The sequence below is a fragment of the Paraburkholderia bannensis NBRC 103871 genome, assembly GCF_000685015.1.
Classification (GTDB): domain Bacteria; phylum Pseudomonadota; class Gammaproteobacteria; order Burkholderiales; family Burkholderiaceae; genus Paraburkholderia; species Paraburkholderia bannensis.
On sequence record NZ_BAYA01000034.1, the window covers coordinates 1 to 56746 of the forward strand.

51 protein-coding genes and 2 pseudogenes (1 of these 53 cut by a window edge) are annotated in these 56746 nt (G+C 65.1%); 27 read left to right on the plus strand and 26 right to left on the minus strand.

The window, feature by feature from the left end; all coding sequences use genetic code 11:
- Positions 1–356: 356 nt before the first annotated feature.
- On the plus strand, positions 357–704 hold the full coding sequence (locus tag BBA01S_RS32990) for a hypothetical protein (protein ID WP_027820163.1): 348 nt from the start codon (positions 357–359) through the stop codon (positions 702–704).
- Positions 705–786: 82 nt separating this feature from the next.
- On the opposite strand, the gene BBA01S_RS43880 is transcribed toward BBA01S_RS32990, so the two are convergent.
- The 4 genes from BBA01S_RS43880 to BBA01S_RS33010 form a co-directional block, all read right to left on the minus strand.
- Positions 787–2037 carry a citrate synthase gene (locus BBA01S_RS43880; RefSeq protein WP_042298318.1) on the minus strand — a complete coding sequence of 417 codons (1251 nt, stop codon included), beginning with the start codon at positions 2035–2037 and terminating at the stop codon, positions 787–789.
- Positions 2038–2111: 74 nt separating this feature from the next.
- A complete protein-coding gene (locus tag BBA01S_RS33000; protein ID WP_027820164.1) occupies positions 2112–2534 on the minus strand; it encodes a VOC family protein in 423 nt (140 codons plus the stop codon).
- 9 nt (positions 2535–2543) lie between these two features.
- The gene (locus BBA01S_RS33005; protein WP_027820165.1) at positions 2544–3863 is read right to left on the minus strand and encodes an MFS transporter; all 1320 of its coding nucleotides are present in this window, start codon (positions 3861–3863) and stop codon (positions 2544–2546) included.
- 57 nt (positions 3864–3920) lie between these two features.
- Positions 3921–4679 carry an SDR family oxidoreductase gene (locus BBA01S_RS33010; RefSeq protein ID WP_027820166.1) on the minus strand — a complete coding sequence of 253 codons (759 nt, stop codon included), beginning with the start codon at positions 4677–4679 and terminating at the stop codon, positions 3921–3923.
- Between the two features lie 324 nt (positions 4680–5003).
- Between BBA01S_RS33010 and BBA01S_RS33015 the strand changes: the two genes are divergently transcribed.
- The gene (locus BBA01S_RS33015) at positions 5004–5966 is read left to right on the plus strand and encodes a 2-hydroxyacid dehydrogenase (protein ID WP_027820167.1); all 963 of its coding nucleotides are present in this window, start codon (positions 5004–5006) and stop codon (positions 5964–5966) included.
- Positions 5967–6030: 64 nt separating this feature from the next.
- On the opposite strand, the gene BBA01S_RS33020 is transcribed toward BBA01S_RS33015, so the two are convergent.
- Positions 6031–7575, minus strand: a complete 1545-nt coding sequence (locus tag BBA01S_RS33020) for a methyl-accepting chemotaxis protein (protein WP_027820168.1) — start codon at positions 7573–7575, stop codon at positions 6031–6033.
- A 284-nt stretch (positions 7576–7859) separates the two neighbouring features.
- On the opposite strand from BBA01S_RS33020, the gene BBA01S_RS33025 reads away from it, so the two are divergent.
- Entirely contained in the window at positions 7860–8987 is a 1128-nt protein-coding gene (locus BBA01S_RS33025) for a hypothetical protein (RefSeq protein WP_027820169.1), read from the plus strand.
- An 80-nt stretch (positions 8988–9067) separates the two neighbouring features.
- Here BBA01S_RS33025 and BBA01S_RS33030 read toward each other — a convergent pair whose 3' ends face one another.
- The 5 genes and pseudogenes from BBA01S_RS33030 to BBA01S_RS43885 form a co-directional block, all read right to left on the minus strand.
- Positions 9068–10078, minus strand: a complete 1011-nt coding sequence (locus BBA01S_RS33030) for a response regulator (RefSeq protein ID WP_027820170.1) — start codon at positions 10076–10078, stop codon at positions 9068–9070.
- Positions 10079–10178: 100 nt separating this feature from the next.
- Positions 10179–10583 (minus strand): response regulator, encoded by a 405-nt coding sequence (locus tag BBA01S_RS33035; protein ID WP_027820171.1) that lies wholly within the window; start codon positions 10581–10583, stop codon positions 10179–10181.
- A gap of 7 nt (positions 10584–10590) precedes the next feature.
- On the minus strand, positions 10591–11928 hold the full coding sequence (locus BBA01S_RS33040) for a sensor histidine kinase (RefSeq protein WP_027820172.1): 1338 nt from the start codon (positions 11926–11928) through the stop codon (positions 10591–10593).
- A gap of 1 nt (position 11929) precedes the next feature.
- Entirely contained in the window at positions 11930–13336 is a 1407-nt protein-coding gene (locus BBA01S_RS33045) for a class I SAM-dependent methyltransferase (protein WP_027820173.1), read from the minus strand.
- A gap of 557 nt (positions 13337–13893) precedes the next feature.
- Positions 13894–15276: pseudogene (locus BBA01S_RS43885) on the minus strand (alkaline phosphatase family protein); the annotation flags it as partial.
- Positions 15277–15471: 195 nt separating this feature from the next.
- On the opposite strand from BBA01S_RS43885, the gene BBA01S_RS33055 reads away from it, so the two are divergent.
- On the plus strand, positions 15472–15705 hold the full coding sequence (locus tag BBA01S_RS33055; protein WP_042298319.1) for a hypothetical protein: 234 nt from the start codon (positions 15472–15474) through the stop codon (positions 15703–15705).
- A 37-nt stretch (positions 15706–15742) separates the two neighbouring features.
- On the opposite strand, the gene BBA01S_RS33060 is transcribed toward BBA01S_RS33055, so the two are convergent.
- Positions 15743–16060, minus strand: coding sequence for a VF_A0006 family four-cysteine protein (locus tag BBA01S_RS33060; RefSeq protein ID WP_042298320.1), 318 nt, complete (start codon positions 16058–16060; stop codon positions 15743–15745).
- A gap of 505 nt (positions 16061–16565) precedes the next feature.
- Between BBA01S_RS33060 and BBA01S_RS33070 the strand changes: the two genes are divergently transcribed.
- From BBA01S_RS33070 to BBA01S_RS33080, 3 genes are all read left to right on the plus strand, one after another.
- Positions 16566–17858, plus strand: coding sequence for an MFS transporter (locus BBA01S_RS33070; RefSeq protein WP_027820176.1), 1293 nt, complete (start codon positions 16566–16568; stop codon positions 17856–17858).
- Between the two features lie 33 nt (positions 17859–17891).
- Positions 17892–19103: a M20 aminoacylase family protein gene (locus BBA01S_RS33075; RefSeq protein WP_027820177.1), complete on the plus strand. Its 1212-nt coding sequence runs from the start codon at positions 17892–17894 to the stop codon at positions 19101–19103.
- A 147-nt stretch (positions 19104–19250) separates the two neighbouring features.
- Positions 19251–19499 carry a hypothetical protein gene (locus BBA01S_RS33080; protein WP_027820178.1) on the plus strand — a complete coding sequence of 83 codons (249 nt, stop codon included), beginning with the start codon at positions 19251–19253 and terminating at the stop codon, positions 19497–19499.
- A 17-nt stretch (positions 19500–19516) separates the two neighbouring features.
- On the opposite strand, the gene BBA01S_RS33085 is transcribed toward BBA01S_RS33080, so the two are convergent.
- The 7 genes from BBA01S_RS33085 to BBA01S_RS33115 all read right to left on the minus strand — a co-directional run bounded on the left by BBA01S_RS33085 (position 19517) and on the right by BBA01S_RS33115 (position 26834).
- A complete protein-coding gene (locus BBA01S_RS33085; RefSeq protein WP_027820179.1) occupies positions 19517–19813 on the minus strand; it encodes a hypothetical protein in 297 nt (98 codons plus the stop codon).
- A gap of 136 nt (positions 19814–19949) precedes the next feature.
- The gene (locus BBA01S_RS33090) at positions 19950–21119 is read right to left on the minus strand and encodes an osmoprotectant ABC transporter ATP-binding protein OsmV (RefSeq protein ID WP_027820180.1); all 1170 of its coding nucleotides are present in this window, start codon (positions 21117–21119) and stop codon (positions 19950–19952) included.
- Positions 21116–21769 (minus strand): ABC transporter permease, encoded by a 654-nt coding sequence (locus BBA01S_RS33095; RefSeq protein ID WP_027820181.1) that lies wholly within the window; start codon positions 21767–21769, stop codon positions 21116–21118. Before BBA01S_RS33095 ends, BBA01S_RS33090 begins: the two co-directional genes overlap by 4 nt.
- A gap of 10 nt (positions 21770–21779) precedes the next feature.
- A complete protein-coding gene (locus BBA01S_RS33100) occupies positions 21780–22691 on the minus strand; it encodes a glycine betaine ABC transporter substrate-binding protein (protein WP_027820182.1) in 912 nt (303 codons plus the stop codon).
- Positions 22688–23404, minus strand: a complete 717-nt coding sequence (locus BBA01S_RS33105; RefSeq protein ID WP_027820183.1) for an ABC transporter permease — start codon at positions 23402–23404, stop codon at positions 22688–22690. Before BBA01S_RS33105 ends, BBA01S_RS33100 begins: the two co-directional genes overlap by 4 nt.
- Positions 23405–24078: 674 nt before the next feature.
- Positions 24079–25407, minus strand: coding sequence for an NAD(P)/FAD-dependent oxidoreductase (locus tag BBA01S_RS33110; RefSeq protein ID WP_027820184.1), 1329 nt, complete (start codon positions 25405–25407; stop codon positions 24079–24081).
- Between the two features lie 104 nt (positions 25408–25511).
- Positions 25512–26834 (minus strand): MFS transporter, encoded by a 1323-nt coding sequence (locus BBA01S_RS33115; RefSeq protein ID WP_027820185.1) that lies wholly within the window; start codon positions 26832–26834, stop codon positions 25512–25514.
- A 312-nt stretch (positions 26835–27146) separates the two neighbouring features.
- Between BBA01S_RS33115 and BBA01S_RS33120 the strand changes: the two genes are divergently transcribed.
- A complete protein-coding gene (locus BBA01S_RS33120) occupies positions 27147–28157 on the plus strand; it encodes an aldo/keto reductase (protein WP_027820186.1) in 1011 nt (336 codons plus the stop codon).
- A gap of 40 nt (positions 28158–28197) precedes the next feature.
- Here the strand turns inward: BBA01S_RS33120 and BBA01S_RS33125 are convergent, their stop codons facing one another.
- From BBA01S_RS33125 to BBA01S_RS33155, 7 genes and pseudogenes are all read right to left on the minus strand, one after another.
- Entirely contained in the window at positions 28198–29097 is a 900-nt protein-coding gene (locus BBA01S_RS33125; RefSeq protein WP_027820187.1) for a LysR family transcriptional regulator, read from the minus strand.
- Positions 29098–29157: 60 nt separating this feature from the next.
- On the minus strand, positions 29158–30177 hold the full coding sequence (locus tag BBA01S_RS33130; protein WP_027820188.1) for a hypothetical protein: 1020 nt from the start codon (positions 30175–30177) through the stop codon (positions 29158–29160).
- A gap of 100 nt (positions 30178–30277) precedes the next feature.
- The gene (locus BBA01S_RS33135) at positions 30278–30964 is read right to left on the minus strand and encodes an HD domain-containing protein (protein ID WP_027820189.1); all 687 of its coding nucleotides are present in this window, start codon (positions 30962–30964) and stop codon (positions 30278–30280) included.
- Positions 30965–31025: 61 nt separating this feature from the next.
- Complete coding sequence (locus BBA01S_RS33140; protein WP_027820190.1) at positions 31026–31880, minus strand: SDR family NAD(P)-dependent oxidoreductase; 855 nt, start codon at positions 31878–31880, stop codon at positions 31026–31028.
- Between the two features lie 149 nt (positions 31881–32029).
- Positions 32030–33100 (minus strand): annotated as a pseudogene (ribBA, locus tag BBA01S_RS43890) (bifunctional 3,4-dihydroxy-2-butanone-4-phosphate synthase/GTP cyclohydrolase II); the annotation flags it as partial.
- Complete coding sequence (locus tag BBA01S_RS33150; protein ID WP_052392009.1) at positions 33097–33993, minus strand: enoyl-CoA hydratase/isomerase family protein; 897 nt, start codon at positions 33991–33993, stop codon at positions 33097–33099. The gene BBA01S_RS33150 and the pseudogene ribBA, both read right to left, overlap by 4 nt.
- Positions 33932–34897 (minus strand): alpha/beta hydrolase, encoded by a 966-nt coding sequence (locus BBA01S_RS33155; RefSeq protein WP_027820192.1) that lies wholly within the window; start codon positions 34895–34897, stop codon positions 33932–33934. The genes BBA01S_RS33150 and BBA01S_RS33155 overlap by 62 nt, the downstream gene beginning before the upstream one ends.
- Before the next feature lie 361 nt (positions 34898–35258).
- Here BBA01S_RS33155 and BBA01S_RS33160 point away from each other — a divergent pair, with 361 nt between their 5' ends.
- The gene (locus BBA01S_RS33160) at positions 35259–36437 is read left to right on the plus strand and encodes a helix-turn-helix transcriptional regulator (protein WP_027820193.1); all 1179 of its coding nucleotides are present in this window, start codon (positions 35259–35261) and stop codon (positions 36435–36437) included.
- A gap of 90 nt (positions 36438–36527) precedes the next feature.
- Here BBA01S_RS33160 and BBA01S_RS33165 read toward each other — a convergent pair whose 3' ends face one another.
- Positions 36528–36878: a VOC family protein gene (locus tag BBA01S_RS33165; RefSeq protein ID WP_027820194.1), complete on the minus strand. Its 351-nt coding sequence runs from the start codon at positions 36876–36878 to the stop codon at positions 36528–36530.
- Positions 36879–37176: 298 nt separating this feature from the next.
- Here BBA01S_RS33165 and BBA01S_RS33170 point away from each other — a divergent pair, with 298 nt between their 5' ends.
- The 18 genes from BBA01S_RS33170 to BBA01S_RS33255 form a co-directional block, all read left to right on the plus strand.
- Positions 37177–38316 carry an LLM class flavin-dependent oxidoreductase gene (locus tag BBA01S_RS33170; RefSeq protein ID WP_027820195.1) on the plus strand — a complete coding sequence of 380 codons (1140 nt, stop codon included), beginning with the start codon at positions 37177–37179 and terminating at the stop codon, positions 38314–38316.
- Positions 38317–38363: 47 nt separating this feature from the next.
- A complete protein-coding gene (locus tag BBA01S_RS33175; RefSeq protein WP_027820196.1) occupies positions 38364–39584 on the plus strand; it encodes an acyl-CoA dehydrogenase family protein in 1221 nt (406 codons plus the stop codon).
- Between the two features lie 11 nt (positions 39585–39595).
- The gene (locus BBA01S_RS33180) at positions 39596–41356 is read left to right on the plus strand and encodes an FAD-dependent oxidoreductase (RefSeq protein ID WP_027820197.1); all 1761 of its coding nucleotides are present in this window, start codon (positions 39596–39598) and stop codon (positions 41354–41356) included.
- The gene (locus tag BBA01S_RS33185) at positions 41353–41865 is read left to right on the plus strand and encodes a flavin reductase family protein (RefSeq protein ID WP_027820198.1); all 513 of its coding nucleotides are present in this window, start codon (positions 41353–41355) and stop codon (positions 41863–41865) included. The genes BBA01S_RS33180 and BBA01S_RS33185 overlap by 4 nt, the downstream gene beginning before the upstream one ends.
- On the plus strand, positions 41862–43598 hold the full coding sequence (locus BBA01S_RS43895) for an FAD-binding protein (RefSeq protein ID WP_063750584.1): 1737 nt from the start codon (positions 41862–41864) through the stop codon (positions 43596–43598). The genes BBA01S_RS33185 and BBA01S_RS43895 overlap by 4 nt, the downstream gene beginning before the upstream one ends.
- Before the next feature lie 16 nt (positions 43599–43614).
- A complete protein-coding gene (locus BBA01S_RS33195; RefSeq protein ID WP_027820199.1) occupies positions 43615–44379 on the plus strand; it encodes an SDR family oxidoreductase in 765 nt (254 codons plus the stop codon).
- Positions 44380–44412: 33 nt separating this feature from the next.
- Positions 44413–45444, plus strand: a complete 1032-nt coding sequence (locus BBA01S_RS33200; protein WP_027820200.1) for a ferredoxin--NADP reductase — start codon at positions 44413–44415, stop codon at positions 45442–45444.
- 123 nt (positions 45445–45567) lie between these two features.
- A complete protein-coding gene (locus BBA01S_RS33205) occupies positions 45568–47151 on the plus strand; it encodes a FadD3 family acyl-CoA ligase (protein WP_027820201.1) in 1584 nt (527 codons plus the stop codon).
- A gap of 98 nt (positions 47152–47249) precedes the next feature.
- Positions 47250–48152 (plus strand): VOC family protein, encoded by a 903-nt coding sequence (locus BBA01S_RS33210; RefSeq protein ID WP_027820202.1) that lies wholly within the window; start codon positions 47250–47252, stop codon positions 48150–48152.
- A 24-nt stretch (positions 48153–48176) separates the two neighbouring features.
- Positions 48177–49064 carry a CoA transferase subunit A gene (locus tag BBA01S_RS33215; RefSeq protein ID WP_027820203.1) on the plus strand — a complete coding sequence of 296 codons (888 nt, stop codon included), beginning with the start codon at positions 48177–48179 and terminating at the stop codon, positions 49062–49064.
- 46 nt (positions 49065–49110) lie between these two features.
- Positions 49111–49872: a CoA-transferase subunit beta gene (locus BBA01S_RS33220; protein ID WP_407668355.1), complete on the plus strand. Its 762-nt coding sequence runs from the start codon at positions 49111–49113 to the stop codon at positions 49870–49872.
- A 17-nt stretch (positions 49873–49889) separates the two neighbouring features.
- The gene (locus BBA01S_RS33225) at positions 49890–50774 is read left to right on the plus strand and encodes an enoyl-CoA hydratase (RefSeq protein WP_027820205.1); all 885 of its coding nucleotides are present in this window, start codon (positions 49890–49892) and stop codon (positions 50772–50774) included.
- On the plus strand, positions 50771–51877 hold the full coding sequence (locus BBA01S_RS33230) for an NAD(P)H-dependent flavin oxidoreductase (RefSeq protein WP_027820206.1): 1107 nt from the start codon (positions 50771–50773) through the stop codon (positions 51875–51877). Before BBA01S_RS33225 ends, BBA01S_RS33230 begins: the two co-directional genes overlap by 4 nt.
- Positions 51878–51905: 28 nt before the next feature.
- On the plus strand, positions 51906–52739 hold the full coding sequence (locus tag BBA01S_RS33235) for an enoyl-CoA hydratase family protein (RefSeq protein ID WP_084162699.1): 834 nt from the start codon (positions 51906–51908) through the stop codon (positions 52737–52739).
- The gene (locus tag BBA01S_RS33240; protein WP_027820208.1) at positions 52736–53905 is read left to right on the plus strand and encodes an acyl-CoA dehydrogenase family protein; all 1170 of its coding nucleotides are present in this window, start codon (positions 52736–52738) and stop codon (positions 53903–53905) included. The genes BBA01S_RS33235 and BBA01S_RS33240 overlap by 4 nt, the downstream gene beginning before the upstream one ends.
- Positions 53906–53945: 40 nt before the next feature.
- Complete coding sequence (locus tag BBA01S_RS33245; RefSeq protein ID WP_027820209.1) at positions 53946–55022, plus strand: acyl-CoA dehydrogenase family protein; 1077 nt, start codon at positions 53946–53948, stop codon at positions 55020–55022.
- A 2-nt stretch (positions 55023–55024) separates the two neighbouring features.
- Positions 55025–56176 (plus strand): acetyl-CoA C-acetyltransferase, encoded by a 1152-nt coding sequence (locus tag BBA01S_RS33250; protein ID WP_027820210.1) that lies wholly within the window; start codon positions 55025–55027, stop codon positions 56174–56176.
- Positions 56177–56220: 44 nt separating this feature from the next.
- Positions 56221–56746 carry the 5' portion of an SDR family oxidoreductase gene (locus BBA01S_RS33255; RefSeq protein WP_027820211.1) on the plus strand. The gene runs 353 nt beyond the window's last position, so 526 of the gene's 879 nt are visible here — the first part of the coding sequence; the start codon lies at positions 56221–56223; its stop codon lies off the right edge, out of view.

Here is a 56746-nt window from a genome sequence, read left to right on the forward strand (position 1 = left end):
AATGCCGTGGAATTACAGCCAGTCAACCGGTATTATTTCCCGCGATGGGCAGTCCTTGACTCCAGCCGCGTACTCCGGAATTGGCTCGGGAAAGAACAATTCGTCGGCGCAGTCCCAAGCCGATATTGGGCCGATACCGCGTGGAAGCTGGAGAATTGGCGCACCATTTACGCATCCTCACTCAGGGCCTTATACGATGCGCCTCAGTCCTCAGCCTGGTACGGTTACCTTCGGGCGCTGATCCATGGCGATAGCGTTGAGCATCCCGGTGACGCTTCGAATGGTTGCATCATTACGGGCGCACACAACAGGCAGCGTATCTGGGCGAGTGGCGACCATACGATCGTGGTGACGCCATGAAGATAACCACGTTCCTGGCAACACTTGCAGTGACCGCACCTGCTTTAGCCTTCGCGGGTTCACCACCGGCTTGCAAGAGCTGGCCGACAAACATCGCCATCGTGTACCTGAAGAACGCCAACATCACCGATCCCACAAAGCTCGACGAGACGAAAACGCACGCTGTGCGTATCGCCTCGGAAAAGATAGGAAAGGACTTGTGGCGCGATGTCTATGACATCACGTTCCATGAACACAGCGGGCGCTCATTCGAGGTGATTACGTCGAGTGAAGCAAGCTCTACGGAGTGTTCAATGTCGGATCCGATCGTTTGGGTCGTTTCACAGAAGCTCGGCGAGCACTGATTGCAGCGTTTTTCGGCAAGCCCACTTCGCTAGGCGCGCAAGTGGGCTTCTTCGTTTAATGCACGTCCCGCAAGTAGAGTGTCTAGCTCCCCACCGCCTTAAAAACCCGATTCTTCTGCAACGTCTGCTCATCGAGCGCATCGGCGCCGCCTTGATCTGCTGCCGCCGCGCTGTCTTCCTCCAGCGCCGGCCCCGTATACCGCCCACGTGGCCGAATGACCTTGCCCACGCGCAATTGCTCGATGCAATGCGCGAGCAGGCCCACGCAACGAGCTGTCGCAAACAGCGCGAATGCGGCGTCGCGCGGCAGCTTCAACTGGGCCGCAAGCACCGCGAGCGCAACGTCGATTGTTGGCTTCAAACCGGTGAGCTTGACCACCCTGGCGATAAACGCGCCAAGCTCACCGGGCGGCTCCAATACGTCGAGCAAGGCCTCGGCGCGCGGATCGCCGTCCGGGTAGAGATGGTGCCCAAAGCCCGGCACGGGAATCGCCGATTGCAGGTGATGTGTGACCACGTGATCCGCGCCTAGCCGGTTCACATCGTCGAATACTGCTCGCACGCGCCCGGAAGCATCGCCATGCAGCGGCCCCGAAAAGGTCGCCAGACCCGTGAGGAGGCAGCCAGGCAACGAAGCGCCCGTGGAGGCCGTAATACGCGCCGCAAAGGCCGAACTCGTGATCTCATGATCGGCGACGAGCACCATCGCCTTGCGGATCAGTTCCGCACCGCTGGAATCCTGTCCCCAGCCGCGCGCCAGGCGTTCGTGCACCGGTATGGCCGCGCCGTCATTACGTGCGCCAAAAGCCTGTGCAATCGTCGCGACCAGTTGGGCCGCTTCCACGTGCAAGGCCGTGTCTGTGCGTCCGAGCGTCGAGTGGCCGTTGGCGGCGAGCGCAGCCAGCGCGGTGAACGCACATTGCCTGCCGCGTGCTTCTTCGTGCAGGACAGAATCGGCAGCGTCGAACGGAAAGACGATGGGCTCGCGAGCATTCCACAGCAACGTGGCGACGTCCTCCAGCGTGGCGTGACCGGCAAGCCGGATCGTATCGCGCCCGCGATAGTAAGGCCGTCCTTTGGCAAACGTCGTGATGCCGCTATAAATGCAAGGCTCGGCGCCGAATATCGTGCCGGCGGCAAGCGCTTCGCGTTTGCGTCCCACCTGCTTCTTGCGGCACAGGCGCGCTACGTCATCGGCGCGATAAAGGCTTTTACGCGGGTCGTGCGGATCGGGCATAACCGCGATATTGCCGCGGCTCGCATACGCATAAACGGTTTGCGCTTGTACGCCGAGTTGCCGGGCGGCTTCGGTGAGGGTGATCCAGTTTCGCATATGGGGCCGTGCGGGCTGAACTCGGAGAGGGCCGGGCCGCACAAGACGCAGCCCGGCCCCATCTTGACGGCTTTTCATTGAAAAGTCATCTCTGCGGGACGGCGCTCCAGCACTTCGACTAGCACGTCGCCTGGCGCACGGACGAAGCACGCCCGCACGCCGGGCCGGATCTGGCGAATCGGCTCGACGATCTCGGCCTCGCAATGCACGAGGTGTGCAAACGCCACATCGAGATCGTCGACCGTCACGCCAAAGTGATCGATGCCTTCGCGCCGCGTCGCTGCGGTTTTATTGCCTGCAAGCGGTGGTGAAAGCGGTTGTGCAAGCGCCGTAATGAAAAGATTGATGCCGCCGATGCGCAGATCCACGCGCCCTGGTCGCCGTACGATTTCGGCATTGAGGCAGCGCGCGAACCACGCGGCCGTGCTCTGCGCATCGGTGGAACAAAGCTGGAGATGATCCCACTTGAACTCGATCGGCTGTTTTTCGTCTGACATGCGAGCCTCTTAAAGTTCGATGCGGGACAGCTTGCCCAGCAACACGGAATAGGAGAGCGTGCCGACCAGGCAGATTGCGCCCATCAGGTTCAGGGCCCAATAAAAATGCCCCGTGTGCTGCGTGATATAGCCAATCATGAGCGGCGTCGTGACGCCTGCAATATTGGCGGCAAGACTCGTGATGCTGCTGGTCAAGCCCACATACTGACGCGGCGCGATTTCCGCCACGGCTGCCCACGACATCGAACCGACGCCTTGCGCAAAGAACGCAACGGTCAGAATGGCGATCACCACTTCATTCGATTCGACGAAGTTGACGAGCACAACCGATGCGCCCAGCAACGTGCCGATAATGAGCGGCGCTTTACGCGCGGCAGACACCGATACACCACGTCGAATAAAGAAGTCCGAAAGAAAACCCGCGCTAAGAATCCCAAGCGTTGCGCCCAGAAAAGGCATTGCCTGAAAAATGCCGACCTTGATCATCGACATGTGTCGCGCTTCGATCAGGTAGGTCATGAACCACGTCGTGAAGAACACCAGCAACGTGTTATTGCAGAACTTGCCCAGGCAGATTGCCAGAATCTGCCGATAGCCCAGCAGTTTCAGCGCCATGCGCCAGTTGAACTTGTCACGCGGCTTGCGTGCGGCGGGCGTCACGCCTTCGTTGATATGCTGCAATTCAGCGGCATTCACGGCGCGATGCTTGAACGGATCGCGATACGCGCGATACCACAGCACGCTGAACAACATGCCGAAGCCGCCCGTCACGAAGAACACCGAACGCCAGCCATAGACCGACGAAATCCACAGCAACAAGCCGGTAAAAAGCGGCGTGCCGATATATTGACCCATGACATACACGCTGGTCGCGAAGCCACGCTCCTGAACCGGGAACCACAACGTCACCGCGCGCGTGTTCGACGGAAAAGCGGGTGTCTCCAGCGCGCCCATTGCCAGGCGCGAACCGAGCAGCATGTGATAGCCATTCGCGAATCCCTGCGTGAGCGTGGCGAACGACCAGCCGACGAGCGAGAGCGCGTAGGCGATGCGCGAGCCGAGCACGTCGGTCAGCACGCCGCCGGGCACGAGCGCGATCGAATAGGCCAGCCCGAACGCGGCAAACAACTCGCCCATCTGCATCTTGTTCAGGCCGAGATCCTTCGACAGGCTGGGTGCGACAATGCCGAGCGCCGAGCGGTCGACATAATTGAGAATGGTGGCGACCAGCAGCATCGAGAGCACGAAATAGCGGACTTTCGTGCGTTTCGCACTATGTACATAGGCCGGAGTGCCCGCCGGCAGCGGTTGTTCCTCTGCATATTTCATCGGTGTCTCCATGTCTTTGGGCGGCTTCTTGTTGTGTAGTCCGCTCGAATGAACGCACTATCCGCGGCCGACAAACGGCATGGTGGTGGCCATGATGGTCATATTGAGAATGTTGGCGTCGAGCGGCAGTTTGGCCATGTGCACCACTGCATCGGCGACGTGCTCCACATTCATGCGCGCCTCGGGCGCGATGTGGCCGTCCGCTTGCTGGACGCCTTGATTCATGCGCTCGGTGAGCGGTGTCGCTGCATTGCCGATGTCGATCTGCCCGCACGCGATATTGAACGCGCGGCCGTCCAGCGCGATGGAGCGCGTGATGCCGGACACGGCATGCTTCGTGGCTGAATAGGCAATCGTATTGGGTCGTGGCGAGTACGCGGAGATCGAACCGTTATTGATGATGCGCCCACCTTGGGGCGACTGCGCTTTCATCAGCCGATAGGCGGCGCGTGCACACAGAAAGACACCCGTGAGGTTGGTGGCGACCACGTCGTTCCACAGGTCGACCGAGTAGTCTTCAAGCGGCACCGCGCCCGCATTGCGGCCCGCATTGTTGAACAGTACGTCCACGCGGCCAAAGGCCTGCGCGATCTGGGCGAATGCGCGATCGACGCTATCCGCATCGGTCACGTCGGCGGTGAAGGTCTGCGCCTCGCCGCCCGCCTGGCCAATGGCTTCCTTCGTTTCCAGCAGGGGCTCGATCCTGCGCCCCATCAGCGCAAGCGCGAATCCGGCCCTGGCAAGCGCGATGGCCGCCGCGCGGCCAATGCCGGAACCCGCGCCCGTGACTACCGCAATTGGCTTCGATGCAGGCATTTCCCGTCCTCGTGTCGATTCGGTTGAACATGGAAAAAGAATTGCACTCGCCCAATGCGCCGGGCAATCTTGATTGATCGAATCAACATCAGAGAGCTTTACAGCCGGGGATCCCATCAGGGATTGTCCTGATGCGGGATTTTGAAAAGGACGCGGCGGCGCGTGCCTGGCAATACCAGGGCGATTACTGATTCAGCCCGGTTTTTAAGGGCCTAAACGATCGCGCGGCAGACGTGGAAAATAAGTTGATTGATTGAATCAAGATTGACGCCCTGGCGGGCGCGTTCGTAGTCTCTCGACGTCTCTCGACCAAAGGAACGCACCATGCCGGACATTCAACGCACCAGGCTGCTCATCGCACGCAAGGTTCCCGCCGCCGTCGCCAGAAGAGCGGAAAGTGAATTTCACGCCTACGTGACCGACTCCGATATGGACTCATGGTCAGTAGTCGACTTCTGCACGAAGCACGCGTTGCCTGCCGTCCTGATCGGCAAGAAGTCGGGGTTGCAGGCCGAGCACATCGCCGCGCTGCCGCCTTCGGTGAAGATCATTGCGAATGCGAGCGCGGGCGTCGATCACATGGACGTCAAGGCGGCGCGCGATCGCGGTATCGTCGTGACGAACGCGCCCGACGCGCTGACCGAATGCACGGCCGACTTCGCCATGCTGCTCGTGCTCGCAGCCTGCCGCCGCGCCTCGGAATACGAGCGCATCATGCGCGCAGGATGGGGCAAATCGTTTGGCATGACCGATATGCTCGGCACACGTGTGAACGGCAAGACGCTGGGCGTTGTCGGGTTCGGGCGCATCGGACGCGCGGTCGCGCGCCGTGCACAGGGCTTCGGCATGCGCGTGATTTACACCGATATCCAGCGCGCTGCACCCGCACTGGAAAACGGCGCAACGTATTACGAGAGTCTGGAAGCGATGTTGCCGCACAGCCAGGTGCTCACGCTGCACGTGCCGGGCGGCGGCGTGCCGATCATGACGGGCAAGGAATTCGCACTACTGCCGAAGGGCGCGGTTTTTGTGAATGCCGCGCGTGGCGGACTTGTGGATGAAGATGCCCTTTATGGCGCGCTGACTTCGGGGCAACTGTTTGGCGCGGGGCTGGACGTTTATCGTAACGAGCCGAACGTGGATGCGCGTTTTGCCGGCCTCGACAATGTGTTTCTCTCGCCGCATATGGCCAGCGCCACGATCGAGACACGCGACCAGATGGGTTTTACCGCGCTGGATAACATCGCAGCAGTGCTCGACGGCGCGAGCGCTTTAAATCCTGTTTAAAGCGCTTTTATACGAAGCGCCCGGTGTGGAGATCATTCCCAACCGGGCGCATTCACCCGCAATCTCAGGCGACCTTGAACACGCTCACCGCTTCACGCAGCGCGTCGGTCTGCTCGGTCAGCGACATCGCCGCAGCCGCGGCTTCTTCCACGAGCGCGGCGTTCTGCTGCGAAACCTGATCCATCTGCGATACGGCAAGATTCACCTGCTCGATGCCGTCGCGTTGTTCCTCGGACGCGTGCGCGATCTCCGTCATGATGGTCGTGACGCGGCCAATCGATTCGCCGATCTCGTTCATCGTCATGCCCGCCGAGCGCACATATTGCGCGCCCGACGCCACGTGCCCGACCGATTCGCCAATCAAGGTCTTGATGTCCTTGGCCGCCGCTGCCGAGCGCTGCGCGAGCGAGCGCACCTCGCCCGCGACCACGGCGAAGCCACGGCCTTCCTCGCCGGCACGCGCAGCTTCCACTGCCGCATTGAGCGCGAGAATATTGGTCTGGAATGCAATGCCTTCGATGATGCCGGTGATCTCGGCGATCTTTTGCGAGCTGCGGTCGATGCGATCCATCGTCTGCACGGCGTCGCCGACCACCAGTGCGCCGCGCTCGACCACTTCCTGCGCGCTGCCCGCAAGCGTCTGCGCCGTGCGCGCGTGCTCGGTGTTCTGTTTCACCGTCGCGGTCAGTTGCTCCATGCTGGCGGCGGTTTGCTGGATCGATGCGGCCTGTTCCTCGGTACGCTGCGAGAGATCGTCGTTACCGGCGGCGATCTGCCGGGTCGCCGAAGCAATCGACTCCGAGCTATGCGAGACCTTGCGCACCGTGCGCGCTAGCTCGTCCTGCATGGTCTGCAGACCGGCGATGAGGCGGCCCATTTCGTCCTGCGAGCGCACGTCGAGGCGCGCGGTCAAGTCGCCCGCGGCGATGCGCTGCAACGCGCCCAGCACGTTCGCGAGCGGCGCCGCAATCGCCCGGTGCAGGCCAATTGCGCACACTGCCGCCACGGCGAGACCCAACGCGATCAGCGCGATGCTGCCCGCGCGCAACGCCGCGTAAAAGTCCGTCGCGCCGTCAAAGGTCTGCTGGCCATGCGCTTTCTGCCATTGTTCGAGCGCCGTCGACGCCTTCGTGAGCGCCACGGACAGGGGCGGGACGCGCTTCATCGCGATGTCGTCCTGCGCGGCGCGGTCGCCTTGCTTGATCGCGGCCATGAGCGGCTGGATGCCCTGTTCGAGCATCGCGCCGAGCGCGCCCTGGACCTGGTCCGCAAGCGCCTGTTCGTCGGCGTCGTGCGGCAGCGAGCGATAGCTTTCCCACGCCTTGTGCGAGGTGTCGAGATAGTTTTGCGCCTTGTCGAGCAGTTGCGGCACGTCGGGCGAATCGGGGTGCAGCAGGATGCGATCGAGCGTGGTGCGCGCGATCGTCAGGTTGAGGTTCGATTTGCCGATGTCGATGGCGGCAGCAAGCTGGTTCGAATAGGCATAGCCGAGCGCCGCATTCGAATGCGACATGCCGACCAGCCCGGCGAGGCCGGATGCGACGATCAGCACCGCCAGTACGCCGACTGCAATGCGCAGGCGAGCGGAAATAGAGAGTCGGGCAAACACGACGTAAGCTCCAGACGCCCTCTTGGGGCGACGTTTCGAATAGGGGAAGGGTGGTCCTGGCTGGCGCGCACGGCCGAAGCGGCTTTGCGTGCCTGACTGGTTAACGGCGTGGGAGAGGGGAACTAAAGCGGCATGGGCGAGGCGACGGAGCGACGCTGTGCATCGGCTGGGCGCATGAAGTAGAGCTGTTTCGGTAATATGAAAAAGGATCATTCTGCCCGTGAGTGATTTTCTCCACTTGCGGCAATAGCTAAAATGCCGCCGCCAAATATCGCTCCCTATAAATGAACATTCACTGGAAGGCCGCCAGGCCGCTTTGCGCCGCCATCGCGGGCGCGCTCATGCACCTGCCGGCGGTGGCCGCGCCGACTCTCGACATTCCCTTGACGGCAGCTAGCGATTTTTCCGCCGCGTCGATCCAGCCAGTCGGCAACGGCCGCTATTGCATCAGCGGGAACGTCTACGATGACGCCGGGCCCAGCACGTCGGCCAGGGTGCTGCTAGTCGATGTGACGACCAGGCGCACGCTGTGGAGCACAGCCGTCGCGCACGGGCGCGACTATGCCGATAGTTCAGCCGTCGCATGCGCGGCGGTGGGGGACGCGTTCTACGTCGTGAGCCAGGAGCAGACAGGCGGCGCCGAGTCGCAGAACCAGACGAGAGTGGTGATCAGCCGGTTGTCGGCGCAAGGCAAGGTCGAACGGCAGCAGACGATCGAGGCCGGCTTCGACGAGTGGTTCTATGGGCTCGACGCTGGCCCGGCCGGTGTGACCGTGATTGGCGGCACGAGCGCGTCAGCCGCTCGCGGCGGCCCGTTTGGCACCTTCGCTGCGCGCTTCGATGCGGCGCTCGCCCCGGGCAAGCTCACGAAGCTCGCTAACGGCGCATTCTGGACGGAGACTGCGGCGAGGCTCGCCGACACGCAGTTGTACGTGGCCGGGCAGTTCATGTCGAATCCGGGTGCGGGACGCGATGCTTACGCGTCCGCGAAGATCGATCTGGGCAGCGGGAAATATGTCTGGTCGACGTATCCGATGCCCGACGATACGAACTCGGCGCTCTCATGGTTCGCACCGGACGGCACGACTTACACGGCGGCGCTGACGCCGACGCAGCTCGCTGTCGTCACGCTCGACCGGCAGGGAAAGACGACCTCCAGCTTCGCCGTGCAAAAGACGCTGTGCACGCTCAAGGCGGTGACGCTCGATGGGCAGACGCTCAGGGTGGCGGGCACCACCTGTAGCAGCGAGTCGCCGGGCGCGATCGTGTCGGTCGACATGCGCACGCACAGCGCGAGCGCGCCGCGTGTGTTCGATGGACGCTTGCGCGCGCTGAGCCTCGACGGCGGCAAATGGCTGGGCGTCGCCAAAGCCGGAGAGCAGGGTCTTTCTTTACAGCGCGGGGATGATTGAGCAAGACGGCGGCCCATGAAAAACGCCCTTGCGGGCGACCGCAAGGGCGTTTGAACATGCCCGGAGGCGCGTGAGCCGAATCAGCCGAGCGCAGGTTCCGAGAACCGCTCGATCCAGAGCGCGAGGCGATCGGCCGAAAAACTGTCCGCGCGCGTGCCTGCGCGGCAAACGATGGCGTCGCCTTCGCGCACGCATTGCAGCGCGCCGCCGGCTTCTTCCAGCCACAGCAGGCCGGCAAGCCAGGCTGCGTGTTCCGCCGATACGGCTTGACCCACGGGCCGGGTGAGGAACTCGCTGAGCGTGGCAGGCGTCGTCCAGATCAGCGCATCGCCGCCGCCGCGCACCGAGGCGCCGAGCACATCGGCGAAGACCTGCATCGCGTCCGCTGCGCCGCGTCCCGCGTTCTGCGTGCGCAATTGCGCGAGGCGCGTGCTCACCGCATGGCCGAAGCTGCCGCTGCATTCGCTTTCGGCGCGCACCAGATCGGCGTAGTCCATGCGGTGCCAGTCCGGCTCCACATTGCGCGTGCCAGCGAGGTTGGCGCCGGCCAGCCAGGTTTCCACCGGCTGGAAGCGGCCCGGGCCGATCAGGCTCGCGCACAGCGTATGCACGATGCCGATGCGGGTCGCCACGGTCTGCGTCTGCAGCACGCCCAGCTTCTCGCGCACCAGTTGATCGCGTTCCTTGCGCAGCCCCGACAGCTCCAGCGCCTGCTTCATCTCCATGCGCAGCGCGGCGATGTCCCACGGCTTCTTGATGTAGCGATGGATCTGGCCTTGATTGACGGCCTCGACGGTCTGATCGAGCTCCGAATAGGCGGTCGTGAGGATCCGCACGATGTGCGGATAGCGCTCGCGCGCGTAGCGCAGCAACTCGTTGCCGTATTCGCCGGGCATGCGCTGGTCGGACACGAGCACGGCGAGGCTGTCCGCGTGCGCATCCAGCAGCGCCTTGCCGTCTTCCACGGACGCGCCCGTCACGACCGGCGCGATCGCGCCGATGGCGCGTTCGAAATATTTGACCGCGGTGGCTTCGTCATCAACGAACAAAATCGCCGGGGGCGGTGTCTGGTTGGCAATTACATTGCTCATTGGTAACTCCTACTCTCGATCCTTGAATTTGTGGAATTTCTGCGTCGCGGTCGTACGTGCGCGTGGTATTGGGTCTACGTATCTACGTTCAGGCGCTGCATCAGGTCGGGCGCGCACCCGAGGCCGCGGTCGCGGCGGCCAGCACCTCGCGAACCTTGGCTACGCCTAGCGGCTTCTCCAGGATGCGGAACACCTCGCCGGAATGGCCCGCTTCGAGCAGCGCGTCCTTGTCCGCATAGGCGGTCACGAGAATGCGCACGATCTGCGGATACTCCTGCGCGACCTGCCGCAACAGGTCGCCGCCGTGCCGGCCCGGCATGCGGAAATCGGTCAGCAGGATCGTCACCCGCGCGCCTTCGCTGCGCAGGATCGCGATGGCCTCGTCCGCACTGGCGGCGAGCAGCACCTCGTAGTCGCTGCCAGCCGAGCGCGCAAAATACTTGCGGGCCAGTTCTTCATCATCGACATAAACGACGGTGTACGGCGCTTGCGGGTTCTCACTCATCTCGACCTCACTCGGCGCGCGGCAGATCGAAGTTGAATGCGGTCCACTCGCCCAACTGGCTTTCTGCAAAGAGTGTGCCGCCATGCTGCTCCACCACCGCATAGCTGATGGACAGGCCAAGGCCCAGGCCCTGGCCGACTTCGCGCGTGGTGAAGAACGGTTCGAACACCCGCGCGAGATTTTCCGGGGCAATCCCGGGGCCGTTGTCGCGCACGTTGATGTGCAGACGGCCGTCCTGCCAGTGCGCCTTGACATGGACCTGCGGTGAAACGGTGCCGGCCTTCTGCATGGCAAGCGCGGCATTCGAGAACAGATTGATCAGCACGCCGACGATGGCGGCTTCGTCGCCCAGCACGAGCGTGTCGCTGGGAAGCTCGCGCGTGACGCTCACGCCGCGCAGCTCGTGCGCGTCCAGCCGGATTGACGAATCGAGCGCCTTTTCGAACAGGAACGGCACGTCCTCGGTGGTCGCGCCGGGCTTGCGATAGGCAAAGGTCTTCAGGTCGGAGACGATGTGCTGGATGCGCTGCATGCCCTGCTTGGCGTCGGTCAGGCATTCCTGCAACGATGCGCTGTCCTTGACCTGCGGCTCCTCCATGGCGATTTCGATGGCCATGAGGCAGAAGTTCACGGGGTTGTTGACCTCGTGCAGCAGCCCGGCGGACAAGGTGCCGATGGCCGCCATCTTTTCCTGCTGCAACAGCTGCCCCTTGATCTGCGCGAGGTTTTCGTTGGAGCGGGCAAGCTGCTCGTTCTTGTGCGCGACTTCGTCCTTGAGGCGGAACAGCTGGAAGCGGCCCTTCTCGTTGAAGAAGGTGTACACGGAGCTGGCCAGCGCGCAGAAGAAGATCAGGATGAGCTGGAACTGGAACTTGCTCGGATCGGTGATGCCGCCCTGGTGCGCCGTGCAGGCGAGGTAGTAGAACGCGACCGTGGCGAGGCCGAACGTCAGCGTCTGCCAGTAGCCGGACGCGAACAGGATCCCCACCGCGAAGATCGTCAGCGTGAGACCCGCGTAGAACAGCGACTGCTCGCCCTGGGTGGCATAGATCATCCACGAAATCATGGCCTGCGGCAGCAGCAGCCACGAGAAGGTGATGACCTGCACGTGGCGCTTGCCCGCTTCGGTATAAAGCGAGAGCAGGGCGAGGCCGATGGCGACGCTGGTGAGCGCCCGAAGCAGGGCAAAGCCCTTCTGTTCGGCCGGATAGACGACGTAGTCCATCGCCGCGCCCATCAGCACCAGCACGATCACGGTGAGCCCGCCTGCCTTGCTGCAAAGCAGCCGGTAGTCGCGCAGCTCTTCGCGATAGGTCGACTGCAATCCAACTAGGGATGTTGTCATCTCAACCCGCTTGTTGCTGGCCGATTGTGACCTCGGCGAACACATTGACCCCGGTGGGATCCGTGTACAGACGCGGTTCGCCGCAGTTCTCCGGCATGATCGCCGCCATCTGCGCTTCGTTACGGTAGATCAGGTACCACTCCAGCACGTGCTCCATGCTGAAGCGCTCGGGGTTGTCGGCGTGGACGTTGGTGACCAGCAGGCGGCCGCCCTTGCGGGTGCGGCTCGCGAAATACTGGTTCAGGCGGGCGCAGACCTTGTCCGACAGGTAGTCGAACAGACCCGCGCAATACACCGCGTCGAATTCGCGCGCGTCTGGCGCGTCCGCATCCAGGCGGCGCTTGAGCAGATGGTGAACCGAGTCGTGCGTGTAGCTGATGGCCATGCGCTTGCCGGTTTCCTGCGCGATGGCGCCGAGGCGGTTGCGCGTCCAGTCCAGCGTCTCCTGGCTGAAGTCGAGCAGCTCGAACGACAGCCATTCCGGCTGGTCGTATTCGTGCATGAAGCGCTGGATCTCCTGGGCGGGGCCGCAGCCCACGTTCAGCATGCGGAAAGGCCGCCCCGCGGCGCGTGCATCGTTGGCCACGCGGGTCAGATAGTCCACCAGCAGGTCGATACGGTTGCGGTGCGCGCGCGCCACCGCCGTCTGCAGGAATGACGCGTTGACGATCTGGAAGTACGTGCTCGGGCCCTGGCGCGGATCGTCGAGCATCTGGTTGACCATCTGATAGTCGCCGGCGTAGCCCAGCGGCTTCGTGAAGGTGCGAAAGACAAACGGCGAGCGCAGCAGCAACGGATGCAGCGCTGCCTGGGCAAACGCGCGGTGGGCGGGCGCGAGTTCTTCGTCGACGCGGCGCGCTTCGCCTTCGAAATCGTCGAAGAAGACCTTGGTACGCTCCATCAGCGGCGTGGCCAGTTCGAGGAAGAAGTCCTCGCGCAGCGTCTTGCCTTCCTTGGGCAGGGTGTTGGCAAGGTCAGCCTGTTCGACCCAGCGCGACATGTCGGTCAGGAACGCGCGGATCTGGTTCACGGCGATCTGATACTCAGGGCGGATCTGGAAACGCTCGGCCCAGTCCTGCACGAAGCGGCGGGCTTCTTCGCCCACCGTGCGGGCTTCCAGCGCGTCGCCGCTCAGCTCCAGCCATTCGTCGATCAGCGTCACCGACACAATGGCAGTCAGGCCGGTATTGACCATGCTGATGACGACGGCCTTGCCCGTATAGGCGTGTTCAACGCCCATCTTGACCGACAGTTCGCTCAGCACCTCGCTGACCTGGACAATCGAGTACGGGTTATAGACCTCCATCACCAGGGACTTGCGCTGGAGATTGATGATGGTGCCCCGCACCTGCTCGCCCTGGGAGTTGCGGAAGCTCACTACCGGATCGATTTGCGTTCTGGAATACACAGTATTGCGGCCAGGTAAGTACTGACGAGAAGGCTTGGAATGGTGTGCGACGTCTTATGCACGTCTTGTACTGCACTTGTGCTGATGTGCATTACCCGGGCCAGCAGGTCGAGCGGCATAGCGCCGATCGTTACCTCGGTCCAGGCGATAAAGCGTCGCCACCGGTATTCCGGTTCGAACTGCGACGGCCAGACAAAAGCGCTGCCTTTGTCGTCCCCGTATCGCCACGCGAGGGCTCGTATGCTTAATGCATGACGGTCATCGCGAAGCGCATCAGCCGCGCAGGCCTCAATTCAAGGCCAGGTTCGAAACCCTACGAATGTTTGCGATTGCAGCATTCTACTGAAAAATGATGACTGTGGTCGCCCGCCAAATACATCGATGCAATGATCCGCATGCGCTCGACGAAAGGGCGCCAAATACTACAAGGGCTTCGGCGTCGAGCGCAAGCGCGACCCGGTTCATCAAGGCGTCATGTCGGCCTGGTCTTCATCCTGGTCCAGGGGCGTGGGGTTCGCTGGGGCAGTCGGCTTTGCGGAGCCGGTTGGCCCCGTAGGGGTATTGCCGCCTGGCAGGTTCTGGAAGAAGTCGAGCGCGTGCTGGCGGGTCAGCATCGACTTGAGCGTGGCCGCCGGGTCGAGTCCCGCGCGCCGCGCGGTGCCGCTCACGAGGCTCTTCTGCAGATCGTTGAGCGGACGCGCGAGGCTCGTGGCGGCAAAGCCGGTGGCGGGCGGTGCGGCGATGACGGGGAGATCGACGCGCGGCGTGTCGAGCGTGAGCAGCGGCTCAAGCGTGGGCGCGGCCGCAATGCGCTTGCTTGCGAGCATGTCGGAGGGTGCGATGTCGAGCCAGTCGCGCAGCGTCGCGAGTATCGACGTGTGGTCATAAGGCGTTGCGTCGGCCGCGCGGAACACGGTGCCCGGCGCGATCCACGGCGACACGACCACGGCGGGTACGCGCACGCCAAAGCTGTCGAACGCGTAGTTCTGGTCGCCGGGGTTGCTGACGGCATCGGGGGCGACGGCATTGGCGGGCGGCAAGACATGGTCGTAAGTGCCGCCGTGCTCGTCGTAGGTGATGACGAGCAGCGTCTCGGGCCATGCAGGCGAGGTGCTGATCGCGTTCCAGATGTCGTAGAGAAAGCGCTCGCCCGCGTAGACGTCATGGGGAGGATGCTGGTCGTTGGGATCGAGCAGGAAGCGCGGTTCGATGAATGAATACTGTGGCAGCGTGTTGTTCTGGCAAGCGGATACAAACGCGCCAAAGCGCTGGAAATTCGCCTTGTAGTTCGCATTCCATAGCTTCGGGAACATGGTGAACGTGAGCGAAGGCGCGACGAGTGCGTCGCTATAGACAGCCCAGCTCGCGCCCACCTCGCTCAGCACGTTGAAGATGGTCGGCACCTGCCAGTCGAACGGGTCGGGCGGTTCGCCGTTGTCCACGTGACCGTTCGACGTGCCCGCATGGGCGAATGCGCGGTTGGGCCAGGTCTGGCTCGGCACCGATGCGAACCAGGCATCGCAGACGGCATACTCGCGCGCCAGCGTCGAGAGCACTTTCAACTGATCGGGGCTATGGCACTGCATGACCTGGCTTGCATCGGTTGTCGTCGTCGATTCGTAATTGATCACGAAGCCCGACATGGGTGTTGCGCCCGATGTGTTGCCGAACAGCTGATCGTGCACGTTCGCGAACGTTTCTTCCGGATCGGGGTCGGGCAGCGTGGCGTTGGACGCCGGCATGCTCGCCGGGATCGTGGCGCCGCTTTTTGATGGATTGCTCAGGCCCGGCTTGAGGCCCTCGAACGCCTGCCCCGCGCTGGACGCGGGCAAAAAATGCCTGGGGCTGCCGCCGTCGCTGTACAGGCCGCCGAGCATCGTGTCGAACGACCGGTTTTCGAACATCACGACAATGACGTGCTTGATGTTTTGCAGGGGCATGGTTTTCTCCGTCGCCGGGCATGACGCAGAGTATTGGTGCACCGGGTCGATTTCGGCAAGGCGGGATACATAAATATTGAGTGGCGAAACGGCATTTTGAGCGGCAATTGCGCGGCCTCGGGTATAGGCCTTGCGGTAATGGCCTCGCGATAACGCAAGGCAAAGCAGGCATTAATCTATTCGAGGAGGCCAAAAATGCGTTCAATAGGGTGTGCTATTGCGATAGCGGGCTGTCTGGCCGTGATTGCCCAACCGGCACTGGCGGAAGGGTGTTTGAAGGGCGCCGCAGCGGGCGGCGTGGTCGGCCACGTGGCCGGTCATCATGCGGTGGTTGGCGCAGCGGGCGGCTGCGCCATTGGCCATCATGAAGCGAAGAAGAAAGACAAGGAAAAGGCCGCCGAAGCGCAGGGTGCGAGTGGGGCGAAGTGACGGCGCGTTGAGCTTACTGCTGAACTTACGGTCAAGCTCACAACTGCCCGCGGCGCGAGCAAATAGACAGGATCTGCGAAATCGCAGTGGGCTCGCGCGCGCCGGGCAGGTTCTGCAAGATGCAAAGATGGTAATTCCTCTCGCGTGGCAGGAGCATCTCGCCGTTCTGGTAGAGCGCATAGCATGAGCGCTTGATAATCTGCGACGTCGCCTCGTTGCGGCTGTCGCGCAAGCTGCTGAGCAAACAATCCTCATAGTCTGATTGCGAGTCAGCCAGCGCGCCTTGTGCGCCAGACATACCCAGCAAACCGATCAGGACAGGTAGTGCCAACGCTCGTATTGAATGCTTTCTCATTGCTTTAAAGCTGCTAATCGGTCTGGATGTTAAACGCTTTGGGAATTTACATTATTCCCCGATTTAATGTTTTAAAGGTGATTCGATGCGCCTTTAAATCGCGGTTGAGCCGTCGAGTCTTCGGCTGGTTGTGCGTTTGCGCCGTCGCGCCAGCGATAGCGACGAACAGCGACGCTGGATGGAAGAAAAACATCTATTGACGTGCAAGGTCATGTATGCGAAGCGGCGGCCCAAAAGCGCAGGAGGCCGCCGGACTGGCGCGCCGCCATGCCATAGCTGGCGCGGCTTCCAGCGTTTCGCCAGCGGCGCGGCCCGCTCCTCGACAGCCGCTTCTCGTCGCCCCAGATATCCCCCGGTTCGCACACCGATTCCATCCAGTTATCACGATAAATATTTGTCACTTCTTTCAAAAAGCGACATGGCCTGAATATCGTTTGGCGCCAGGTCTTTTGCGCACCCCGCCTCGCACGAACGCGACGTTCAACCTTGCCCGCGGAGATCCGCCATGAATGACGTTACGCTCGGCCCTGCCGCCGCCGCGATCCCTGCGCCGGCGCGCCAGAGCCAGTTTCGCCTGATCGCCGCGTGCTCGATCGGCAATGCGCTCGAAATGTACGACTTCACCGTCTACAGTTTCTTCGCGCTTCTGATCGGCAGACTCTTCTTTCCCTCCGATAACCCGTATGGCTCGCTGCTGCTAGCAGTGGCCACCTTCGGCATCGGCTTTGTGATGCGTCCGCTGGGCGGCGTCGTGATCGGCAGCTACGCCGACCGGCGTGGCCGCAAGGCCGCGATGACACTGACCATCGCGCTGATGGTGGTCGGCACGCTATGCATCGCGCTTGCGCCCACTTACGCACAAGCCGGCGTGGCCGGGTCGCTCGTGCTGCTGGCGGGCCGCCTTTTGCAGGGTTTTTCGCTGGGTGGCGAGATTGGCGCGTCCACGTCCATGCTGATGGAGTCCGGGCCGGTCGCGAAGCGCGGATTCCGCGTGAGCTGGCAACTCGGCAGTCAAGGGATTTCCGCGCTGCTCGGCGCGCTCACGGGCGCCACGCTCTATGCGACGCTCACGCCCGCCGCGCTGGAAAGCTGGGGCTGGCGCCTGCCGTTTATCGGCGGCCTGCTGATCGCCCCGGTGGGCCTCTATATCCGCTCGAAACTCGACGAAACGCATGAAGCCGAACCCGACGCGCCCAGCCCGCTCGGCACGCTGATGCGCGAGCATGGCGGCAAGGTGGTCAAGGGCATTCTTGCGGTGACGGCGGGCACCGTCGGCATGTACTTGGTCGTGTTCTTCATGCCGACCTACATGATCCGCGTCCTCAAGATGCCGCCTTCGCTCTCGTTGCTCTCGGGATGCGCGACGGGCGTCACCATGCTGATCGCCTCGCTCGTCTCCGGGCGCCTGGCCGATCGTCTCACGCACCGCAAGCCGCTCGTGATGGGCGCGCTCGCGTTCAACCTGCTGGCCGTGGTGCCTGCATTCTGGCTCATGACGCGCTTTCCCAGCGTGCCGCTCGTGCTGCTGCTTTCGGTGATTCTCACGGCTGCGTCCAACCTGGGCTCCACGCCCATGCTGCTCGTGCTGATGGAGATGCTGCCGACCTCGGTGCGCGCAAGCGGGCTGTCCGTGATCTATAGCGTCGGCGTGACGGTATTCGGCGGCAGCTCGCAGTTCATCGTCACATGGCTGATCGCGAAAACCGGCAATCCGCTCGCACCGGCGTTTTACATGCTGGCGTGCGGCGTCGTGACCTTGCTCGCCGTGTGGAGCATCCGCGAACGCCGTGTCAGCTAAAACCATCGAGACATACAAGGAGGAGCACCCCACATGAAGCGCGAACCTACGCTCACCCCGTTCCAGTTGCTGCCTACGCTGCTGCCTGAAATCCAGATCGACGCCGAGGAATTCGTCGGCATACGGCGTCAGATTCATTCGCAGCCCGAATTAGGTTTCGAGGTGGGCGCTACCGCAAAGCTCGTCGCGATGCTGCTGGAAAAATGGGGTTACGAGGTGCATACGGGCGTCGGCCGCAGCGGCGTGGTGGGACAGTTGAAAGTAGGCGACGGCACGAAGCGCCTGGGCATACGCGCGGACATGGATGCGCTGCCCATCGTCGAGAACACCGGCCTGCCGTATGCGAGCCAGAACGCCGGAAAGATGCACGCGTGCGGCCACGACGGCCACACCGCGATCCTGCTGGCGGCGGCGAAGCGTCTCGCGCAGCAGCGCGACTTCAATGGCACGCTCAACCTGATCTTCCAGCCCGACGAGGAAAATCTGTGCGGCGCGAAAGCGATGATCGACGATGGCCTGTTCGAGCGCTTCCCGTGCGACGCCGTGTACGGACTGCACAACATGCCCGGTGTGCCTGCTGGAACGTTCCGCGTGCTGGAGGGATCGGTCAGCCTTTCGTCGGACGTGGCGGACGTGACGCTCAAGGGCGTGGGTGGTCACGGCGCAATGCCGCATCGGGTGAAGGATCCCATCGTTGCGGCGGCGGCCATCGTCACCGCATTGCAGACGGTCGTGGCGCGCACCGTCGCGCCCGACGATACGGCGGTCGTTTCGGTCGGCTTCATTCGCGGCGGGGCCACGCATAACGTGATTCCGGAAACGGTCACGCTGGGCCTGAATATTCGCGCGGCGCGTCCGGAAACGCGCGAGCTCGTGGAGCAGCGCGTGTGCGAGATCGTCACAGCGACGGCGCAGGCGCACGGCGTCGAGGCCCAGATCGACTATCGCCAGCTCACGCCGCCGATGGTGAACACGCCGCAGGAAACGTTGCTGGCGCAACAGGTTTGCACGGAACTGGTGGGTGCGGAGAACGTCGTTGTGCAAGCGCCGAAGGGCTTGAACGGCAGCGAAGACTTCGCGTGGATGCTCAAGGAAGTGCCAGGCTGCTATCTGCTACTAGGTAATGGCGAAGGCGAATTCGGTGGCTGCATGGTGCACAACCCCGGTTACGATTTTAATGACCAGGTGCTGCCGCTTGGCGCGGCCGCGTGGGTGAGGCTCGCGCAACGATTCCTTGTGGCGTAAAGACAAAGGCTACAGACGGCCAACAGCTTGCTTTCAGTAATAAGCGGTATTACTCGGGACACGCCGATGCACGGCGCTTAAGCTTCTCTTCAGCGAGGCTTCGCTAACATCGGCGTGCCGTTCCCGCGTAATGGAGTCAACCCCGCCATGAAGCCGCCGATCTTCGCCCAGCTACACGCGGATCTTGCCGTTATTGCCGTCACGGCGATGGTGATTCAGGCAGCAGTATTTGTTTCGATCGAATGGTTGCGTGTGCCACAGCATGATTTCGCGACTCCGGGTTTTCGCTATGGCGTGATCGCCGTCGTGGCGCTGATGGTGCTGGTCGCGCGGCGCTTCGAGCGGCACGCTCACACTGACACGATCGACGCAATGGAGTCGCGCTCGCGCTGGTGAGCCTTATGTCGCGACCCTTACGTCGCGTCCTGCAACACACTTTCGTCGCTTTCGATTTGCCTGTCGACAAGGCGGCGACCCTCGCTAAATCCCCCCATCAACGCTTCAGCTTCGGACGCGAAAGCACGTTCCGTCGTGCGAACGACGCGCAGCGGGCCGAGCATCGGCGTGGCGTTCGATTCGTCAGGATAAATCGTCAGGATAGCGATGTAATCGGGCGTGGCGGCGGGATTGTCCTGCGTGGGGTAGGCGGGGCATTGGGCTTCGACGCTGACGTCGATCGCGTGGCCGCGATGCTGGTAGAGGCGTTTCATGACTGAGGCTCGTGGCGCCGCGGGTTGCGGCCGGTTGGCAAGCCTCGATTATGCGCGGATGCAACTTAGGAAACGCTTAAGAAATCACGGCGGCGCCTGAAGGCAGGCGCCGCCGTGTCCGGTTGCCTATTTCGCGTCAAACCGTTGCGTGTGCAAGCTTGATCGCGGCACCCGGCGGCTGGCCGCTCTGCTGGCGCGAGCGGCCCGAACTCAGGTAGGCGGCAATCGAGTCCTGCGTGATCTCGCCCACGTAGGCGCCGTCGGCATCGAGCACGGGCATCCACGACGCGCTGAACTGGTACATCTTCGAGAGCACCACGCGCAGGTTATCGTCAGCGGAAACGCTGGCCGGGAAGGGCGTCACGCGCTCGCCGCACACGCCGTCGCCCGCACGCGCCGCACGCCGCGTCACGAAGCCGAGCGCATGACCCGCCTCGTCGAGGACAGTCAGGTAGCGATTGTCCGTTTCATCCATCACCGCAAACGCATGCGTGAGCGGCGTCTCCTTGCGCGCCGTCTCCGGCTGGGTGGCGGCATCGCCGGCCTTCACGAGCAGCAAGCGCTTGAGCGTGCTGTCCTGGCCCACGAACTGCGCGACGAATTCATCGCGTGGGCGCGCGAGCAGCGTGTCGGGATGGTCGAACTGCACGAGCTGGCCGCGCCGGAATACAGCGATGCGATCGCCAAGCTTGATCGCTTCGTCGATATCGTGGCTCACCATGATGACGGTCTTCTTCAACTGGCGCTGCATCTGGAAGAACTCGTTCTGGATGGTCTCGCGATTGATCGGGTCGACCGCGCCGAACGGCTCGTCCATCAGCAACACCGGCGGATCGGCGGCAAGCGCGCGAATCACGCCAATACGCTGTTGCTGGCCGCCCGACAGCTCACGCGGATAGCGCTTCAGGTATTGCTTCGGGTCGAGCGCGACCATCGACATCAGCTCTTTGGCGCGTTCCGCGCAGCGCTTCTTGTCCCAGCCCAGCAGACGCGGAACGACCGTGATGTTTTCCTCGATCGTCATGTTCGGGAACAGTCCGATCTGCTGGATCACATAGCCGATATGGCGGCGCAGGTCGACTTCATTGAGGCCGGTGGTGTCCTCGTTATTGATCAGCACACGGCCAGAAGTCGGCTCGATGAGCCGGTTGATCATCTTCAGCGTGGTGGTCTTGCCGCAGCCAGAAGGGCCGAGAAACACGCAGATTTCCCCTTCCTGAACCGAAAGGCTCACTGCATCGACCGCCTTCACGGGCTGGCCGTCCTTCTGTGTGAAGGTCTTGGTCAGTTGGTCGAGTTCGATCATGTCTTCTGTACTCCTTTCGGTGTCAATGCGCGCTGAAGCATCTGCAACAGCAGGTCAGCTACGATGGCGACGATACTCACGAGCACCGCGCCGACCAGCAGCTTCATCATGCTGCTCTGGCCGATTGCGCGCAGGATCAGCGTGCCGAGCCCGCCCGCGCCGATCACGGCGGCGATCGTCATCACGCCAATATTCATCACCACGGCGGTGCGTACGCCCGCGAGAATCACGGGCACTGCGAGCGGCAGGTCGACGAGGCGCAAACGCTGCCAGGACGTCATGCCGATGCCCGTGCCCGCTTCCTTGATGCCCGCATCCACGTTGTGCAGCGCGAGGTACGTGTTGCGCATGATGGGCAGCAGCGAATAGAGAAACACGGCGGTAATCGCAGGCACCGCGCCGATCCCCTGGCCGAAGCGCGAAAAGAACGGAATCATCAGTCCGAACAGCGCGATGGACGGCAGCGTGAGCACGACGGTCGCGATGCCGAGCAGCGGCCCCGCGAGCCACTCGTTGCGGTTGATGAGCACGCCGAGCGGCACGCCCACGATGATCGCGCAGCCCACGGCAATGCCGACAAGGTAAATATGCTGCAACGTAAGCTGCAACAGGTCGGGCCAGCTTGAAGCGAGATAGTCGAATACGCTCATACGGTCTCCTTCAAGGCAGGGGATGCGCGCGCAGGAAATCCTGCGCGACTTCGCGCGGCGGCTTTCCGTCCAGATCCACGGCCTTGTTCATGTCCTGCATCACCTCGTTGTTGAGCGCGGCGGACAGCGCGTTGAGCTGCGCGGCCAGCTTGGGGTTCTGGTCGAGCGCACTCTTGCGCACGACCGGCACCGCGTTGTACGGCGGGAAGAAATGCTTGTCGTCGTCGAGCGGCACGATGCCGAAGCCCTTCACGCGCCCGTCAGTGGTGTAGACGAGGCCGATCTTCAACTGGTTGTTATGCAGCGCCGTATAGACGAGGCCGGGATCCATCTGCTTCATCTGCGAGCGCTTGAAGTGCATGCCGTAGGTCTCCAGCAGGGGCTTGAGGCCATCGGGACGATTGGCGAATTCGGCATCCATGCCGAACACCATGTGCTTCGCTTCAGGGTTCGTCTTCAGGTAGTCCGCGAGCTGCGAAACCGTCTTGATGCCCGACTGTTCGGCGAACTGGCTGGGCAGCCCCAGCGCATAGGTGTCGTTGAGCGACGAAGCGTTGAGCCAGACGAGACCGCGTGGCGCATCGAGCGCCTTCACGCGCTGGTACATCTCCTCGGGGCCGAGCTTGTCGGTGATCTTGTCGTAGACCAGTGCGGCCGTGCCCGTGTAGTCCCACACGAGATCGAACTGGCCGTTCTCCAGCGCGCTGCGCATGAGCGTGCTGCCCAGGCCCGAACGCACTTCCACGTCGTAGCCGCGCGAGCGCAGATATTGCGCCGTGACTTCGGCCAGCACGTATTGCTCAGTGAAGTTCTTCGCACCCAGCACGATTTTGGCGGCGAAGGCACTGCTGCTGGCAGCGGCACAGAATACGCCGATGGCGCACACACTGGCGAAGCGTCGAATCGTACTGCTAAAGATCATGCGACGCCTCCATGACGAAGGAGCCATTGACGACTGCCGGTCGCGACGATGCCGTCGAGCAGGAGCGCGAGAATCGCCGTGAATGCGGCGCCCAGCAACAGCAGCGGTTCGTTGTCGAGATAGATGCCCGGAAAGATCAGCGAGCCGAGGCTGTCCGCGCCAATCAGGTAGGCCAGCGGCGCCGTGCCCACATTGATCGCCAGCGCGGTGCGGATGCCGCCCACGATGATCGGCAGGGCATGGGGCAGCTCGACGCGCGTGAGCGACTGCCAGCCCGTCATGCCAATGCCCTTGGCGGCCTCGCGCAGCGACGCGGGCACGTTCTTCACGCCTTCGTAGCTATTGCGCGTGATCGGCAGCAGCGAAGCAAGGAATAGCGCAACGATTGCCGGAATATTGCCGATGCCGAAAATACCCAGCGCAATCGCCAGGACGGCGAGCGAGGGAATCGTATTGCCTATGTTGAAAATCTGCATGAAGCGTTCGGCCCGGCGCTGAAAGCGCGGCCGGCTGAGCAGCACGCCGGCAGGCACGCCGACGAGGATGGCCAGCACCATCGAATAGCCGACCAGCAGCATGTGCTGACCCGCGTAATACGCGAGATCGCCCGCATGGCTGTTGAAAGTATCGGCGCCAATGCCGCGGGCTAGCGCCCAGGCGATGACGGCAATAGCGATCAGGCTGCCCACTACCTGGACAGTACGTCGATTCATGAAGATACGCCTCCTCAAACTCGGTGCGGCGCGCAAAACCAAAAGACGACGCGCCGCGAAGACGCCAGATGGCGCCGCGAAAGGAAGTTCGTGATCCCGGCAAGGCCGCGATTGAACTGACGGAAACAGTCCTTGCCAGCCGCAAAAGGGCGCAGCCGGCAGTCGAGTGAACGCGTTAGGGCGTTCGTCTGGTTGTCATGTTCAGCCCGGCGTAGCGAAAAGCGTGCCCGGGCAAGGCGTCGTCCTGATAAAAGACGACATGAATGCGGTGGAAACCGGTACTGAACCGGATCTCAAGGCCGCAGGAGCCGGAGGCTCCCTGGAGGTGGCGAAACGGAGGCGCGCAAAGTGACGGGCAATGAAGCGCGAACTTGCATTCCGTTCCGCACAAGATCGTGCGTTTTGTAATGAAGTTGAACCGAGTATAGAGCAATCAATAAAGCGCGTCTACCATAGGGATCGAACATTATGAATTGCAGTCGAGTGAAATATGCCTATAAAAGCGTCACATTACGTCAGATCCGGCAATTGATATGGATGCCGAAATAAATGGCGTGCGTATGATTTTCCGGATCGCGCACTGCATGGGTGAATTGGCTGCTACGAAAGAAAAAAGGCGGTGCGCCGAAATGTAGCACCGCCTTTCATATGAATTCAGCTATTGAAGCGACCCGTCAAATCTCGCCGCCCGGCACGATCGGCATGCCAGGCGCGAAGCGCCCGAGCGAGAACGGCGCGAGATCCACGCCCGCATCGCGGCCGATGGCGATGTCGGCGGCGGCGCGACCCGCAGCCGGGCCAATGCCAAAACCGTGACCCGAGAATCCCGTGGCCACGGTCAGGCCAGGAACCGTTGCGCACGCACCGATATATGGAATGATGTCGGGCGTGACGTCCATATAGCAGGCCCATTCCTGCACGACCTGCGCATCCTTGAAAGCAGGAAACAGCCGCGACATGCTGGCCATCGCTGCCGCCACGCCGCGTTGCGACGGTGCGGGATCCATGGTGCGGGTGCGCTCGAACGGACTGCGTTCATTTGCGTTCCAGCCTGGCCGGTCACGGAATTCACGAAACGCCGCAGCGTCGAAACGCGGACGGATCGAGCGCCAGCTCTGCTTGAGCAGCGGCGTATATTCGCGGAGAAAACGCAGGCCGTCGGGGCTGACCGGCGTGTAGCGATGGCCGCTGTAGCCGATCGTATAGCCGCCGTCCAGGCGCTTGCGATAGCCAATGTCGCCAAGCCAGCCGCAGGTAGGCGGCCCGTTCTCGACCGGCGACGTGCGCAGCACCGTGCCCAGCACTTTCAGTTGCGGCAGGCGCACGCCCTCGTGCGCGCAAAAGAGGCTTGACCACGCGCCGCCTGCAAGAATCACCGCATCGCAGCCAATACGTCCACGGCTCGTCACCACGCCCGAGACGCGGCCCGCAGAGCGTTCGAGCGCGCGTACCGAGCAATGCGCCACGATAGTCGCGCCGCGCGCCTGTGCAGCACGGGCGAGGGCGGGCGCGGCGCGTTGCGGTTCGGCGCGGCCATCGGTCGGCACGAAAAGGCCCGCGCGGAACGAACGCGAAGCGCCGGGCAGCAGCTTCGCGAGATCGGCGCCGCGCAGCATTTGCGCGCCGGTGTCGTAGCCTGCCGCATCGTCGAACCACTGCTGGAAGCCGGCCTCGTCCTGTTCGGATTCGCCGATATACAGCACGCCGCACTCGCGAAAGCCCACGTCCGCGCCCACGGTTTCGGCCATTGCGCGCCAGTGGCGCATGCTCTCGGTAATAAGCGGCATTTCGCGCATGTCGCGGCCTGCCTGGCGGCACCAGCCCCAGTTGCGGCTCGACTGCTCGCCGGCCACATGGCCCTTCTCGCAGAGCACGACGCTCACGCCTTGCGAAGCCAGATGCCACGCCGCCGATACCCCGATGATGCCCCCGCCGACGATCACGACATCCGCGCGTGCAGGCAGCGATTCCGCCGACGGCACGGCGTCCACATACGGTCCCATCCTTGGCTTTCCTTTCTTATTGCGGGCGACGCGCACGGGAGGCGCGCCGCCGTGTTTTCTACTGGAGCTGGGCAGTATAAGGTCAGGACGCCGCGAACAAGGGCTCAGCGCGCAGGCTCCGGCGCGACGGCGCGGCGCGCCATGCCCCAGTAGAACAGCGCCGCGCAGCCCGCAATGGCACCGCCGATCACGAACGCGAGCGTGTACGAGCCGGTGCGATCGACGATGAACCCCGCCGCGACAGGCGAGAATGCGCCGCCAAAATAGCCGCCAAAGTTCTGGATCGCGCTCACTGAAGCAATCATCGAACGCGGCGCGATATCGCCCGCGAGCGCCCACGCATTGCCGATGGTCGCCGCAATGCAGGCAAGGCCGAGCGTCATCAGCGTGATCGTCGCGCCGATCGTCTGCACGAAAGGCAGCGCGATCGCGCACAGTGCCGCGCCCAGCGAACAAATCACGATCAACACGCGCTTGGCGACCATCGGCGAGGCAACGCCGCGATCGACCAGCTTCGCCGCAATGAAGCCCGCGACGATCTCGCCCACCGCGCCGCCAAACCACGGAATGCTGGCGTAAAGACCCAGTTGCACGAGCGAGATATGAAAGCGGTCGATCAGGTACAGCGGCAGGAACACCAGAAAGAGGTTCCAGAGCCAGATCGCGCAGAAATAGCCGAGGATCATGCCCCACACGCTTTGCGAGGCGAACAGCGCGCGCCATTTGATAGGCGCGCTGTCGAGCGAGTGTTCATGGCCGCCGCCGCCCGCTTCGATATAGGCGAATTCTTCGCGCGACAGCCGCTGGCTTTGCGACGGATTGCGATAGAGCAGCAGAAACAGCGCCGCGAAGACGATGCCGAGCGCGCCCGTCACATGAAACAGCGAGCGCCAGCCGAACGCAATCATCAACGCCACCAGCACGGCAGGCGCGAGCGCGGGGCCCCATTTCGAGGAGGAATCCCAGATGCCGGTCGCGAAGCCGCGCTCCTTGGCGGGAAACCAGGCGGCCGTGATTTTCGCCGAGGTGGGCCAGCACGGCGCCTCGCCGACGGCCAGCAACACGCGCATGAGCACGAGCCCCGCGACCGACCCCACCACCCCCGTCAGCAAGGTCGCCACGCTCCACCAGATCATGCCGATCGCGTAGACGCGCTTGGCGCCAAAGCGGTCGATGATCCAGCCCGCGGGCAATTGCATGACCGCGTAAGTCCACGAAAAGACGGTGCCGAGCAGGCCGATCTGCGTGCGCGTGAGCCCCAGATCGTGGATCATGCCGGGTGCGGCAATCGCAAGATTCGCGCGGTCGAGATAGTTGATGATGCCGCCGATCAGCAGCCACGTGAGCACGTGCCAGCGAAAGTTCGCACGTGTCGAGTTCGATGCAGCAGAAGAAGCAGAAGCGTTCGCAACAAGCTTGTCGTCCATCTCGTCTCCTGGTTTTTTGTGTAGTCGCCCAGAGTGTGGGAAATGCGTGCTTACGGCGGTTTCATGCGCTCGCTCCATTCTGCGCCTTTGTTTGCGAGGCGAAAAGCAGGGGCGGTAAATCTCGTTGTGAGCGAGAGCGATTTCATAACGACACAACATAAATAAGCAGGATGCCGAATTAAATAACGAGCAATAATTAATGAACATTATTCATGAAAGCATGCCGATTCAGCGTCTTTATCCCGGCGTGTATCTGTTATCTAATGCGATCTGGCCGTCGTTTCGACGCGCAGCTACCCGGAGTAACAGCATATGGATTACCGCAATCTCGGCCGCAGCGGCCTGAAGGTCTCGCCGTTGTGCCTTGGCGCCATGATGTTCGGTGGCGAAACCGATGAAGCCACCGCGAAGCGCATCATCGATAAAGCCTTCGATCAAGGCGTGAATTTCGTCGATACCGCCGACGTCTATCACGCGGGCCGTTCCGAGGAAATCGTGGGCCGCGCCATCGCGGCGCATCGGGACGACTGGGTCGTGGCGACCAAGTTCGGTTACCCCGCTGGCCCCACACAAGGGCCGAACAAACAGGGGCAGTCGCGCAAGTGGATCTTCCAGAGCGTGGACGAGAGCCTCAAGCGCCTGGGCACCGACTATATCGACGTGCTGTATTTCCATCGGGCCTTGCCTGACCTGCCGCTCGAAGAAGGCGTGCGCGCCGTGGGCGACCTGATCCGCCAGGGCAAGGTGCGCTATTTCGGGCTGTCGAATTTCCGTGCCTGGCGTATTGCGGAGGTCGCGCGCATTGCCGACCAGCTGGGCATCGACCGCCCGGTGGCGAGCGAGCCGCTCTACAACATCGTCGACCGCAGCGCCGAGGTCGAGCAGTTGCCCGCTGCCGCGCATTATGGTCTGGGCGTGGTGCCGTACAGCCCGCTCGCACGCGGCGTGCTCACCGGCAAGTACACGCCCGATGCGCCGCCGCCCGCCGACAGCCGCGCGGGACGTGGCGACCGCCGCATCCAGCAAACCGAATGGCGCACGGAGTCGCTGCATATCGCGCAGCGTATCGCGGACTATGCCGCGCAGCGCGGCACGAACCCGATTGCATTTGCGCTGGCGTGGGTGCTCAACAACCGGCTCGTCAGTTCGACGATTGCGGGGCCGCGCACCGAAGCGCATTGGGACAGCTATATGCAGGCGCTCGACTTCAAGCTCAGCGCCGAAGACGAGCGCTTCATCGACAGCCTCGTGCCGCCTGGTCATGTGTCGACGCCGGGCTATACAGACCCGAACTATCCGGTCGAAGGCCGACTGGCGTTCTAGCCGTTCGTTCTAGCCATTCAAGCGCAGATTCACGCTTGAATCACGCCTTGCCGCGATAGCGCAAGGCGTCGATCACCAGCCCGAGCGCGCGCGACGATTGTCGCCGGCTCGGGTAATACGCGTGATAGCCGGGGAACACGGGCCACCAGTCCTTGAGCACGCTTTTGAGCTGGCCCGCGCGAATATAAGGCAGCGCGACGTCCTCGGGCATGAAGGCCAGGCCAAACCCGCCCAGCGCTGCATTGAGCATCTGCGGAATGGTGTTGAAAATAAGCTGGCCGTCCACGCGCACCTGCAAATCGTGGTCGTCCTTCTTCAGTTCCCACGCATACAGGCCGCCCGCGCTCGTCAGGCGCAGCGTGATGCAGTCGTGCTGGAGCAGGTCTTGCGGCGTTTTGGGCGCCTTGCGTTTTGCGAGGTAAGCCGGTGCGCCGACAATCGCCATTTTCAGGTCGGGCGCGATCCGCACGGCGATCATGTCTTTCGCGACCTGGTCGCCGGTGCGCACGCCAATGTCGAAGCGGTCGGCCACGATATCGCGCAGCCCGTAATCCACGCTGATTTCGACTTTGATGTCCGGATACGCGGGTAGAAAATCCTTGAGCCTGGGCCAGATTACGGTATCGACGGTATGGTCGGTCGCCGTAATGCGGATCGTGCCCGCAGGCTTGTCACGCAGGTCGGCGAGCGCAGCAAGCTCCGTGTCGATCTGTTCAAAGCGCGGCGCAATTGCCTGGAACAGTCGCTCGCCGGCTTCGGTCGTGGCGACGCTGCGCGTGGTGCGCGTAAGCAGGCGCAAGCCCAGGCGCGTCTCCAGCGCGCGTATCGTGTGGCTGAGCGCCGATTGCGAGACGCCCAACTGCGCTGCCGCCCGCGTGAAGCTGCGTTCGCGCGCGATGGCGAGAAAGGCCAGCAGGTCGTTGAAGTTTTCGCGCGGCATGTGAAACCCGAATACGTAGGAAGTGGCGCAAATCCTACCATCGGCATGCGGCGGAGGGCGTCAGGTCAATTCGGGCGTCAACTCAGGTGTCAACTCGGGTGTCACTGCGGATGTCGACTCGGGCGCGTTGCTGTAGCCGATCGTGCCGGTCAGTCCGGGATAGCGCCGCTGCCACGCGAACGCCACCACGCCGCATCCGCCAGCCACAATGCCGAAGCTGCCGGCGAACAGCAGCCAAGCCGGCAGCGTTTCGGCGAACCGGTAGATGAAGGCGAACATGGCAAGGCAGCAGGCGATGATGAGCGTGTATTCAATGCGGCGCGGGCTCTTCATCGGCGCGAACGTTTCCGGATTGACGCCCGCATCGACAAACACCTCGGAATCGAAACGCAGTCCGGGACGGCGCGCAAGACCGGCGAGAATCGCGGTGACGACTTCGGCGCGATTATGAAAGCGCAGGCACAGCACGTCGTTGCCCGCAAGGCCCAGACGCAGGCTCGTCTGCACGACGTCGCCGGAGGGCTTGCGCTGCCACAGCAGCAGGTTCTTGACGAGCGCCTGGCGCGTGGCGAAGTCCGTGGAGACGTCGTAGCGCTCGCGCGGATTGACGACGATATTCTGCCAGTCGACCCGCGTTTCGACGGCGGTGCGCGCGGCGCCTTGTCGTTTGCCGAAGCCATAGCGGAAGCCCGTTTCGTCGACCACGAACCAGGCGCCTGCGTGAACCAGGGCGTCGACGGCGATGGCGCCCATCCAGACGAGCACCGCATAGAGCAACAGCAGCAGCAAGCCGAGCACGGGGCCCACCGTGATGGTCTTGTCGATGGCAATGGCCCACGCGAGTCCCACGCCGAAGCCCGCGCAGAACAGCAGCATCAGGGCGCTGACCAGGCGCGTCGTCAACAGGTCAGGCACGCCTTCGACGCGCGTGAGCGGCTGCGCGCAGCGCGCGGGCAACGGGAGCATGCGCGTGGGGGCTTCGGGAACGGGCGGCGCGACGATCTGGAGGGGAACCGGCCTCGGCGTTTGCACGGCCTGCACGTGTTCCTGATGACGACGTTGTTGTCTGGCTGACGCCATGATGGATAGGTTCTTGAATTCGTGTGCGCCAAATAATGCCACCGGACGAATTCTCGAACAAGCAACGATGCGCTGCGCATCGAAAGCCGAATGCCTGGTATTACTGATGGATGCTGTATCGCGCGATCAACGCATCGAGATTCGTGCGGGCAAGCGCGTCGAGTGGCGCGAATTCATCGCTATGAAACAAAGGCGTGTGCTCGCGCAGGTGCCTGAGCGCCTGCAGACGCCCGGCGCGGAAGACTTCGGCGGGATGGTCGGGATCCTGCGCCCATTCCTGCGCAATGCCGCGATCGTAGTCCATCAGGCGTTCGAGCGGCGCGGCCAGGATCGCCAGGTCGGCGTCGAGAAAGAGCAGGGCGGCGCGCCGTTGCTCAGGATCGCGCGTGCATTCGGGCGGCAGCTTATGCGATCTGGTTGCGCGTATCCATTGCCCGGCCAACGCCAGATGCGATGCATGCGTGTGCAACCATGCGCCGGAGCAATGCGTTTGCGCGGTGCGCAGCAGCCATTCCGCGCTATGCGCTTCGTTGTCCGCGTAATCGGGCAACGTAGTGGCGTAGACCACATCGTGGCCCCAGACAGCCAGTTCGATCGCGGGCCAGAGCGCCTCGCCGCGAAACGGCGCGAGATGCGCGAACAGTTCGTCCAGATGCGCGAGCGTGTGATAGAAGCGCTGCGGCTCGCGGTAGGCGCTGTCGATCAACGGCCAGACAGCGGGCGTGCCGAAGCACGCGTCACACGATGCGCGCAACGTAGCCAGCGCGGAAGGAGCGAGAGTCGTCATGCGCGCAGCCTACCATTGAATTCATGCACCACGCACGAAGCCGCGCTCCCGCATAAAAGCGTCAGGCGACGATGGCCGGATGCGCCTGCACCGGGCCGCCCAGTTGCTCGCGATGCGAAGGCGGCTGGCGGCCGTCGATATCCGTGATGCCATATTCGCGCGCCAGTTCCGCGCCTACCAGCACGAGCCCGGATTTTTGCGCGCGTTGTGGATCGCGATAGAGCGCATCGACCAGCCGCCCCGTAAATTGCGGGCTTTCCGCAAGCTCGCTGAATCCTGTGTACTGATCGGGATGCGCGGCGATCACGCGCGCAGTGCGCTCGGTTTGCAGCATGCCCATCCAGATCGACACCGCCGCCACGCCGAATGGCCGCAAGTCGACGGCCATGTCCTTGGCGAACTTGTCCACGCCCACTTTCTGCGCGCCATAAGCCGCGCCATGCATATAGCAGCTCGCGCCAAACGATGACGTGAATGCGATCAGCCCGTCGCGTTGCGCCGCCATCATGCGCGCCGCATGCCAGCTCGCGACATAGGCCGAACGCAGGCCCACGTCGAGAATATCGGCCATTTCCAGCGGCTTTTCCCAGAACGGCGCAGGGCGGATCAAGTCGTCGTGCAGCACCGTCGCGTTGTTGACGAGCACGTCGATGCGGCCTTGCTCCGCGCGAATGCGGGCGAATACGGCTTCGACCTGGGCGTCATCCGCGTGATCGCAGGGCAGCGCGATGCCGCGCCCGCCCAGTTGGTCGATTGCGGCCGCGGTCGCGTGAATGGTGCCGGGCAGCGGCGCATCGCCTTCCTTTTGCGAGCGGCCCGTCACGTAGACGGTGGCGCCGGTCGCGCCCAGGGCGAGTGCGATGCCCTTGCCCGCGCCGCGCGAGGCGCCGGTGACGAGGGCGACATAGTTGGCCATGGTGATGTGTTCCGTGAGGTTCAAAGTGAAGATCAGGCTTCCACCAGCGGACGGGCGTCAAACGTTGCGAACGCAGCGGCGCGAATGGCATCGACAGCCTGCGTAGCGACATCACCGGCGACATCTGTGATATCGGCGATATCGGGCAGGTCGCCCAGCGGAATGAACGCGCTGATCTCCAGGCCGTGGCCGGACAGCGCGGGCAACTTCAGCGGACTGGACAGCACATTGAGCCGGCGTAGCCCAAGGTCGCGCAGGATCTGCGAGCCGATGCCGTAGTGCCGCTTGCCCGATACCGACGCCGAAGGTGCCTCGCGTGGCGCCTGCATGCTGCAATCGAGCAGCACGGCCACGCCGCGCCCGCACGCATCGATACGCGCGAGCGCCGCATGCAGCGCCTGGACGTGTGCGTGCGCGTCCGGCTGGGCATCGAGCAGGTCGAGCAGCGAGCCGCGCTCCTGAACCCGCACGAGCGTCGGCACATCGGCCTCGGGCTGGCCACGCATGAGCGCCAGATGCGCCGCGCCGCTCACGCGGTCGCGATACTGGATCGCTTCGAACGGCCCCCACGCGGTATCGAGCGAGCGCGCGCCCACGCGCTCGACCAGCGATTCGCGCTCGCTGCGATAGCGGATCAGGTCGGCAATGGTGCCGATCTTCAGGCCGTGTTCCTGCGCGAAGCGCTTCAACTCGGGCAGGCGCGCCATCGTGCCGTCGTCGTTCATCACTTCGCAGATCACGGCGGCGGGCGTGAGGCCCGCGAGCGCGGTGAGGTCGCAGCCCGCCTCGGTGTGGCCCGCGCGCACCAGCACGCCGCCGTCGCGCGCGACGATCGGGAATACATGGCCCGGCTGCACCAGGTGATCGGCGCGCACGCCGGACGCAATGGCGGTGCGGATCGTGTGGGCGCGGTCGGCGGCGCTGATGCCCGTCGTCACGCCGTGCGCCGCTTCGATGCTCACCGTGAAGGCCGTGCCGTACTGCGTGCCGTTGCGCGTGCTCATCGGTGCGAGTTGCAGGTGCGCGGCGTGGTTGGCGCTCAGCGTGAGACAGATCAGGCCGCGCGCGTGGCGGGCCATGAAGTTGATGGCGTCGGGCGTCACGCAGTCGGCGGCGATCACGAGATCGCCCTCGTTTTCGCGGTCTTCCTCGTCGACGAGGATCACCATGCGGCCCGCGCGCAGCTCCGCGACGATGGTGTCGGTATCGGCCAGTTTCATGCGGTGGGCTCCTCGATGTCGATGGTGGTGCGCGCAACGAACTGCGGCGCGCGGCGTTCGGCAAAGGCGCGGCTGCCTTCGCGGAAGTCGGGTTGCGAGGCGCAGGCAAGAAAGCCGCGCTGCTCGGCGAGCAGTTGCGCGTCGAGCGAGCGGGCCGGTGCATCGGCGATCAGGTGCTTGGTGTGCGAGAACGCGACCGGCGACAGGTCGGCCAGGCGCGCCGCCCGCTCGCGCGTGGCGGCGGCCAGCCCGGCGGCGGGCACGACCCAGTTCACGAGGCCCACGCGCAGGGCGTCGGCGGCGCTGTGGCTGTCGTCGAGATAGAGCCATTGCGCAGCCACGCGCGCACCCAGCAAGCGCGGCAGCGTGAAGGTCGAGCCGCCGTCGGGTGACGCGCCCAGGCGGTTGTACGCGGACGTGAACGTGGCATTGTCGGCGGCGATGGCCACGTCGCACGCGGCGACCAGGGCGAGACCAAAGCCCGCCGCCACGCCGTTCACGCTCGCCATGACCGGCTTGGGCGAGCGCGCGATGGTGGCGACCGCAAGCTGCGCGTGGCGCACGAGCTTGCCGATGGCGCGCGTGCGACGGGCTTCGGGCAATTCGAGCGCGGCGCGCATGGACGCCACGTCGCCGCCCGCCATGAACGCGCGGCCCGCACCGGTCAGCACGATGGCCCGCACTGAGCGATCCTGCGTGAGGCGTTCGAGCTGCGCGCAGAGTTCGACGGCCATGGCGTCGTTGAGCGCGTTGAGCGCGCCGGGGCGATTGAAGGTGACGGTAGCCACGCCGTCGGCGTGCGTGATCTTGAGCGTGTCGGTCATGGCGAAATCAGCGGTGAAGCGCGGCGCGCAGGGCGCGTGCGCCGAAGTCGAGCGCGGCGTCGGCGGCATCGAGCACGCCCAGCAGGCTGGCGAAACCGTGCATCTGGCCCGGCCAGCGCACGAGCGTCGCAGCCACGCCTGCCTGGGCGAGACGCGCGGCGTAGTATTCGGCTTCGTCGCGCAAGGGATCGCATTCGGCGCTGATGATGGTTGCGGGCGCAACGTCAGCGAGATGTTCCGTTCCGAGCGGACTCGCGAGCGGCGCGGCGCGGTCGGTGCTGCCTTCATCGGCGCCGAAGTACTGATCCTTGAACCAGCGCATCAAGCCTCTATCGAGCAGGTAACCCTGGCCCCAGGTTTCGTATGAAGGGTGCTCGTGCGAGCAGTCGAGCACGGGATAGAGCAGCAGTTGATGCGCGATCGCGACGCTACCCGCTTCGGTACGCAATTGCTGGGCGCAGACGGCGGCGAGATTGCCGCCCGCGCTGTCACCGGCCACGGCCAGCGCGCCGGGACGTGCGCCCAGTTGCGCGGCGTTCGCGGCGGCCCAGCGCACGGCGGCGAGCGCATCGTGCGCGGCAGCCGGGAAGCGTGCCTCGGGCGCGAGCCGGTAGTCGACGGAAAGCACGAGCGTGCGGGCGCGCGCCGCGAGCGTGCGGCAGATATTGGCGTGCGTGTCGATTCCGCAGGCCACGAAGCCACCGCCGTGGAAGAACACGGTGAGCGGCAGCGCCGCGCCTTCGGCATTGATCGGACGATACAGACGCGCGGCGATGGGCCCAGCTTCGCCTGGGAACGTCAGGTCGTGCTCGGCGGCGATGGCGTCGCCGGGAGCGAAGGCGCTTGCGGCGACGCCCGCAGCGAGCGCGGCGCGATAGCTGGCGGCGTCGAGCCGCGCGTAATCGGGCGCGGCGGGCGCGGGCGCACCAGCCAGCGAGGCGAGCAGCGCGGCAGCCTGGGGATCGAGCGCCATGCGGGTTTCTCCTTGGAAATGAATGAAAAAGGGCGCTAAAGGCGCTAAATGCACTAAGGGCGCGAAAAACCGGCGACGGAACCCGCCGTTGAGCGCATTGGAGCGTTTCGGCGCGGCGGCAGCATCGTCCGATCAGACGAGGGGCCGGCGGGCCAATCGGCGTAATGTCTGGAACGGGGCGGCGCAGGTGATTTCACACACGCCGCCCCGGACAGCAAGCGCCCGGTCATGAGGCGCAGGAGACGTGGGGCGATGCACCGGCCAGGGGAATCTCCCGATGCCGTTCGCATGACAGCCCCGTAAAGTTGGCCGTCGCAAAAATGGCGACGAGCAGGCGGCATGGAGGACGGAGACCGTGTTGATGGAGACGAGATGGGCCCCGGAAGAGGGCCAGGACGCGAGTGCCGTGGCGGGCATCGACGTTGCGCAGTTCAGCGCGCTGCTTGCGCGCATTTACCAGGGGCCGCTTGAAACGGTGCCCTGGAAGGCCGCTCTGGAACTGATCCGCGTCCACCTGGACGCGACCTACACCACGTTGATCCTGCGCTCGCCGTCAAGCGACCGGCGTGGCCTGATGGTGCATGCCGCCGAAGGCGCGGGCGCGCCCAACGACGCGTCGTACAACGACTATTACTATTCGCTCGATCCGTTCGTGGGCCTGCCCGCCGAGCGTGTCGTGACCGTGGACGAGGTGTTCGGCGAAACCGGCTGGCTGTCGAGCGAGCTTTACAAGCAGTTTCTGCAGCCCGCCGACGTGCGCTACATCATGGGTGCCGACCTGCGCACGGAGACCGGCGTGGAGTGCCGCTTTCGTGTGTGCCGCAAACATGGCACTGCGCATTTTTCCGCGCGCGACAAGGCGTTTTGCGCGTTGCTGCTGCCGCATCTGCGCCGCGCGGTGGAACTGCATTCGCGTCTGGACGTGGTGGAGTCGGAGCGCACGCTCTACGCGAGCGCCATCGACCGCATGCTGGTGGGCACGGTCACGCTAGACGAAAGCGGCGCGATCATGAGCACCAATAGCGTCGCCGACGAAATCCTCGCGGAAACCGACGGCCTGCGCCTCGCGCAAGGCCATGTCGAAGCGACCGACAGCCACGAAAACCGCACGCTGCAACGGCTGATCCGTCACGCGATGATGGGCCACTTCGGCACCGCCGGGCCGCTGGTGGAAGCGATGCCCGTGACGCGCAGCGGCGACCGGCCGAAGCTGGGCGTGCTGGTGCGCACGGTGCCGCTGTCCGACTGGTCGGAGGACAACCGCCGCCGTCCCGCGACCGTGCTGTTCCTGCGCGACCCCGACCGCAAGTCGCAGCGCTCGCAGGAGATCGTGCGCAAGCTGTTCGACCTCACGCCCGCCGAGACCTCGCTCGCGCTGCTGCTCACCAACGGCCTCACGCTCGAAGAAGCCGCCGAGGAACTGGGCATCAGCAAGAACACGGCGCGCGCCCATCTGCGCTCGATCTTCTCGAAGACCGGCGTGACGCGCCAGGCCACGCTCGTGCGGATCCTGCTGGGCAGCGTGGTGCCGCTGGGCTGAAAGCTGGCATGAAAGCTGGGCTGAAAGCGCGCGCCCGAAGGTGACATTGAAAGGCGGCCCGCGAGGCCGCCTTTCGCGCTCGTGGGTACTTTACGCAAGGCGTTTTTGCGTGAGCACGAGCAGCGCGCCGTTGCGATCTTCCAGCACGGCGCGCAATTCATGCGGCCCTTGCTGCACCGGCACGCGCACCGACGCGCCCGCCGCCACCACGCGCGCCATCGCCGCGTATAGATCGTCATCCTCAGCAATCTTGAACGTGAGCGCGGGACGCTCGACGATTCTTTCGTCGCCCGCCACCAGCGCGATCGTGAGCGGGCCGCCTTCCAGCGCGCAATAGCGCTCGCCGTCGCGCATCTTTACCGTGAGCCCAAGTCCGTCGACGAAGAACGGCAGCGCCGTGTCGATCGTGTCCACCGGGTACAGCATCATCGAAGCCTTCATCGCATCTCTCCCCTTGGCTGATGCGGTCAATAAAGTGGTCATGCCACGAGCCGATGCTAGCGCGCCCAACGCCGCGCGCCATGTCCGATCGGACTAGATGCGAAACCCCCACGAAACGCAGATCAAACCGCTAATCCAAACAGACGATGTGGCGCTTGCGCCGCGCGCCGACACTTCATCTCGTGGACCGTCACGCGGTTCCGAACACGACCAGCCGGCACCAGCCGGAACGACTCGCCTGCCTTGCCCAGTCACTGCGGCGCGGCGGCAAGTCCGATACAACAAGGAGACACCCGCGATGAAGTTTTCCCTGATCTACGAAGCCCAGACGACCGACGCATCGCGCGAGGGCGACCACCGCGTCTTCAAGGAGACCGTCGAGCAGGCGCTGCTGGCCGAGCAGGTGGGCTTCGACACCGTCTGGTGCGTCGAGCACACCTCGCTCACGAATTACGCGCACATGAGCGCGCCCGAAACGTTCCTGGCCTACCTCGCGGGCCGCACGACGCGCATTGGCCTGGGCCATGGCGTGATCTGCCTGCCGCCCGCGATGAATCATCCGATCAAGGTGGCCGAGCGCGTCGCGCTGCTCGACATTCTTTCGCAGGGCCGCGTGCATTTTGGCGTGGGCAAGGGCGGCAGCCAGCAGGAAGCGGGCGCGTTCGGCTACGACCTCGCGGAACTGCAGCCGATGATCGACGAATCGATGTACCTCGTGCCGAAGATGTTCGTGCAGGACGAGATCGAGCACGACGGCCAATACATCAAGATTCCTAAGCGTCCGATCCACCCGAAGCCTTATCAAGACCCGCATCCGCCGATGTACATGGCCTGCACCAACAGCGACGGCCTGCTGCGCGCCGGCCAGCGCGGACTGGGTGCGCTGGTGCTGGGCTTTGGCGGCCCGGACGAAGTGGCGAAGAAAAACGCGCTCTACCGCGAAGCCTGGCGCACGCGCAAGGCCGAAGACCAGGTGGGCTTCCGACCGACCGAGCACCTCGCCGCGCTGTGCCCGGCCATCGTCATGGCGGACGGCCAGCAGGCGCGCAAGATCGGCATTCGCGGCCAGCGCTATTTCATGGAGTCGCTCGCGTACTGGTACACGGGCGGCGAGCGTCCCGATCCGGCCAGCTGGGGCGACGACCTCGTGCAGGCCGACAGCGGCCAGATGGTGATCCGCTCGCGCTTCGCCTCGGAAGAAGTGGTCGTGGACTTCAGCGACCCGGCGCTGTCGATGATGAACCCCAATCATGCGTACGGCACGGTGGACGACTGCATCGGCTATGTAGGACGCCTGATGGAAGCGGGCGTGGACGAAGTGCTGTTCCTCTGCCAGATGGGCACGGTGCCGCACGAAGCGCAGCTCGAAACCATCCGCAATATCGGCGAGCACGTGATTCCGTACTTCAACCGCGTGAAGGCGCGCGCCGTCGCGTAAGCGGCCTGTCTGCGCCAGCGACACAAAGAAGACACAAGGAGACAGCGGTGCATCGAGAACACGATTCGAACGACAAGAACGCCAACGCCAGCGCGAACACTCTTGCGGCAGACCTGATCGCGCGCGCCCACGCGCTCGCCCCGGTGCTGGCGCAGCGCGCCGATGCCGCGGAGGCCGAAGGGCGCATCCCGGCCCAGACGCTCGCCGACCTGCAGGCGGGCGGCTTCTTCAAGGTGCTGCAACCCCGGCGCTACGGCGGCTATGAACTGGATCCGCAGGTGTTCTTCGAAGTCCAGATGGCGCTCGCGCGCGGCTGCATGTCGACGGCGTGGGTGTATGGCGTGGTCGGCGTGCACAACTGGCAGCTTGCGCTGTTCGACGAGCAGGCCCAGCGCGATGTCTGGGGCGACGATCCTTCGACGCTGATTGCGTCGACCTATATGCCGGTGGGCAAGGTCACGCCGGTCGAGGGCGGCTTCCGGCTCTCGGGCCACTGGAAGTTTTCGAGCGGCAGCGAGCTGTGTGAATGGGTCTTTCTGGGCGCGCTCGTGCCGCCCGCGCGCGACGGCGAGCCGCCCGAATATCGCACCTTCCTGCTGCCGAAAAACGCTTACCGGATCGAGCGCGACTGGGACGTGCTGGGCCTGCGCGCGACGGGCAGCCACGACATCGTCGTCGACGATGTGTTCGTGCCCGCGCATCGCACGCACAAGGCCGTGGACGGCATGATGGGCACGAGTCCGGGCCTGGCCGTGAACGATGCGCCGCTGTTTCTCCTGCCGTTCGCGCAGATTTTCGTGCGTGCGGTCTGCACCGCCTGCATCGGCGCGTTGCAGGGCGCGGTGGACGATTTCACCGCCTACGCCGCGAATCGCGTGAGCGCCAATAGCGGCGCGAAGACCAGCGACGATCTCGGCGCGCAGAGCGCCTGCGCGAACGCCTCCACCGCCATCGACGAAATGCAGGTGCTGCTGCGCCGAAATTTCGCCGAGCTGCTGGCGGCCGCGCAGGGCGGCCCGGAGGTGCCGATCGAGCGGCGCGTGCTGTTCCGCTATCAGTCCGCGCAAGTCGCCGAGCGTTGCGCGCAGGCGGCCAATACGCTGCTGCGCTATGCGGGCGGCAACGGCATCTATCGACGCAATCCGCTTGTGCGGCGCTTTCTCGATCTGCACGCGGCGCGCGCGCATTACGCCAACAACGTCGACCGCTTTGGCCAGAACCTGGGCGCCGTGATGCTCGGCCGTCCCAACACGGACTTCTTCATCTGAGGGCGGCGATCATGAGCGAGCAGCCCATGCAGACCGAAACATTCGACGTGGTGATCGTCGGCTCCGGCGCGGGCGGCCTGCTCGCCGCGTGCCGCGCCGCCGATCAGGGGCTTTCCGTCGTGGTGCTGGAAAAGAGCGGGGAGTATGGCGGCACCTCGGCGGTGTCGGGCGGCGGCATCTGGATTCCCTGCAATCACTTGATCGCCGAAGCCGGTGGCAACGACACGCGCGAGACCGCGCGCATCTATCTGGACGCCTGCATCGAAGGCGCGAGTTCGCCCGCGCGCGTGGACGCTTACCTCGATACCGCGCCGGAAATGCTGCGCTACCTGGAAGCGCGCACGCCGGTGCGTTATCAGTCGCTTGCGCATTACGCCGATTACTTTCAGGCCTTGCCCGGTGCGATGCCCGGTTATCGCGCGCTGGATCCGCTGCCGTTCGACGGCGCGCGACTGGGTCGGGAGTTCGCGCGTCTGCGCCAGCCGTCGCCGGGCACGCTGGTGGGCGGACGCGTGGCGGTGACGTCGAAAGAAGCCCATACGCTGCTGGCAAAAGAGCGCGGCTTCATGATGCTCGCGTTGCGCGAATTCGGGCGTTACTGGTTCGATATCCGGGCGCGGTTGCGCTCGCGGCGCGACCGGCGGCTCACATTGGGCAATGCGCTGGTAGGCGGCCTGCGCTACGCGCTGCTCGAACGCAAGGTGCCGCTGTGGCTCGATACGCCCATGCGCGACCTGATCGAGTTCGACGGCTGCATCGAAGGCATTCTGGCGGAGCGTAACGGCAAGCCGGTGCGCGTGCTCGCGCGACGCGGCGTGATTCTCGCGGCGGGTGGTTTCGAGCGCAACCAGACCTTGCGCGAGCGTTACCTGCCGCAACCCAGCAACGCGCAATGGAGCGCCACGCCGCCGAATAACACGGGCGACGCGATCATGGCGGGCGAACGCGCGGGCGGCGCGCTCGCGCTGATGGAACACGTCTGGGGCGCGCCGACGCTGCGTGTGGCGCAAGAAGAAAAACAGCGCGCACTGTTCGTCGAGCGCAACCTGCCGGGCTGCGTGATCGTCAACGGCCTGGGCAGGCGCTTCGTCAACGAAGCCGCGCCGTATTCGGAATTCGTGCCCGCGATGTACCGCGATCATGCGAAGACCGGCGCGTGCCTGCCCGCATGGATGATCTTCGACGCACGTTTTCGCAAGCGCTATCCGTGCGGGCCGATCATGCCTGCGTCGATGATGCCCGACGCACGTATTCCGGAGTCCTTTAAATCGCTGCTGTATCGCGCCGATTCGCTTGATGCGCTGGCCGCGCAGATTGGCGTGAATGTGGCGGGGCTGCATGAGACCGTCGAGCGGATGAACGCCTACGCGACAAGCGGCGTGGATGAGGAATTCGGCAAGGGCGGCAACGTCTTCGATACCTACTACGGCGACCCCGCCGTGCAGCCGAATCCGTGCCTCGCGCCCATCGGCGAAGCGCCGTTCTACGCGGTGCGTATCGACGCGGGCGACATCGGCACGAAGGGCGGACTCGTCACCGACGAAAACGCCCGCGTGCTGCGCGCCGACGGCAGCGTCATCGCCGGTCTCTATGCGATCGGCAACTGCAGCGCGTCGATGATGGGCGCGAGCTATCCGGGCGCGGGCTCGACGCTTGGGCCCGCGATGACCTTCGGCTATCGCGCCGCCGACCACTGCGCGGCGCAAGGCGCGAACGCCGCAGCCGAATCCACTTTGCAATCTGAACGCGAGCTTCGCGGGGTAACACAATGAGCGATCTTTCCCATGAACCGCTGCGCGCCGACATGCTGCTCGCGATGCGCCGCCTCGCGCGCTCGGTCGCGGTGATCAGTTGCAGCGACGGCGAGCGCCGCTATTCGATGTCGGCGACGGCGGTCGATTCGCTGTCGACCGAGCCGCCTTCGCTGCTTATCTGCATCAACCAGTCGTCGTCGATCTATCCGCCGCTGGCGGCGGGCGCGGACTTTTGCGTGAACCTGCTGGCCGCGCATCAGCAGGCTATCGCAATCGATTGCAGCGGCCGCCTCAAGGGCGAAGACCGCTTCACGAGCGGCGACTGGCTGCGCTGCGAACAGGGCGTGCCGTACCTGCACGGCGCGCAGGCGAATCTTGTCTGCTCCCAGGATGGGCGTTTCGATTACGGCACGCATACGGTGTTCATCGGCAGGCTGCGCGAGGTGAAACTGAGCGGCGAGGTCGAACCGCTGCTTTACGTCGATGGGGCTTACACCACCTCGGCGGCTACGGCGGCCAGCGCATGAATACGGGCGCCACGCCGGTCGAGCCGCCGCTCGTGCTCGCCGATGCCGACGCGCATCGCTGGGACGATACGTGCGGCGTGCTGATCGCAGGCTTCGGCGCAGCGGGCGCGTGTGCGGCGCTCGAAGCGGCGCAGGCGGGCGCGCGCGTGTGCATCGTCGAGCGGTTCGACGGCGGTGGCGCGAGTGCGAAAAGCGGCGGCGTGGTCTATGCGGGCGGCGGCACGCCGTACCAGCGCGAAGCGGGCTACACGGACACGCCGGAAGCGATGGCCGCGTACCTGCGCAGCGAAGTGGGCGACGCGGTGACACCCGCCGCGCTCGAGCGCTTCTGCCAGGGCAGCGTGGCGCAACTCGCCTGGCTCGAACGGCATGGCGTGCGCTTCGATGCGACGATGCCTGCGCGCAAGACCTCGTATCCGCCCGAGCGCGCGTTTCTCTATTACTCGGGCAACGAGGCCGTGGGCGATGCGCCCGCCGTGCCGCCCGCGCCGCGCGGACATCGCGTGGTGGCGCGCGGGATGTCGGGGCATGCGCTCTTTGCCACGTTGCGCCGCGCCGTGGAAGCCGAGCCCAACGTCGACATCGTGCGTCACGCGAGCGTGCGCCGCTTGATCGTCGATGAAACGGGGCGCGTGATCGGCGCGCAAATCTGGCGTGTCAAACCGGGCCGCGCGCAACGCCGTCATGCACGCCTCGCGCGCTGGGCCGAAAAGCTCCATAACGGCATGCCAGGCATCGCGGATCGTCTGCGCGTCGCGCTTTTCAGGCTCGAAACGCTTGAGAGTGAAGTGCTCGACATTCGCGCCGATGCGGTCGTGCTCGCTACCGGCGGCTTCATTTTCAACCGCGAAATGATGGCGCAGCACGCGCCGCGCTACCTCGCCAACTGGCGTCTGGGCACCACGGCGTGCGACGGCTCGGGCATCCGGCTGGGCGTGTCGGCGGGCGGCGTCGCGGATCGCATGGAGCGCGTGTCCGCGTGGCGCTTCATCAATCCGCCGTTCGCGTGGGCGCGCGGCTGCGTGGTCGATGCGCGCGGCGAGCGTTTCTGCAACGAGGAGGTCTATGGCGCGACGCTCGGCCACGCGATGTGCGAGACGCGCGATGGCCGCGCGTGGCTGGTGCTCGACGCTGCGCTCGTGCGCGAAGCGCTGCGCGAATGCATCAGAGGACGCTTGTGGGCGTTCCAGAGCGTACCGGCACTGGTGCTGATGCTGGCGAACCGCCGACGTGCGGACACGCTCGCGCAACTGGCGGCCCTCATAGACGCCGACCCCGCCGTGCTCGAACGCACGCTAGCCGACTATCGCGCTGCCGCCGCCCAGGGCCGCGACGACGCGTTCGGCAAGTCCAGCGCGATGCTCGCGCCGCTGGCGCAGGCGCCGTACTACGCACTCGATATCTCGGCGGCAAGTCGCGTGTTTCCGTGTCCCGCGATCACGCTGGGCGGCCTGCGCGTCGACGAAACCACCAACGCCGTGCTGCGAGAGCAAGGCGGCGCAATCGCCGGTCTGTACGCAGCAGGGCGCGCCGCGCGCGGACTGGCCTCGCATCACTACGTAAGCGGCCTGTCGCTGGCCGACTGCATCTGGTCGGGCCGCCAGGCGGGACGCGCCGCCGCGCGCGACGTGCTCGCCGCGAGCGAAGCCCAGCGAGCACAACGGGCGCAACGGCCGCAAACAAAGAACGTTGCAGGCGCAACGGTAACACCCCTTCATCCACTGACACACTGACAAAGAGAGAACGAAGATGGGAGACAGACTCAAGGGCAAGATCGCCATTATCACGGGCGCCGCAAGCGGCGTGGGCAAGGCCGACGCGCTGCTGTTCGCGGCGCAGGGCGCGCGCGTGGTGCTGACCGACCTGAACGAGGAGGCGGGCCGCGACGTGGCCGCGCAGATCGGCGATGCGGCGCTGTTCGTGCGCCATGACATCGCTTCGGAAGCGGGCTGGAGCGACGTGTTCGGCGCGACGCAGAAGCACTTCGGCACGCCGAACGTGCTCGTCAACAACGCGGCGATCCTGAAACTCGGCAGCATCGAGGACGCCACGCTGGAGCAATGGCAACGCATCATGCGCATCAACGCCGAAGGCTATTTCCTCGGCTGCCAGGCGGCGGTGCGCGCGATGAAGGACACGGGCGGCGCGATCGTCAATATGTCGTCGGTGGCGGCGCTGGGCGGGCTGGGCGCGTTCTGCGCGTACTCCGCAAGCAAGGGCGCGGTCACGGCGCTCACGCGCGCCATCGCCGCGCACTGCAAGACGCAGGGCTACAAGCTGCGCGCCAACACGATCCACCCCGACGGCATCCTCACGCCGATGACCGAGCCGTTCTTCGGCTCGGCGGAGGCGGGGCGCGCGCAACTCACGGAGTCCGTCGATCCGCGCTCGCGTATGTGCCTGCCCGAAGACATCGCGCAACTGGTGCTGTTCCTCGCCTCCGATGAGTCGCGCTTCATCAACGGCAGCGAGTATCGCATCGACAACGCGCAGATGATCATGGGCGTTGCCTGACGCATGCACGCGAGTTCAGCCGGGGGTTCAACCATGACCGAAGCGCGTTTTCATCGGCTGCGCGTGGCCGAGGTGATTGCCGAAAGCGCCGATGCGCGCTCGTTCGTGTTCGACGTGCCGGGCGCGCTCGCGGACGCGTTCGCGTACCGGCCCGGCCAGTTTCTCACGCTGCGCCTGCCGCACGGCGAGACGGCGCTGCAGCGCTGCTACTCGCTGTCGAGCGCGCCCGGCGTCGACACTGCGCCGAAGATCACAGTCAAGCGCGTGCGCGAAGGGCGTGCGTCGAACTGGCTGTGCGACGCTGTGCAGCCAGGCGACGAACTCGACGTGATGACGCCTGCGGGCGTCTTTACGCCACGCTCGCTCGACGACGACCTGCTGCTGTTCGCAGGCGGCAGCGGCATCACGCCGGTGCTGTCGATACTGAAGGCGGCGCTGGTGGGCGGGCGCGGCATGATTACGCTGATCTACGCGAACCGTGATGAAGCGTCGGTGATTTTCGGCGCGGCGCTGCGTGAACTCGCGCAGCGCCATCCGGGCCGGTTGCGCGTGATTCATTGGCTCGACAGCGTGCAGGGCGTGCCGCAGCAGCGCCACCTGGAAGAACTGGCGCGGCCCTGGAGCCAGCAGACGTGCTTCATTTGCGGGCCGGCGCTTTTCATGGAAAGCGCCCTGGCGGCGATGGTTTCGCTCGGGCTGCCGCGCGCGAAGATTCACGTCGAGCGCTTTGTTTCGCTGCCCGATCTCGCTGCCGAACCGGTTGCGCGAGCAACGTGTGAAGAAGGAACCGCCGCGGATATCGAGGCGCAACTAGACGGCGCGCACCACCGCTTTACCTGCGAGCCCGGCGAGACGCTGCTCGACGCGATGGAGCGCGCGGGCCTCGCACCGCCCAGTTCATGTCGCAGCGGCCTGTGCGGCGCGTGCATGTGCCGCGTGGAAGCGGGCGCGGTGACGCTCGACGACAACGCCTCGCTCGACGACGAGGAGCGCGCGGCAGGCTGGACGCTCGCGTGCAGCGCACGGGCCGCAAGCGCCGATATCCGCATCGTGTTTCCTGACTAATGCACCAAGTGCACCTAATGCACCGGCGAGCGCGCCTGCGTTTGCAGCGTTAGCGCGTGATCGAACCATCGAGCGCCGCCGCAGCGATTCGCGCGGCGGCGTTCGTCTTTACGGAGTTCCTGGATGACGTCTCATGACACTCTCACCACGCCGGCGCTGATCGCACGCGGCGCGGCGCGCTACGGCGCGCGCATGGCGATCGAGTCCGCCGCGCTCAGCCTCACCTACGCGCAGCTCGACGCCGCGCGCATCGAAGCGGCGCGCGCGCTGATGGCTTGCGGCATCGCACCGGGCGAGCGCGTTGCGATCTGGGCGCCGAACGTCGCCGAATGGATCGTCGCCGCGCTGGCGATCCAGAGCGTGGGCGCGGCGCTGGTGCCCGTCAACACGCGCATGAAGGGGCTGGAAGCAGGCGCGATTCTCGCCGATAGCGGCGCGCGCGTGCTGTTCTGCTGCGGCGAATTTCTCGGCGAGCAGTATCCGGCGATGCTCGCGCCGCATCGGCCCGCGTCGCTGGAACGCGTGATCGTTTTCGACGGCGGGGTCGAGCACGCTTGCGAAAGCTGGCAGGCGTTCCTGCAGCGCGCGGAGCAGACACCGCTGCAAGCCTTCCGCGCGCGCGAAGCTGACGTGAGTCCCGACACGCTGATGGACGTGATGTTTACTTCGGGCACGACGGGCCGCCCCAAAGGCGTGATGACCACGCACGGACAGAACCTGCGCGGCGCACGCGACTGGGCGCAGATCGCGACGTTGCGCGAGGGCGACCGCTACCTCATCGTCAATCCGTTCTTTCATGCGTTCGGTTACAAGGCGGGCTGGCTCGCGGCGCTGGCGAGCGGAGCGACCGTGCTGCCGCATGCGGTATTTGACCCGCAGGCGGTGCTGGCGCGTGTCGTGCGCGAGCGCGTGTCCGTGCTGCCGGGGCCGCCCACGCTCTATTACGCGCTGCTCGATGCGCCGGATCTTGCCGCGCTCGACCTGTCGTCGCTACGCGTGGCGGTGACGGGCGCGGCCGCCATCGCCCCGAGCCTGATCGAGCGTATGCGCGCCGAACTGGGTTTCGAAACGGTGCTGACCGGCTACGGTCTCACGGAGACCTGCGGGTTCGCCACGCTTTGCCGCCACGGCGACGATGCTCAAACCGTCGCGCAGACGTCGGGCCGACCGATGCCGGGCGTGGAACTGTGCATCGCCGGCCCGGACGGCGCGGCGCTCGCGCACGGCGAAACCGGCGAAGTCTGGCTGCGCGGCTACAACGTCATGCGCGGCTACCTGGGCGATGCGGCAGCGACGTCCCACGCCGTCGATCCGCAAGGCTGGCTGCATACCGGCGATATCGGCTCGCTCGACGCGCTCGGCAACCTGCGCGTGACGGATCGCATCAAGGACATGTTCATCGTCGGCGGCTTCAATTGTTATCCGGCGGAAATCGAGCGTCTGTTCGCGGCGCATGAGGCCGTGGCGCAGATCGCCGTGGTGGGCGTGCCCGACGAGCGCCTGGGCGAAGTCGGCCACGCCTGGGTCGTGCTGCGCGCGGGCGTGCAGGCGGACGCCGATGCGCTCGCGCAATGGGCGCGCCGCAACATGGCCAACTACAAGGTGCCGCGCCGCATCGAGATCGTCGCCGCACTGCCCACGAGTGCAGCGGGCAAGGTGCTCAAGTATCGCCTGCGCGAGGCCTTTGCAGAAGGCGCAGGAGCCTGAGGTAAGCGCAATGCGTCATAGTCCCAACAGACGATGTTGGGACTGCCCCCGGCGGCCAGAATAGACCTCACTACAACGGGTTTTCTGGAGGGGCGAAGATGAGCGATGTGCGGGCATTGGGCTACGTCGTCGTGCAGTCGGCGGATGCGGGCAAGTGGCGCGACTATGCGCGCGACGTGCTGGGCATGGAGACGCGCGATGTGGATGCCGCCGACGGCGGCGCGCTGTACCTCAAGATGGACGAGCGCGATTTCCGCTACCTGGTCGTGCCGGGCGACGAGGAGCGCTACTTCGCCTCGGGCTGGGAACTGGCCGATGAAGCCGCGCTGGCGGCGCTCGTTGCCAGGCTGCAAGGTGCAGGCGTAGAAGCGCATCGCGCCAGCGCCCAGGACATCGCGCTGCGCCGCGTGCAGTCGATGGTCTGGTGTCTCGACCCTTCCGGCAACCGGCATGAATTCTTCTGGGGCGTGCGCGCGGACTTTCGCCGCTTCGTTTCGCCCGTGGGCGTGCCGGGCTTCGTGACGGGCGCAATGGGCCTGGGTCATACGGTGTTGCCCGCGCCCAATTTCGACGCCACCGATACCTTCCTGCGCGACGTGCTGGGCTTCGGCCTGTCCGACATCTTCCGCGTGCGCTTTTCCGCCGATCCCGCCGAACCCGAAAAGCGCATTCACTTCCTTCACTGCGGCAACGCGCGTCACCACAGCCTCGCAATCATGGATCTGGCCGTGCCCTCCGGCTGCATTCACGTGATGGCCGAAGTCGGCTCGATGGACGACGTGGGCCGCGCGCTCGACCGCATGAACGCGCATGGCGTGAAGCTCTCGGCGACGCTGGGCCGCCACTGCAACGACCGCATGACGTCGTTCTATATGAAGACGCCTGGCGGCTTCGACCTCGAATACGGTTATGGCGGCCTGGAAGTGGACTGGAGCGCGCACAGCGTCTATGAAGCGACGCGCGTGAGCCTGTGGGGCCACGATTTCAGCGTCGGATACTGAACGGTAATTTAATCTGGATAGCGAATGAAAACGCTCGATAAACGCCTGGGCGCGCGCGACGTGGTGGCGCAGCTCGAAGACGGCATGACGATTGGCATCGGCGGCTGGGGGCCGCGCCGCAAGCCAATGGCGCTGGTGCGCGAAATCGTGCGCTCGCCGCTGCGCGATCTCACGATCGTCGCATACGGCGGCCCCGATGTGGGCCTGCTCTGCGCGGCGGGCAAGGTGAAGAAGGTGGTGTTCGGCTTCGTGTCGCTCGACGTGATCCCGCTTGAGCCGCATTTCCGCCGCGCGCGCGAGACGGGCGCCATCGACGTGTGGGAACTGGACGAAGGCCTGCTGCAACTGGGCCTGCGCGCCGCGGCTGCACGCTTGCCGTTCCTGCCCACGCGCGTGGGCCTGGGCACCGACCTGCTGCGCCACGCGCCGCAGCTTCGCACGGTGCGCTCGCCTTATGAGGATGCCGAAACATTGCTGGCGATGCCTGCCATCGAACTCGACGCCGCGCTGCTGCACGTGAACGCTGCCGATGCGATGGGCAACACGCGCATCGACGGCCCCGATCCATTCTTCGACGCCTGGTTCGCGCGCGCTGCCAAACGCACGTTCGTGAGCTGCGAAACGCTGGACGCGTCGCTCGCCAGCGCCGATCTCGAAGCCGCGCGCCGCAGTCCGTTCGAGCGCTCGCTGGTCACGGGCGTGGTGCACGCGCCGTGCGGCGCGCATCCGACCTCCTGCGCACCGGCTTACGGATGGGACTTGCCGCATCTGAAGGCGTATTGCGCGGCGGCCGCCGATGCCCAGCAGGCCGCCGCTTACCTGCGCGACGTGGTCGGCTCCGACGAAGCCGCGTGGCTCGCGGGTGCGGGCGGCCCCTCTCATGTGGCGGCGCTGCCGCTGCCGATTCTTTAAAGGAGCGAGCGTGAACGACGCTTTGGACTATTCCCTCGCCGAGCTGATGATCGTCGCCTCGGCCCGGCTCTGGCGCGACGACGGCGAAGTGCTGGCCACCGGCATCGGCACTGGCCCGCGTCTCGCGGCGGGTCTCGCGCGCCTCGCGTACAACCCGGGCCTCATGCTCACAGACGGCGAAGCGTACCTGGTGGAAACGCCCGTGCCGCTGGGCCCGCGCGATGCGGCGTATCGCGTGGCCGCGAGCGGCTGGATGACCTACGAACGCGTGTTCGACTGCGTCTGGCATGGCCGCCGCCATGCGCTGGTGATGCCCACGCAGATCGACCGCTACGGCCAGGCCAATATCTCCTGGCTGGGCCGCGACTATGCGAAGCCGAAGACGCAATTGCTCGGCGCACGCGGCTTTCCCGGCAACAGCATCAATCATGCGAATTCGTTCTTCGTGACGAGCCACACGGCGCGCACCTTCGTGGAAGGCGAAGTCGACATGGTGTGCAGCGTGGGCTACAACCCGGCGCGCGAGATCGAGGGCATGCGCGCGTTCACCGACCTGCGCGCGATCGTCACGGATCTTTGCGTGCTCGACTTCGGCGGCCCGGATCATGCGGTGCGCGTGCGCTCGCTGCATCCGGGCGTGAGCTTCGACGAAGTGCAGGCCGCTACCGGCTTCGCGCTGCTGAAGGCCGACGATATGAGCACGACCGCCGCGCCTGGCGCAGAAGACCTCAAGATCGTGCGCGAACTCGATCCGCACAACCTGCGCGCGGCGATCCTGCGCGACAACCCCGCGCCCCGGCGCGCGTGACGCAAAGCGAGGCCATCATGCAGCAGACCCTTGCGCAGACCGAAGACGTGGTGTTCTACGCCGTCGAGGACGGCATTGCGACCATCACGATGAACCGCCCCGCGTATCACAACGCGCAGAACTCGCAGATGACCTATGCGCTCGACGATGCGTTTCGCCGCGCGGCGCACGACGACGCAGTCAAGGTCATCGTGCTGGCGGGGGCGGGCAAGCACTTTTCGGCGGGGCACGATATCGGCACGCCGGGGCGCGATATCGACGTGTCGTTCGAGCGCCAGTCGCTCTGGTACGACCACGTGAACAAGGAGGGCGGCGAGTTTCTCTACGCTCGCGAGCAGGAGGTCTACCTGGGCATGTGCCGTCGCTGGCGCGATCTGCCCAAGCCGACCATCGCGATGGTGCAGGGCGCGTGCGTGGCGGGCGGCCTGATGCTGGCGTGGGTCTGCGACCTGATCGTGGCTTCCGACGATGCGTTTTTCGCCGATCCGGTCGTGCGCATGGGGATTCCGGGCGTCGAATACTTTGCGCACGCCTACGAGCTGAATCCGCGTATCGCCAAGGAGTTTCTGTTTCTGGGCGAGCGCATGAATGCGCAGCGCGCGCAGCAGATGGGCATGCTCAATCGCGTGGTGCCGCGTGAGGCGTTGCACGGCACGGTGCAGGAGATGGCCGCGAAGATCGCCGCCATGCCGCGCCTGGGCCTCGCGCTGACCAAGCAGGCGCTCAATCACGTCGAGGAACTGCAGGGCAAGCGTGCCGCGATGGATGCCGCGTTCGCCTGGCATCACTTCGCGCACGCGCACAACGAACTCGTGAGTGGCGACCGCCTGGGCGGCTACGACGCGCGCAAGATGGCGCAGTCCCAGCGTGCCGACGTCAAAGATAAGGAATCCGGATCATGAGCGCGACGATGTCAACCTTGCGCACGCCGCTCACCGACCTGCTGGGCTGCCGCTACCCGATCGTGCAGACCGCGATGGGCTGGGTCGCCGACGCGAAGCTGGTTGCGGCGACCTGCAACGCGGGCGGCTTTGGCTTTCTTGCGGGCGCGACGCTCGAAGCGGATCGCGTGGAAGCCGAAATCCTGCGCGTGAAGTCGCTGACCGATCGGCCCTTCGGCATCAACTTCCATATGTTCCAGCCGAATGCGCAGCAGGTCGTCGACCTGGCGATCCGTCACAGGCTGCGCGCGGTGAGCTACGGGCGCGGCCCCGATGCCGCCACGATCCGCCGCTTCAAGGAGGCGGGCGTGCTGTGCATCCCGACCGTGGGCGCGCCAAAGCACGCCGCGAAAGCCGTCGAGCTTGGCGCGGATGCGGTGACGGTGCAGGGCGCGGAAGGCGGCGGCCACACCGGCTCCGTGCCGACCACGCTGCTGCTGCCGCGCGTGCTGGACGCCGTGCAGGTGCCGGTGATCGCGGCGGGCGGCTTCTTCGACGGGCGCGGCCTTGCTGCAGCGCTGGGTTACGGCGCAGCAGGCATCGCCATGGGCACGCGCTTTCTCATGACCGAGGAATCGCCCGTGCCGCCCGACACGCTCGCGCGCTATCTCGCCGTCAAAGATCCGGCGCAGATCCGCGTATCGGCGGCGCTCGATGGCTTGCCGCAACGCATGATCGACAACCCGTATCTGCTGCACCTGGAAGCGCTGGGGCCGCTGCGGCGCACGCTGTTCGCGCTGCGCACGGCGCAGGCCTGGCGTCGCCAGAACGGTTTGTCGCTCGCGCAGATGGCGGCGCTCGGCGTCAAGGCGCTGCGCGAGCACGGCTATACGGCCAGCCAGACGCTCATGGCCGCGAACGCGCCGTATCTGATCCAGCGCGCGATTGTCGACGGCGTGCCCGACGAAGGCGTGCTGCCGGGCGGCCAGGCGGCGGCGATGATCGGCGCCATCGAGCCGTGCGCGGCTGTGATCGAGCGGATCGTGCGGGAAGCGGGCGAGCGCCTGGACGCGCTGTGCGCGCAATTTTCTTCGCACGACGTGGCCATGACGGATACGCATTGATGCATCTGACGAAACAGGGACGGGGAACATGACACAAGCAAGCCATGACGAAACAGGCGCACTCGCGCGCAGTCCGGCATTCACGATCGCGCGTGTGGGCCACCAGGGCAGTGTCGCCGAGCTGACGCTCGACCGCGCGCCGGTCAACGCGCTCGACTGCGAGGACTGGTACGCGCTGGCCGCCGCCATCGACGCGCTGGGCCGCGACAGCAGCGTGCGCGTGATCGTGCTGCGCGGCGAAGGCCGCGGCTTCTGCGCGGGCGTCGATATCAAGGAACTGTCGGCGCATCCCGAACGGATCGTCGACGTGAATGCGGGCAACTACGCGACCTTTCGCGCCGTGCACCGCAGCCCGAAGCCGGTGATCGTCGCGGTGCATGGCTTCGTGCTGGGCGGCGGCATCGGCATCTGCGGGGCGGCGGATATCGTGATTGCATCGGCGTGCGCGCGCTTTGGCGTGCCGGAAATCGATCGTGGCGCGATGGGCGGCGGCGCGCACCTGCAAAGAATGTTCGGAGTCCAGAAAGTGCGGGCGATGTACTTCACCGGCGACATGGTGGGCGCGGACGAAGCCTGGCGTCTGGGCGCGGTGGAGCGCGTCGTGCCGCGCGAGCAGTTGCGCGACGCGGCGCTCGACCTGGCGCAGCGCATCGCGCAGAAAAGCGGCGCGATGCTCGCGCTGGCGAAAGAAGCGCTCAACGGCGTGGAAGACGGCGACCTCGAAGACAAATACCGCTGGGAACAGGGCTTCACGCTGCAAGCCTATATGACCCAGGATTCGACAGAAGCGCGCAGCGCCTTCGTGGAAAAGCGCGCGGCGCAGTTCGACGGCGCACGCACGCATGGCGAGGGGCGCGCATGAAGCTCGACTACACGCCGCAACAGCGCGCCTTTCGCGCGGAGATCCGCGCATGGCTGGCCGACCACGTGCCGCGCGAGCCGCTGCCGAGCTTTGATACCGAGGCCGGTTTCGCCGCGCATCGCGAATGGGAGCGCACGCTGCATTCGGGCCGCTGGAGCATGGTGACATGGCCGCGCGAGCTGGGCGGGCGCGGCTGCGACCTGATCGAGTGGCTGATTTTCGAGGAGGAATACTGGCGCGCCGATGCCCCCATGCGCGTGAACCAGAACGGCATCTTCCTGCTTGGCCCGACGCTGATGGACTTCGGCACCGACGAGCAGAAGGCGCGCTTCCTGCCCGCGATGGCCTCGGGCGAGCATGTATGGGCGCAGGGCTGGTCGGAGCCGAATGCAGGCTCGGACATGGCCGCGATCCGGGCGAGCGCGCTGCGCGACGGCGATGACTACCTGCTCAACGGCCAGAAAATCTGGTCGACGCGCGCGGTCTGGGCGGACTGGCTGTTCGGGCTCTTTCGCAGCGACCCGCAGTCCACGCGCCATCATGGGCTGACGTTCCTGATGGTGCCGCTGAACGCGCCGGGCGTGACGGTGCGGCCGATCCGCCAGTTGAACGGGCAGACCGGTTTCGCGGAGATTTTCTTCGACGACGTGCGCGTATCGGCGGCCAACCGCATCGCCGGCGAAGGCATGGGCTGGCACGTGGCGATGGCGACCGCGGGTTTCGAGCGCGGGCTGATGCTGCGCTCGCCCGCGCGATTCCAGCGTACCGCGGAGGCGCTGCGCGACCTGCTGCTGGCGCATCCTGAAGCGGCGCAGCGCGATCCTTCGTTGCGCGAACGCGTGGCGGCTGCGTGGATGGATGCGCAGGCCTATGCGCTGTCGACCTACATGACGGCGAGCCGCTTGCACAAGGGCGGCCACATCGGCGCGGAATCGAGCACCAACAAGGTGTTCTGGTCGGAGCTGGACTTGCGCATGCACGAGACGGCGCTCGACATCCTCGGCGCGCAGGCCGAAGTCGTGCCGCAAGGCGCGCAAGACCGGGCGCGCCTGGGGCATTGGCTCGACGGCTTCCTGTTCGCGCAGGCCGGGCCGATTTACGCGGGCACCAACGAAATCCAGCGCAACATCGTCGCCGAACGCATGCTGGGCATGCCGCGAGGCTGACCCAGCGACATTCCATTCGATATGGATTCCTGATAAAGACATGGACTTTTCATTCGACGAAGACCAGGAAGCGCTTGCCGATGGAGCACGCCGTTTCCTGATGACGGAGCTTACGCCGGAGCTGATCCGCGAGTTGTGGGAAAGCACGACTGGCCGCTCCGAGCGGCACTGGGCGCAACTGGCGGAGCAGGGCATGACAGGCGTATCCGTGCCCGAGGCGCAGGGCGGCCTGGGCATGGGCGCGCGGGAGTGGGCGCTGCTCGCGCAGACCTGGGGTTACTTTGGCGGCCCCGATCCGCTCATGGATACGGGTCTGGTCGCCGTGGCGCTGCTGCAGCGCCTGCCAGCCAGCGACTGGCGCGACACCCTGCTCGCCCAGATCGCGGCGGGCGGCGCGCGCGTGGCGCTTGCGCATCCCGTGAATCCCTATGTGGCCGACGCGCATGTCGCCCATGTGCTGCTCTGCGAGCGTGACGGCGAACTGCATCGCGTGATGCCTTCGGCTTGCACGCATCAGGCCGTAGAAAGCGTCGACCCGTCGCGGCGCCTGTTCGCGCTGGACTGGACGCCCGACGCTTCCACGCGTATCGCCGATGCCCGGAACGCAGCGCCCTTGCTCGATCTCGCGCTCGATCACGGCGCTTTCGCGGTGGCCGCGCAACTGCTGGGCCTCACGCAGCGGGTGCTGGATGCGGCCATCGATTACACCTCGCAGCGCAAGCAGTTCGGCAAGCCGATTGGTGCCTACCAGGCCGTCAAGCACCTGCTCGCCGATGTGGCGATTCGCTATGAATTCGCGCGTCCGGTGGTCTATCGCGCGGCCTGCGCGCTCGCGACCGATGAAACCGACGATCCGCAGCGTGCGCTCTACGTCTCGCACGCGAAGCTCGCGGCTTTGTCTGCGGCGCAACTGGCCGCGCGTCACGCGATCCAGGTTCACGGCGCGATGGGCTACACGTGGGAGCTGGACTTGCAGATCTTCGTCAAGCGCATCTGGGCGCTGGCCGGCAACTGGGGCGACGCGACGTTCCATCGCGAACGCGTTGCACGCACGCTGATCGATGCGCGCGCACCGATCGGCCCGGCATGCACCTTCGGCAACTCTGAACGGGAATGACCATGAAACAAGCCTATATCGTCGATGCGCTGCGCACGCCCACGGGCCGGCGCAAGGGCGCGCTCGCGGGCGTACATGCGGCCGATCTCGGCGGCTTCGTACTCAAGGAGATCGTGGCGCGCAACGCCATTCCAGCCGAAGACTATGACGACGTGGTGTTCGGTTGCGTGGATACCATCGGCCCGCTTGCGGGCAATATCGCGCGTACCTGCTGGCTCGCGGCGGGGCTGCCGCTGACCGTGCCTGGCGTGACCGTGGATCGCCAGTGTGGTTCCTCGCAGCAGGCTGTGCACTTCGCGGCTCAGGCCGTGATGAGCGGCGTGCAGGACGTGGTGGTCGCGGGGGGCGTGCAGACGATGACGCAGATCCCGATTTCATCGGCGATGACGGCGGCCGTGCCGCTGGGCTTCAGCGATCCTTTTTCTGGCAGCGTCGGCTGGCGTGCGCGTTTTGGCGACGCGCCGGTTTCGCAGTTCGACGCGGCCCAGCGCATCGCGGATCACTGGGGTCTCTCGCGCGTGGCGATGGAACGCTACGCGCTGGAGAGCCACCGGCGCGCGGTCGCGGCCATCGAGGCGAAGCGCTTCGAGCGCGAGATCGTGCCGTGCTTCGGCCTCTCGCACGACGAGACGCCGCGCCCCGATACGTCGCTGGAAAAAATGGCGACGCTGGAGCCGCTGATGCCGGGCGGCTCGCTCACGGCGGCCGTGTCGAGCCAGACTTGCGACGCGGCGGCGGCGCTGCTGATCGTCTCCGAAGACGCGTTGCGCCGCTACGGCCTGGTGCCGCGCGCACGCATCCATCACCTGAGCGTGCTGGGCGACGATCCGCTCTGGATGCTCACCGCGCCGATTCCGGCCACGCAGCATGCGCTCAAGAAAGCCGGCCTGTCACTGAAGGACATCGACGTGGTCGAGCTGAACGAGGCGTTCGCTTCGGTCGCGCTGGCTTGGCTCGCGGAAACCGGCTACGACCCGGCGCGCACCAATCCGAACGGCGGCGCGATTGCGCTGGGTCACCCGCTTGGCGCAACCGGCGCGCGCCTGATGACGGCGCTGCTGCACGAACTAGAGCGCACCAACGGACGATACGGACTCCAGACGATGTGCGAGGGCGGTGGGCTCGCCAACGTGACGATCATCGAGCGGCTTTGAGCTTTCAGGCGCAGAGCAGGCGCAACATTCAAAAGAGGTCAGGTATGGGTATATGTAGCGGACGCACCGTGATCGTCACGGGTGCGGGCGGCGGCTTGGGGCGCGCGTATGCGCTTGCGCTCGCGGAACAGGGCGCGGCGGTGGTGGTCAACGATCTGCGCGCGGACGCCGCGCAAGCCGTCTGCGATGAAATCACGCAAGCGGGCGGCCGTGCGCTCGCCAACGCCGACGACATCACGCGCATGGACACGGCGCAGAAGATCGTCGATGCAGCACAGGAGGCTTTCGGCACGGTTCACGCGCTGGTGAACAACGCGGGCGTGTGCCGCGACCGCATGTTCACGAGCATGACCGAGGACGACTGGGACACGGTCATGCGCGTCCATCTGCGCGGCCACTTCTGTCTCTCGCAGATTCTCGCGCGTGGCTGGCGCGATGCGGCAAAGGCGGGCAACGCGGTGGCGGCGCGCATCGTCAACACGAGTTCGGGCGCGGGCCTGCAAGGCTCGATCGGCCAGTCGAACTATGGCGCGGCCAAGGCGGGCATTGCGGCGCTCACGCTGATGCAGG

Coding starts and splice junctions, on each gene's coding strand:
- BBA01S_RS33125 (WP_027820187.1), bottom strand. CDS start 29,097: ATGCCGCGCGAAAACTTCAACGACCTGCTGGCCTTTCTCGCCATCGCG.
- BBA01S_RS33080 (WP_027820178.1), top strand. CDS start 19,251: ATGAAGCCGCCGATCTTCGCCCAGCTACACGCGGATCTTGCCGTTATT.
- BBA01S_RS33220 (WP_407668355.1), top strand. CDS start 49,111: ATGATCGTCGCCTCGGCCCGGCTCTGGCGCGACGACGGCGAAGTGCTG.
- BBA01S_RS33105 (WP_027820183.1), bottom strand. CDS start 23,404: ATGAATCGACGTACTGTCCAGGTAGTGGGCAGCCTGATCGCTATTGCC.
- BBA01S_RS33225 (WP_027820205.1), top strand. CDS start 49,890: ATGCAGCAGACCCTTGCGCAGACCGAAGACGTGGTGTTCTACGCCGTC.
- BBA01S_RS33120 (WP_027820186.1), top strand. CDS start 27,147: ATGGATTACCGCAATCTCGGCCGCAGCGGCCTGAAGGTCTCGCCGTTG.
- BBA01S_RS33240 (WP_027820208.1), top strand. CDS start 52,736: ATGAAGCTCGACTACACGCCGCAACAGCGCGCCTTTCGCGCGGAGATC.
- BBA01S_RS33215 (WP_027820203.1), top strand. CDS start 48,177: ATGAAAACGCTCGATAAACGCCTGGGCGCGCGCGACGTGGTGGCGCAG.
- BBA01S_RS33040 (WP_027820172.1), bottom strand. CDS start 11,928: ATGACAACATCCCTAGTTGGATTGCAGTCGACCTATCGCGAAGAGCTG.
- BBA01S_RS33030 (WP_027820170.1), bottom strand. CDS start 10,078: ATGAGCAATGTAATTGCCAACCAGACACCGCCCCCGGCGATTTTGTTC.
- BBA01S_RS33180 (WP_027820197.1), top strand. CDS start 39,596: ATGAGCGAGCAGCCCATGCAGACCGAAACATTCGACGTGGTGATCGTC.
- BBA01S_RS33185 (WP_027820198.1), top strand. CDS start 41,353: ATGAGCGATCTTTCCCATGAACCGCTGCGCGCCGACATGCTGCTCGCG.
- BBA01S_RS33155 (WP_027820192.1), bottom strand. CDS start 34,897: ATGGCGCTCGATCCCCAGGCTGCCGCGCTGCTCGCCTCGCTGGCTGGT.
- BBA01S_RS33200 (WP_027820200.1), top strand. CDS start 44,413: ATGACCGAAGCGCGTTTTCATCGGCTGCGCGTGGCCGAGGTGATTGCC.
- BBA01S_RS33085 (WP_027820179.1), bottom strand. CDS start 19,813: ATGAAACGCCTCTACCAGCATCGCGGCCACGCGATCGACGTCAGCGTC.
- BBA01S_RS33250 (WP_027820210.1), top strand. CDS start 55,025: ATGAAACAAGCCTATATCGTCGATGCGCTGCGCACGCCCACGGGCCGG.
- BBA01S_RS33205 (WP_027820201.1), top strand. CDS start 45,568: ATGACGTCTCATGACACTCTCACCACGCCGGCGCTGATCGCACGCGGC.
- BBA01S_RS33135 (WP_027820189.1), bottom strand. CDS start 30,964: ATGACGACTCTCGCTCCTTCCGCGCTGGCTACGTTGCGCGCATCGTGT.
- BBA01S_RS33075 (WP_027820177.1), top strand. CDS start 17,892: ATGAAGCGCGAACCTACGCTCACCCCGTTCCAGTTGCTGCCTACGCTG.
- BBA01S_RS33095 (WP_027820181.1), bottom strand. CDS start 21,769: ATGAGCGTATTCGACTATCTCGCTTCAAGCTGGCCCGACCTGTTGCAG.
- BBA01S_RS33090 (WP_027820180.1), bottom strand. CDS start 21,119: ATGATCGAACTCGACCAACTGACCAAGACCTTCACACAGAAGGACGGC.
- BBA01S_RS33165 (WP_027820194.1), bottom strand. CDS start 36,878: ATGAAGGCTTCGATGATGCTGTACCCGGTGGACACGATCGACACGGCG.
- BBA01S_RS43880 (WP_042298318.1), bottom strand. CDS start 2,037: ATGCGAAACTGGATCACCCTCACCGAAGCCGCCCGGCAACTCGGCGTA.
- BBA01S_RS33245 (WP_027820209.1), top strand. CDS start 53,946: ATGGACTTTTCATTCGACGAAGACCAGGAAGCGCTTGCCGATGGAGCA.
- BBA01S_RS33110 (WP_027820184.1), bottom strand. CDS start 25,407: ATGGGACCGTATGTGGACGCCGTGCCGTCGGCGGAATCGCTGCCTGCA.
- BBA01S_RS33115 (WP_027820185.1), bottom strand. CDS start 26,834: ATGGACGACAAGCTTGTTGCGAACGCTTCTGCTTCTTCTGCTGCATCG.
- BBA01S_RS43895 (WP_063750584.1), top strand. CDS start 41,862: ATGAATACGGGCGCCACGCCGGTCGAGCCGCCGCTCGTGCTCGCCGAT.
- BBA01S_RS33140 (WP_027820190.1), bottom strand. CDS start 31,880: ATGGCCAACTATGTCGCCCTCGTCACCGGCGCCTCGCGCGGCGCGGGC.
- BBA01S_RS33000 (WP_027820164.1), bottom strand. CDS start 2,534: ATGTCAGACGAAAAACAGCCGATCGAGTTCAAGTGGGATCATCTCCAG.
- BBA01S_RS33210 (WP_027820202.1), top strand. CDS start 47,250: ATGAGCGATGTGCGGGCATTGGGCTACGTCGTCGTGCAGTCGGCGGAT.
- BBA01S_RS33060 (WP_042298320.1), bottom strand. CDS start 16,060: ATGAGAAAGCATTCAATACGAGCGTTGGCACTACCTGTCCTGATCGGT.
- BBA01S_RS33195 (WP_027820199.1), top strand. CDS start 43,615: ATGGGAGACAGACTCAAGGGCAAGATCGCCATTATCACGGGCGCCGCA.
- BBA01S_RS33150 (WP_052392009.1), bottom strand. CDS start 33,993: ATGCCGCCGACGCCGCGCTCGACTTCGGCGCACGCGCCCTGCGCGCCG.
- BBA01S_RS33025 (WP_027820169.1), top strand. CDS start 7,860: ATGAACATTCACTGGAAGGCCGCCAGGCCGCTTTGCGCCGCCATCGCG.
- BBA01S_RS33235 (WP_084162699.1), top strand. CDS start 51,906: ATGACACAAGCAAGCCATGACGAAACAGGCGCACTCGCGCGCAGTCCG.
- BBA01S_RS33170 (WP_027820195.1), top strand. CDS start 37,177: ATGAAGTTTTCCCTGATCTACGAAGCCCAGACGACCGACGCATCGCGC.
- BBA01S_RS32990 (WP_027820163.1), top strand. CDS start 357: ATGAAGATAACCACGTTCCTGGCAACACTTGCAGTGACCGCACCTGCT.
- BBA01S_RS33130 (WP_027820188.1), bottom strand. CDS start 30,177: ATGGCGTCAGCCAGACAACAACGTCGTCATCAGGAACACGTGCAGGCC.
- BBA01S_RS33230 (WP_027820206.1), top strand. CDS start 50,771: ATGAGCGCGACGATGTCAACCTTGCGCACGCCGCTCACCGACCTGCTG.
- BBA01S_RS33010 (WP_027820166.1), bottom strand. CDS start 4,679: ATGCCTGCATCGAAGCCAATTGCGGTAGTCACGGGCGCGGGTTCCGGC.
- BBA01S_RS33100 (WP_027820182.1), bottom strand. CDS start 22,691: ATGATCTTTAGCAGTACGATTCGACGCTTCGCCAGTGTGTGCGCCATC.
- BBA01S_RS33035 (WP_027820171.1), bottom strand. CDS start 10,583: ATGAGTGAGAACCCGCAAGCGCCGTACACCGTCGTTTATGTCGATGAT.
- BBA01S_RS33055 (WP_042298319.1), top strand. CDS start 15,472: ATGCGTTCAATAGGGTGTGCTATTGCGATAGCGGGCTGTCTGGCCGTG.
- BBA01S_RS33160 (WP_027820193.1), top strand. CDS start 35,259: ATGGAGACGAGATGGGCCCCGGAAGAGGGCCAGGACGCGAGTGCCGTG.
- BBA01S_RS33005 (WP_027820165.1), bottom strand. CDS start 3,863: ATGAAATATGCAGAGGAACAACCGCTGCCGGCGGGCACTCCGGCCTAT.
- BBA01S_RS33015 (WP_027820167.1), top strand. CDS start 5,004: ATGCCGGACATTCAACGCACCAGGCTGCTCATCGCACGCAAGGTTCCC.
- BBA01S_RS33070 (WP_027820176.1), top strand. CDS start 16,566: ATGAATGACGTTACGCTCGGCCCTGCCGCCGCCGCGATCCCTGCGCCG.